This is a genomic window from Streptomyces sp. NPDC104106, assembly GCF_055584345.1.
In genome coordinates this window covers 1-57,671 of sequence record NZ_JBVJMF010000008.1, presented here as the reverse complement: position 1 = coordinate 57,671, position 57,671 = coordinate 1, and the positions used below count along the sequence as shown (strand labels likewise).

Sequence of the window (57,671 nt, the reverse complement as noted above, 5' to 3'; positions counted from 1 at the left end):
GTCCTCGGCCAGAACGGCAAGCCGGTCCGCGTCACCATGGGCTCCTACGGCATCGGCGTCTCGCGTGCCGTCGCCGCGCTCGCCGAGCAGAACGCCGACGACAAGGGCCTGGTGTGGGCCAAGGAGGTCGCCCCGGCCGACGTGCACGTCGTCGCCGCCGGCAAGGCCCTGCAGACCGAGCTGGCCCTCGACGTCGCCGAGAAGCTGGCCGCCGCCGGTGTCCGCGTCCTGGTGGACGACCGGGCCGGTGTCTCGCCGGGCGTGAAGTTCACCGACGCCGAGCTGATCGGCGTCCCGCAGATTTTGGTCGCGGGCCGCCGCTCGGGTGAGGGCGTCGTGGAGCTGAAGGACCGCAGGACCGGCGAGCGCGAGGAGCTGTCGGTGCAGGACGCCATCGCGCGCCTCACCGCCTGAGGTTCTCAAGGGGTCTTTCAGGGACTTCTGCGGGGGCGCACGGACGCCTCACGGACTTCTCCCAGGTCGTTCCCCGACCGTGGGACGTGACAGCACGTCACGGCTCTACGGGAGGGGAACGGCCATGAACACCGGGGAACGGGGTGCCGCGGCAGCGGTCCCCAGAGGTACCCGGCGCACCGCGGCCGTCGCGGCGGCGATCACGCTGTCGGCGGCGGCCGAAATGTTCGCGCTGATCGGCACGATGCACGCGAAGGCCGACACGGCGGTGAGCACCACCAGTTCCAGTACCACCAGTTCCGGCAGTACCACATCCAACTCCGGCTCCACCAGCACCTCCAGCTCCGGCTCGGACACCGGAGGGGGCACCCGCGAGCGCACGGGAGGCCGCACCCCCGCCGCCCCGCTCGGCACGGCCCACGGAGCCCGCCCATGACCGCCACCTTCCCCGACCTGCGCCTGTCCCCACGCCTGCTCACCCCGGGCGGCACCCCGGCGGACCTCACCACCCACCAGCAGCGCTACGGCCCCCTGCCCCGGGCGACCCCGGACGACCTGCTGCGCGCACTCGCCGCGTCGGGGCTCACCGGCCGCGGCGGAGCCGCCTTCCCGGCGTACCGGAAGTCCGTCGCCGTCGCCGACGCCGGCCGGCGCGCACGGCGGGCGCCGGTGGTCGTGGCGAACGGCGCGGAGAGCGAACCGGCCAGTCACAAGGACCGCACCCTGCGGTGCCTGTCGCCACACCTCGTGCTGGACGGCCTGCGGACGACCGCCGCGGCCGTCGGCGCGGGCGAGGCCTTCCTGGCGGTGGAGGGCGGCGCCGGCCGGCTCCAGGCCGCGCTCGCCGAACGGCACGACCCGCTGCCCGTCACGGTCGTCCGGCTGCCCCGGCTGCCCCGGCTGCCCCGGCTGCCCCGGCGGTTCCTGGCCGGGCAGGCCTCGGCCCTCGTCCGCTACGTCTGCGGCGGCCCCGCGCTGCCCGCACACCCCGAGCCGCCGGTCCGCGAGCGGGGGGCGCGCCGGGCGCCGACCCTGGTGCAGGACGTGGAGACCCTGGCCCACCTCGCCCTGATCGCCCGCTACGGCGCCGACTGGTTCCGCAGCGCCGGGACCCCGGCCGAGCCGGGCAGCGTGCTGTGCACCCTGCACGTGCCCGGACGCGAACCCCGGGTGGCGGAGGCCCCCCTGGGGCTGCCGGTCGGCCGCCTGCTGCCCCTGGCCGGCATGTCCGCCGTCCTGGTCGGCGGCTACCACGGCACCTGGCTCCCGGCCGCCGAGGCGAACCGGCACCCGCTCGGCACGCGCACCCTCGGCGCCGGGGTGCCGGCCGCGCTCCCCGCCACCCGCTGCGGCCTCACCGAGACCGCCCGCGTCCTGCGCTACCCGGCCCTGCAGTCGGCCGGCCAGTGCGGGCCCTGCCTGAACGGCCTGCCCCGGATCGCGGCCGCCTTCCAGACCCTGGCCACGCCGGTCCGCAGGGCACCGCCCGCGAGGACACCCTCCGCTGGTCCGGCCTGGCCGAGCGCCGGGGAGCCTGCCACCACCCCGACGGCTCGGTCCGCCTGGTGCGCAGCGCACTCACCGTCTTCGCCGCCGAACTGGACGCCCACGCAAGGGCGTTGTGCACCACGCCCGCCCCACGCCCCTGCTGCCCCTGCCGGCGAGGAGGCCTGAGCGATGGACCGGCACCTCACCGTCGACTGGACCTCCTGCCAAGGGCACGGCCTGTGCGCCGAGCTGCTCCCGGAGGTCGTCACCCCGGACGAGTGGGGCTACCCGCTCCTCGACGGCGCCCCGCTCCCGGCACACGTCGTGAAGCGGGCCAGGAGGGCGGCCGCGCACTGCCCGGCGCCGGCGCTCCGGCTGACCGGATGAGCGGATGAGTCGGTACCGCGACGGGGCGAACGTTGCCTGCCGGGGCGCTAGAGCCAGCCCGCGAACTCCAGCAGCAGTTCCCCGTCCTTCGGCCGGCCCACCCTGAGGGCCCGCACCCCCGACTCCACCGCCCGGAACAGGGTCCAGCCGCGCAGCCGCTCCTGGTCGACCTCCAGGGACTCGGCGAGCCGCTTGATCCGCCGCCGTACGGTCGCCGCGCCGGACGGCGACGCGATCAGGTCCTCGACCCGGTCCCGCACCAGCCGCGCCAGGTCGAAGGCGCACTCGCCGACCACCGGGTCCGGACCCACCGCGAGCCACGGCATCCGCTCCCCGGACAGCACCTTGCTCTGCCGGAACGTGCCGTGCAGCAACCGGTGTTCGAGCGGCGCGGCCAGCAGCTCCGCGCGCGCCGCGAGTGCCGCGTCGACCAGCGGCGCCACCTCCGGGTCGGCGCCCGCGCCCGCCCGCATCGCCGCCGCCTGCCGACCGGTGCGCTCGGCGACCGTCTCGAAGACATGGCCGGCCGGTGGCTCGACCCACAGCCGGCGCAGCGTCCCCGCCGCCTCCAGCAGCGCCTTCGCCTCCGGCAGCGAGCGCACCGACACATCCGGGTGCAGTCGCTCCAGCAGCAGCACCCCCTCCTCGCCGCCGGCTTCCAGCAGCTGTACGGCACCCAGGCCGCCCCAGTGCGCCAACGCCGCCCGCTCGCTCTCCGGGCGGGCCCGGGGCGGGGCCAGCTTCAGCACCGCCGGGGTGCCGTCCGCGCCCCGCACCAGGACCACCAGGCTGCTGCGCCCGCCCGGCACCTGCACCCGCTCCACGGTCAACTCCCGCGCGGCGAGAGCCCGTTCGGCGATCCGCGGCAGCTCCGCCAGCCAGCCGTCGCCGTCCGGGGCCGTTTCACCGAGCGCCCTCACCAGGCGCGGCGGCGGTTCGAGAACCATGCGCGAGCGTTTCCTTCCAGTCCGGGGTCAGCGGGTCACGGGGTCGAGTCGGAGGCCGGCGGCGTCGTGCCGGCCGTCGTACCGGCCGCGCCCGTCCCCTCGCCGGTCGTCCCCTCGGCGGCCCGCTCGGCGAGTCCAGGGAAGGCTACGCTCTGCCCGCTCCAGCGCACCGCGCGCACCGCGGCCTCCCGGAGCGCCCCGGCCGCCGCCCCGCGCCGCGCGCCCGTCGCCGCCCGCACCAGGTCCGCGTACACCCCGGCCAGCCGCTCCTCCAGCCGGGCGGCCAGCCGCAGCGCCGCCGCCGCGTCGGGCACCGGGAAGGGCAGCGCGTAGGCGGCGTCCGCGGCGACCGGCAGGCCGCCCAGATCGCGCACCTCGCGGGTCAGCGCGTCCCGGCGGGCCCGGTGCGCGTCCCACGCGGCGCGCGCCTCGCCCCGGCGCGCCTCGGCGATCCGGCCGCCGACGACGCCGTAGCCGTACACCGCCGCGTGCTCGGCCGCCAGCGCCGCCTGCAACGCGGTCAGTTCCGCCTTCTGCGCGGCCTTCGTCCCGTCGCCGCCGCTCACTTCGCCCCCTCGGTCAGCAGATACGCGTGCGCGGCCCCGGCCGCCGCCACCGACGCCAGCAGCCGCGCCAGCTCCCCCGGCACGTCCGGCAGAGCCGCGACGCGCCGGTCGGCGAGCGTGCGCTCGGCGCTCGCCAGGGCGGCGAGGGCGTCCTTCGCGGCGGCCGGGGCGGTCGGGGAAGGAGCGGGGGAGACCGAGGACTTCGCGGGTGCGGGCGTCGTGGCGTCCGTGAACGCCCGGGCGTGGGCGGCCACCTGGGCGCGCAGCGGGCGCAGCCGGTCGGCGAGGCCCGGGTGCGCGGCGAGGACGGCGTCGTAGCGGGCCAGCAGTGCCCGGCTGTCCGCGGCCGCACGCGCGCGTGCCCGTGCCGTCACCGAGGCGGCGGCGCCCTCACCGGAGTCCGTACCGGACGTGCAGCCGGCCAGCAGGGCGGCGCCAGCGGCCGAGGCGAGCAGGGCTCTTCTGCGCGGACCCGAGGGGATGCGCACGGGTGGGGGGTACGGCACGGCTGACGTCCTCGGGGGCTCGTACGAACACACGGGCGGGGGCGGCCCGCCGTGATCACGGTACCCGCGCGGTCCCCCGCTTCATGTCACCGGCTCAGCCGGCCCGGCCGCGGGGCGCGGGCGCCCGCATGGACCGGCCCGGCCCCGGAGGGGACGGCAACACCCCCTGCGACCGGATACCCTTTGACCAGACACGCGACCCATCCCACAACAGCACACGCGGCCGAGGAGTCACCCGGATGAGCACCACCCAGAGCGAGAGGCTGCGAGAGCTGCTGGAACCGCTCGTCACCTCCCAGGGGCTGGATCTCGAAGAGATCACCGTGGACTCCGTCGGACGCAAGCGGGTGCTGCGCGTGGTCGTCGACTCCGACGCCGGAGCCGATCTGGACGCCGTCGCCGATGTGAGCCGTGCGCTCTCGGCGAGGCTCGACGAGACCGACGCGATGGGCGACGCGGCGTACGACCTGGAGGTCGGCACCCCCGGCGCGGAGCGCCTCCTCACCGAGCACCGGCACTACGTGCGTGCCACCGACCGGCTCGTGAGGTTCACGCTGGCCGAGGGCGGCGAGCTGGTCGCCAGGATTCTGCAGGTCGACGAGGACGGTCTCGACGTCGAGGTCCCCGGGGTCAAGGGCCGCAAGGCCACCAGCCGCAGGCTCGGCTTCCCCCAGATCGCCAGGGCGCGCGTGCAGGTCGAGTTCAACCGCAAGGAAGACAAGGCCGACAAGGCCGAGAAGGACATGAAGGAAGAGGAGGAGGCGTAGCCGTGGACATCGACATGAGCGCCCTGCGGGGCTTGGTCAGGGAGAAGGAGATCTCCTTCGACCTGCTGGTCGAGGCGATCGAGTCGGCCCTCCTCATCGCCTACCACCGCACCGAGGGAAGCCGCCGACACGCGCGCGTGGAGCTCAACCGGGAGACCGGGCATGTGACCGTGTGGGCGAAGGAGGATCCCGAGGACCTGGAGGAGGGGCAGGAGCCGCGCGAGTTCGACGACACGCCGTCGGGCTTCGGCCGGATCGCCGCCACCACCGCCAAGCAGGTGATCCTGCAGCGGCTGCGCGACGCCGAGGACGACGCGACGCTCGGCGAGTACGCGGGCCGGGAGGGCGACATCGTCACCGGTGTGGTCCAGCAGGGCCGCGACCCCAAGAACGTGCTGGTCGACATCGGCAAGCTGGAGGCCATCCTGCCCGTGCAGGAGCAGGTCCCCGGCGAGACCTACCCGCACGGCATGCGCCTGCGCTCGTACGTCGTCCGGGTGGCGAAGGGCGTCCGCGGCCCCTCCGTGACCCTCTCCCGCACGCACCCCAACCTGGTGAAGAAGCTCTTCGCCCTGGAGGTGCCGGAGATCGCCGACGGCTCGGTCGAGATCGCGGCGATCGCCCGCGAGGCAGGCCACCGCACCAAGATCGCCGTACGGTCCACCCGTTCGGGCCTGAACGCCAAGGGTGCCTGCATCGGCCCGATGGGCGGCCGGGTGCGCAACGTGATGGGCGAGCTGAACGGCGAGAAGATCGACATCGTCGACTGGTCGGACGACCCGGCGGAGATGGTGGCGAACGCCCTGTCACCCGCTCGGGTGAGCAAGGTGGAGGTCGTCGACCTCGCCTCGCGCTCCGCCCGGGTGACCGTGCCGGACTACCAGCTGTCGCTGGCGATCGGCAAGGAGGGGCAGAACGCCCGTCTGGCCGCCCGGCTCACCGGCTGGCGCATCGACATCCGCCCGGACACCGAGCAGACCGGCGAGTAAGCCGGGCGATCGGGCCGGGAACCGGGAATAGATCCAAGCCGCAGGCCGCTTGGTTTACGACAACAACCGTTCGATCTTTGCCCCGAAGGGGTGAGGTCGGTGCGGGGAGGTAGACTTAACTGTGTCTGGCCGGACGCACACCCGAGCATGCCCTGAACGCACCTGTGTGGGGTGCCGGGAGCGGGCGGCCAAGAACGATCTCCTGCGGATCGTGAAGATCGAGGACGCGTGCGCCCCCGATCCTCGCGGTACGCTGCCCGGCCGGGGTGCCTATGTGCACCCCGCCCTGGTCTGTCTCGACCAGGCGGTACGCCGCCGGGCGTTCCCGCGGGCACTGCGCGTCCCGGGGCCGCTCGACACAAAGGCGTTGCGTCGATACGTCGAGCAGACAACAGTTGCCGAGCAGGCAACACCGTAAGACGCGTCGCACGGAACCCCGTGCGGCCTGGTACCTCGCGAGTCGAAAGCAGGTCGAGATTGCGATGAGCACTCGATGAGTACGCGATGAGTACGCCCATGAACTAGCGACGGTCCGGCTTCAACCCGGACCTCAAAGGAGCGAAGTGGCTAAGGTCCGGGTCTACGAACTCGCCAAGGAGTTCGGTGTCGAGAGCAAGGTCGTCATGGCCAAGCTCCAGGAACTCGGTGAATTCGTCCGTTCGGCGTCTTCGACCATCGAAGCGCCGGTTGTACGCAAGCTGACCGACGCCTTCCAGGGCGGTGGCACCGGCAAGTCCGCCGGCAAGCCCGCCCCGCGCAAGGCTTCCCCCAGGCCCGCCGCGCCCTCTCCGGCGCAGGCGGCCCGTCCGGCTGCCCCGGCCCCGCGGCCGGCAGCCCCCAAGCCTGCGACGGCGCCCGCTGCCCAGCAGCCGGCCGCCCCGTCGGCCCCCGCGGCACCCGCGCAGGCCCCCGGCCCGCGTCCGGTGCCGGGTCCGAAGCCCGCGCCGCGACCGGCCCCGGCCGCCCCGGAGTTCACCGCTCCGCCGGCTGCCCCGGCCGAGCGGACCCCGCAGGCTCCGGCCGCGCAGGGTCCGCGTCCCGGCGCCCGTCCGGGCGCCCCGAAGCCCGGCGGTGCCCGTCCGGGCGCCGGCGGTCAGGGCCAGGCCCGTCCGGGCCAGGGCGCCCCGCGTCCCGGCGGCCAGGCCCCGCGTCCGGGCGCCCGTCCGGCCGGTCCGCGTCCCGGCAACAACCCCTTCACCTCCGGTGGCTCCACCGGCATGGCCCGTCCGCAGGCCCCGCGCCCGCAGGGCGGCCCGCGTCCCGGCCCCGGCGGTCCCGGCGGCGCTCCCCGTCCGCAGGCGCCCGGCGCCCAGGGCGGCGGTCCGCGTCCGCAGGCTCCCGGCGGTCCGCGTCCGTCGCCGGCCGGCATGCCCCGCCCGCAGGGCGGCCCGCGTCCCGGCCCGGCCGGTCCGCGTCCGAACCCCGGCATGATGCCGCAGCGTCCCGCTGCCGGCCCGCGTCCCGGTGGCGGTGGCCCCGGTGGCCGTGGTCCCGGTGGCGGCGGCCGTCCCGGTGGCGGCGGCGGTCGTCCCGGCGGTGGCGGCGGCTTCGCCCGTCCCGGCGGCGGTGGCGGCGGTTTCGCCGGCCGTCCCGGTGGCGGCGGCGGTGGCGGCGGTTTCGCCGGCCGTCCCGGTGGTCCCGGTGCCGGCGGCGGTGGCCGTCCCGGCTTCGGCGGTCGTCCCGGCGGCCCCGGTGGCCGCGGTGGCACGCAGGGCGCCTTCGGCCGTCCCGGCGGTCCGGCGCGTCGTGGCCGCAAGTCGAAGCGGCAGCGTCGCCAGGAGTACGAGGCCATGCAGGCCCCGAGCGTCGGCGGCGTGATGCTGCCGCGCGGCAACGGCGAGACCATCCGTCTCTCCCGCGGCGCGTCGCTCACCGACTTCGCGGAGAAGATCAACGCCAACCCGGCGTCCCTCGTCGCGGTCATGATGAACCTCGGCGAGATGGTCACCGCGACGCAGTCCGTCTCCGACGAGACGCTGCAGCTCCTCGCCGACGAGATGAACTACACGGTTCAGATCGTCAGCCCGGAGGAGGAGGACCGCGAGCTGCTCGAGTCCTTCGACATCGAGTTCGGCGAGGACGAGGGCGACGAGGAGGACCTGGTGGTCCGCCCGCCGGTCGTCACCGTCATGGGCCACGTCGACCACGGTAAGACCCGACTGCTCGACGCGATCCGCAAGACGAACGTCATCGCGGGCGAGGCCGGCGGCATCACCCAGCACATCGGTGCCTACCAGGTCGCGACCGAGGTCAACGACGAAGAGCGCAAGATCACCTTCATCGACACCCCGGGTCACGAGGCGTTCACCGCCATGCGTGCCCGTGGTGCGAAGTCGACCGACATCGCGATCCTGGTCGTCGCGGCCAACGACGGCGTCATGCCGCAGACGGTCGAGGCGCTCAACCACGCCAAGGCGGCCGACGTCCCGATCGTCGTCGCGGTCAACAAGATCGACGTCGAGGGCGCCGACCCGACCAAGGTGCGCGGTCAGCTGACCGAGTACGGGCTGGTGGCCGAGGAGTACGGCGGCGACACGATGTTCGTCGACATCTCCGCCAAGCAGGGTCTGCACATCGACGACCTGCTCGAAGCGGTCGTCCTGACCGCCGACGCCTCGCTCGACCTGCGGGCCAACCCGAACCAGGACGCGCAGGGCATCTCGATCGAGTCCCGCCTCGACCGCGGCCGCGGTGCCGTGGCGACGGTCCTCGTCCAGCGAGGCACGCTGCGGGTCGGCGACACGATGGTGGTGGGCGACGCCTACGGCCGCGTCCGCGCCATGCTCGACGACAACGGCAACAACGTCGCCGAGGCCGGTCCCTCGACGCCGGTCCAGGTCCTCGGCCTGACCAACGTCCCGGGCGCCGGCGACAACTTCCTCGTGGTCGACGAGGACCGTACGGCCCGCCAGATCGCGGAGAAGCGCGCCGCCCGTGAGCGCAACGCCGCGTTCGCCAAGCGCACGCGCCGCGTGTCGCTGGAGGACCTGGACAAGGTGCTGAAGGCCGGCGAGGTCCAGCAGCTGAACCTGATCATCAAGGGCGACGCGTCCGGATCGGTCGAGGCGCTGGAATCCTCCCTGCTCCAGCTGGACGTCGGCGAAGAGGTCGACATCCGCGTCCTGCACCGCGGCGTCGGTGCGGTCACGGAGTCCGACATCGACCTGGCGATGGGCTCCGACGCCATCGTGATCGGCTTCAACGTCCGCGCGGCCGGCCGCGCGGCGCAGATGGCCGAGCGCGAGGGCGTGGACGTCCGGTACTACTCGGTCATCTACCAGGCGATCGAGGAGATCGAGGCGGCCCTGAAGGGCATGCTCAAGCCGGAGTACGAGGAGGTCGAGCTCGGCACGGCGGAGATCCGCGAGGTCTTCAAGTCGTCCAAGCTGGGCAACATCGCCGGTGTCCTCATCCGCTCGGGCGAGGTCCGCCGCAACACCAAGGCGCGCCTCATCCGCGACGGCAAGGTGGTCGCGGAGAACCTCAACATCGAGGGCCTGCGCCGCTTCAAGGACGACGTCACCGAGATCCGCGAAGGCTTCGAGGGCGGTATCAACCTCGGCAACTTCAACGACATCAAGGTCGACGACGTCATCGCGACGTACGAGATGCGCGAGAAGCCGCGGGCGTAACGGCCTACGGCGTGTGAAGCTGGCCGGCGGGATCTCGGTCCCGCCGGCCAGCTTGCCGTTCCCGGGGGCAGCGCGGCCCACGGCACCGAAACCCGGTCGAGCCGCCGGCAGGCAAGCGGTACCGTGGCCCGAGGGCAACCGATCCCGTACCGGCGGGTGAACCGGCTACACACATGTACGTGGGGACTCTGTCCTTCGACCTCCTCCTCGGCGACGTCCACTCGTTGAAGGAGAAACGCTCCGTCGTCCGCCCGATCGTCGCCGAGCTCCAGCGGAAGTACGCGGTGAGCGCGGCCGAGGTGGACCATATGAACCTCCATCGCAGGGCCGTCATCGGCCTGGCGATGGTCTCCGGCGACGCGGGGCATCTGCGCGACGTACTCGACCGCTGCGAGCGGCTGGTCGCCGGCCGCCCCGAGGTGGAGCTGCTGTCGGTCCGACGCCGATTCCACGGCGAAGACGACTGACGCGACCAGACCACAGCAACGCAACAGGAAAGAAAGAACGGGAGACGGACCAGTGGCCGACAACGCGCGGGCGAAAAGGCTGGCGGACCTCATCCGAGAGGTGGTGGCCCAGAAGCTGCAGCGCGGGATCAAGGACCCGCGGCTCGGCTCGCACGTCACCATCACGGACACCCGGGTCACGGGCGACCTGCGGGAGGCGACCGTCTTCTACACGGTCTACGGGGACGAGGAGGAGCGGAAGGCCGCGGCCGCCGGTCTGGAGAGCGCCAAGGGCATCCTCCGGTCGGAGGTCGGCAGGGCCGCCGGGGTGAAGTTCACGCCGACCCTGACCTTCGTCGCGGACGCCCTTCCGGACACCGCCCGGACCATCGAGGACCTCCTCGACCGCGCCCGGCAGTCCGACGCCGCGGTGCGCGAGGCGTCCGCGGGCGCCTCCTACGCCGGTGAGGCGGACCCGTACAGGAAGCCGGGTTCCGACGAGGAGACGGACGACAGCGCCGAATGACCAGCAAGCCCACCCCGCCCGACGGCCTCGTCATCGTCGACAAGCCGTCGGGCTTCACTTCGCACGACGTGGTCGCCAAGATGCGCGGGATCGCCCGGACCCGCCGCGTCGGCCACGCCGGCACCCTCGACCCGATGGCGACCGGCGTCCTGGTCCTCGGCATCGAGCGCGCCACCAAGCTCCTCGGCCACCTCGCGCTGACCGAGAAGGAGTACCTGGGCACGATCCGCCTGGGCCAGAACACGGTCACCGACGACGCCGAGGGCGAGATCACCTCGTCCGCCGACGCCGCCAAGGTGAGCCGGGACGCGATCGACGCCGGCATCGCCGAGCTGACCGGCGCCATCATGCAGGTGCCGTCCAAGGTCAGCGCCATCAAGATCGACGGCGTACGGTCGTACAAGCGGGCCCGCGAGGGTGAGGACTTCGAGATCCCGGCCCGCCCGGTGACCGTCTCGTCCTTCACGGTGTACGACGTCCGCGACGCGGTCGCCGAGGACGGCACCCCCGTGCTCGACCTGGTCGTGTCCGTCGTCTGCTCCTCCGGCACCTACATCCGCGCCCTCGCCCGGGACCTCGGCGCCGGGCTCGGCGTCGGCGGCCACCTCACGGCGCTGCGCCGCACGCGCGTCGGGCCGTACAGGCTCGACACGGCGAAGACGCTGGACCAGCTCCAGCAGGAACTCACCGTGATGCCCATGGCCGACGCCGCCGCGGCGGCGTTCCCGCGCTGGGAGGTGGACGCCAAGCGGTCCCGGCTGCTGCTCAACGGCGTACGGCTGGAGATGCCCGGCGAGTACGCGGGCGCCGGTCCCGTGGCCGTCTTCGACGGCGGCGGCCGTTTCCTCGCGCTGGTCGAGGAACAGCGGGGCAAGGCCAAGAGCCTGGCCGTCTTCGGCTGAGAGCCCGGCCCCTTCGGCCGAGGCGGCGGCCAGGGGCGTTCGCCCGTGGAGCGGCGGCCGGCCACGGGGTGGGCTCCTGCCGCCGCTCCACGGTCCCCCCTCGGTTCCCCCATCCCTAGGGTTATCCAGCGGCACCCGGCTATTCACCCGTCCGGGCAGGCGCTCGGAGTGAACCGGGGGAGTGGATGGGGGCGCGTTCGCCGTGCGCTCTGTCCCGCCGATCATCGCGCGCCTACCGTCGAGGTCAGGCAGGGGCACGGGCGGGGAGGTACGGCCATGGCGGGACGGGGCCCGCGCACCGAGAACGGTCGCCGGGAGCCGGAGCGGGACACCGGCCGCGCATCGACTCCACCACCGGGCCCGCCGTCGCCCGATCCGGCGTTCGCTCCGCCGTCCGGCCCGCGGGCGGGTTCGTGCTCCGGTGCAGGGGCCGGTTCGTGGTCCGGCGGGCCGTTCGGACCGGTGTCCGGTCCGGGGTTCGCCGCGGTGTCCGGTTCGGGGTTCGCCGCGGTGTCCGGTTCGGGGTCCGGTGCACCGTGCGGTTCGTGGGCCGTCGGGTCGCGCGGTTCGGCGTTCGCCGCGCCGTCCGACGGTGCCTCCGTCCCGCCGTCCACTGCGCCGCGTCCCCTCGCCCCCGCGCTGGTCCGGATCAGCGACCTGGCCGGCCGCCCGCGGGGCGTCGGTTTCGTCGCCGATCACGACGGCACCCTGCTCACCAGTCACGAGGCCGTGGACGGCCTGCCCCGGCTCGTCCTGCACGCCCTGCCGTCCGCCACGGACGACGGCGCGGGAGAGCGCGGGTGCGTGGTCGATGCCGCCGCCGTGATCCCGCTGCCCCACCGCGGCCTGGCCCTGGTGCGTACCGAGGGGCTGGACCTGGACCCGCTGCCGCTGACCGTGCGGGAGCGGATCGACGCCGGCACCTATGTGCGGATCCCGGCGGGCTGCTGGCGCGAGGCGCGGGTGCTGGCGGCCACCGAGGCCACCTACACCGCCACCGACCGCTCCCACGCCCTGAAGGACGCGCTGGAGCTGGCCGTCGGCACCGCAGGCCGGGACGCGCTGAGGCTCGGCGGCGGCGCGGCGGGCGGCCCGGTGCTGGACGCGCACACCGGCGCGGTCCTCGGCGTCCTCGGCTCCGCCCTGCGCTCCGGGCAGCGCGACGTGGGCTTCGCGGTCCCGCTGCGGCCCGCCGCCGACGGCCCCCTCGCCGAGCTGCTCGCCCGCAACGCCGCCACCGTGCCCGGGTACGGCGCCGATCTCAACCTGGCCGGCGTCCTGGAGCTGACCGCCACCTCGGTCGGCCAGGACGGCCCGCCCGACCGCGGCCCCGGCGGCCCCGCGCCGGTCGAACGCGCGCGTACCGCACGGGAGTTGGCGTCCTTCACGGACGGTGACCGGACCGTCCTGGCGCTGGTCGGCCCCCCGGGCAGCGGTCGTACGACGGAACTCGCGGCCCTCGCCGCGCGCCGGGCCGGTACCGAGCGGCCCGCGCCCACGCTGTGGCTGCGGGGCGCCGATCTCGCGGACGCCGACGGTTCAGTGGCCGACGCGGCCCGCCGCACCCTGGAGCGGGCCGCCCGGATCGTCGCCGCCGCCCGCGGCGCCGGCTGCGACGGCCTCGGTGACGTCACCCCCGAACGGCTCGCCCGCCTCGCCACCCGGACCGGCCGCCCGCTGCTGCTCCTCCTCGACGGCCCCGAGGAGATGCCGCCCGTCCTCGCCCACCGGCTGCCCGAGTGGATCCGCGGCACGGCCGACTGGCTGCGCGGGACCGGGGCGCGGCTGGTGGTGGCCTGTCGGGAGGAGTACTGGGAGCGGGCGGGGACGGAATTCCCGCCGGACCTGTTGTACGCGCCCGGGGACGCCCCGGCGGTGACTCCTCCGGGGGCTGCCGGCACTCCGGCCGTTGCAGTCGAAACCGTCGCGCCCGTCACGGCCACCGAGCCTGCCGTCCCGCCCTGCGTCCGGATCGCCGCGCTCACCGCCGACGAGGCCCGCCGCGCCCGGGCCCGGTACGGGATTCCCGACGGGGCCCTCGCCGACCGCGACGCCCGGCATCCGCTCACCCTCCGGTTGCTGTCCGAGATCCGTGCCGCCGCCCCCGACGCCCTGGCCGGGGCCGGGCCCGTCGACCGGCACGAGGTGTTCGCCGCCCATCTCGACCTCGCGTGCCTGCGCGTCGCGGTCCGCCTCGCCGTCGAGAACGGCGGCCCGCGCGGCAGCGCCGTACGCCGGCTCGCCGCGCGGGTCGCCGGGCAGGTGCACGAGGCCGCCCGGCGCAGTCTCGGGCCCGGCCAGGGTGAGCTGGACCGGGCGTCCTTCGAGGCGGTGTTCCCGTGGGGTCCCGCCCCGGCCGGGCTCGGCGGCGGCACCGGCTGGGCGTCCGCCGTGCTCGCCGAGGGCCTGCTCGTCCCGGCCGGCACCGGCTACCGCTTCGCCCACGAGGAACTGGCCGACTGGATCCAGGGCATCCACCTCGATCTGGACGAGGCCCTGCACGCCCTCGTCCACCGCCCCCCGGTCACCGGGCAGGCCGCACCCGTGCCCGTCCCGCACCACCGCGTCGGCCCCGTCGTCCAGGCCCTGCTGCTGCTCGCCCGGCAGCGCGGGGCCCGCCAACTCACGGTCCGGCTGCGGGACTTGACCGACGCTCTCGACCGGGACCCCGGTTCCTGGTGGGCCGCCCGGCTGCTCGCCCGTACCCTGCTCGAGGTGCCGGACGCGAGGCCGTACACCGAGGTGCTGCGGCGGCTCGCCGACCGGATCGTGGCCTGGCGCCGGGCAGGGCGGACCGTACCGGCCGAGTTCGGGCCCGCCTTCTGGACCGAGCTGCCCGCCCCGGAGGCCGACCGCCTCGATCTCCTGCGCCGCCTGATCCTGACCGACCAACCACCCCAGGGACCGGCCCGGCACGGCACCGGGCTGGAGCCTTCGGCGGGGGACGAGCGCGGCCGCGGGCCGTTGCTCCCGGGGCCCACCGGGTGCCGTACCGCCCAGGCACCTTCGAGTCCCGCGGGGGGTGGTGCCGGTCAGGTGTTCTTGGGTCCTGCCGGGGGTGGTGCCGGTCGGGCGTCCTCGGGGGCGGGCGGGGGCGGTGCAGGCGAGGCGCCCCCGAGTCCTGCCGGGGGCCGTGTTGGCCAGGCGCCGCCTTCGGGAGCCGTCGGGTGTGACGCCGGCCGGCTGTCTTTCGGGACGCCGTCCGGCGGGCGCTATCTCGATGCCGTCGCCCACTTGCTCGCCGCCGCCCCCGGAGCCGTACAGCCCGAGCTGACGCGCTGGTTCGACGATGAGCGGCCGCTGCCCGCGACCCCGCACGCCACGGTCGCGACCGCCGCGCAGGCGCTGCTGTACACGCACCGGCACCGCGCCCTGGACGACCTCACCGAGCTGCTGGTGGCGAGCGCCCACCGGCGGGCCGGCGAACTGCTCACGACGCTCGCCGAGGACGAGCCGGCGGCCCTGTGCCGGGCCGTCGACCGCTGGGCGCACGACGAGCGTCCCGTCCGCCGGGCGGCGGCGGTCGTGTTCGGGCTGCGCACAGCCCCGCACGCGCGCACGGAGACCGAACGCGCGCTGCTGCGGCTCGCCGCCCTCGCCGTCCTCACTCGCCCCGCCGACCGCTTCCTGCACGGCGGCGCGCTCGCCCTGCTGGTCCACGACCCGCACACCAGGGACCGGCACCTCGCCGCCGCCCTGCGGCACTTCGCCGACGGCGACCCGCATCTCCCGCCCAGCGCCCTGACCCCGGCCCTGACCACCCACCCCGAACCGGTCCTGGAAGCCTTCCGCACCCGGCTGCTCGCCCCCGAGCCGCGTGACGCCCCAGAGCCCTCGAACGCCCTTGCCCCAGCGGCCACGGCGAGCGCGGCGGAAGCCCTCCGTACGCTCTGCGAGGCAGCCACCCCGGCCCTGGCCCGCCCGGTCGCCGACGTCGCCCGGGACGTCGTGCGGCAGCGCCCGGAGACCGCCGGGTACCTGGCCGGCCGGCTCGCCGCCGACGTGGACCGGAGCCTGGAACGGGGGCCGACCGCCCGCCCCGTCCTGCTGCCCCTCGTCACCGGCCTGCTGGACGACGGTCCCGAACCGCTGCGCGCGGCCCTCGCCGCCGTCCTCGCCGCAGCGGGCACCCCGGCCTCCCGTCCGCTGCGCCGCGAACTGCTGGAGGTGCTGCTGGCCGCCGAACGGGAACCGTCCGTCCTCGCCGCCGTCCTGCACGCGGCGGCGGACCACGGCGACCGCCCCGAGGGCGAGGTGCGCGGGCTCGTCCACCGCACCGGCCTGCTCATGGTCCGCACGCCCGAGGGGGCCACCCGCTTCGACCGCGCTCTGGTGGACCTCGGCCGGCACGTGCCCGGTTTCGCCGCGCTGATGGCCCGCTGGCTCACCGGGGCCCCCGACGACTGGGCCGCCGTGGTGGGGCCCAGCACGCGCCGCACGCTGGAGGGGCTGGCGGGCGTGCGCGTACCGGCCTGAGCGGTACCGGAGGGTGGCGGTGAACGTGCGCCGGGTCACAGCACCGATACCGATGCGGGCCGGGGGCACCCGGCATGGCACCCTTAGACCTGCACAAGAGGTCAAGGTAGACACGGACACGGGTTCGAGGAGCGGTCACAGTGCAGCGCTGGCGTGGCTTGGAGGACATCCCCGAGGACTGGGGGCGCAGCGTCGTCACCATCGGTTCCTACGACGGCGTCCACCGCGGCCACCAGCTGATCATCAAGCATGCCGTGGACCGCGCGCGCGAGCTGGGCGTCCCGGCCGTCGTGGTCACCTTCGACCCGCACCCCAGCGAGGTCGTCCGGCCCGGCAGCCACCCGCCGCTGCTCGCCCCGCACCACCGCCGCGCCGAGCTGATGGCGGAGCTGGGCGTGGACGCGGTGCTGATCCTGCCCTTCACCACCGAGTTCTCGAAGCTCTCGCCCGCCGACTTCGTCGTGAAGGTCCTGGTGGACAAGCTGCACGCCAAGGCGGTCGTGGAGGGCCCGAACTTCCGCTTCGGCCACAAGGCGGCCGGAGACGTCGAGTTCCTCGCCGAGCAGGGCAAGACGTACGACTTCGAGGTCGAGGTCGTCGATCTGTACGTCACCGGTGAGGCGGGCGGCGGCAAGCCGTTCTCCTCCACGCTGACCCGGTCCCTGGTCGCCGAGGGCGACGTCGAGGGCGCCCGCGAGATCCTCGGCCGCCCGCACCGCGTCGAGGGCGTCGTCGTGCGCGGCGCCCAGCGCGGCCGCGAACTGGGTTTCCCGACGGCCAACGTCGAGACCCTCCCGCACACCGCGATCCCCGCGGACGGCGTGTACGCCGGGTATCTGCACGCGCAGGGCGAGATCATGCCGGCCGCGGTCTCGGTCGGGACCAACCCGCAGTTCGACGGCACCGAGCGCACGGTGGAGGCGTACGCCATCGACCGCGTCGGCCTCGACCTGTACGGCCTGCACGTGGCTGTCGACTTCCTCGCCTACGTGCGCGGCCAGGCGAAGTTCGACTCGCTGGAGGCCCTGCTGGAGCAGATGGCCGCGGACGTGAAGCGGTGCCGGGAGATCGTGGCGGCGCAGCGGTAGGTTCTCCCCGCGCTGTGAAAGGGCGGCCGGTGCGGTGAACGCACCGGCCGCCCTCACGCGTGCCCTGGCACCGCCGCGTCAGCGCGGTCTCACTGCTGGGGCGGCTGCTGCTCCTGCGGAGGCTGCGGCCGGTCCTGCTGCGGCGGGTACGGCTGCCCCGGCATCTGCGGGTACGGCTGCGGCTGCCCCGGCTGCGCGGGTGGCTGCGGCGGCGCGGGGTAGCCCCCCTGGCCGGGGATCTGCGGGTAGGGCTGTCCCGGCTGGCCGGGCTGCTGCGGGAACGGCTGGCCGTAGGCCGGCTGACCCGGCAACGGCTGACCGGGCATCGCCTGGCCCGGCATCGGCGGGGCGGCCACCGGCGGCGGGTTGCCGTCGCTGGTCCACAGGCCGTGCGACTGCTGGTGCCGTACGAAGTCCTCGGCGACCAGCGCGGCGAGGTTGAAGTACGCCTCGCGCGTCCGCGGCCGCATCATGTCGAGGTCGACCTCGGCGCCCGCGGCCAGGTGCTCGTCGAAGGGCACCACCACGACACCGCGGGTCCGCGTCTCGAAGTGCGTCACGATGTCCTCGACCTTGATCATCTTGCCGGTCTCGCGGACACCGGAGATCACGGTCAGCGACCGGGAGACCAGATCGGCGTACCCGTGCGCGGACAGCCAGTCCAGCGTCGTGCTGGCGCTGCTCGCGCCGTCCACCGACGGCGTGGAGATGATGATCAGCTGGTCGGCGAGGTCGAGCACCCCGCGCATGGCGCTGTAGAGCAGACCGGTGCCCGAGTCGGTCAGGATGACCGGGTACTGCCGGCCGAGCACGTCGATCGCGCGCCGGTAGTCCTCGTCGTTGAACGTGGTGGACACGGCCGGGTCGACGTCGTTGGCGATGATCTCCAGACCGGAGGGCGCCTGCGAGGTGAACCGCCGGATGTCCATGTAGGAGTTCAGGTACGGGATCGCCTGGACGAGGTCACGGATGGTGGCGCCGGTCTCCCGGCGCACGCGCCGCCCGAGCGTGCCGGCGTCCGGGTTCGCGTCGATGGCGAGGATCTTGTCCTGCCGTTCGGTGGCGAGCGTGGAGCCCAGCGCGGTGGTCGTGGTCGTCTTGCCGACGCCGCCCTTGAGGCTGATGACCGCGATCCGGTAGCAGGAGAGCACCGGCGTACGGATCAGCTCCAGCTTGCGCAGCCGCTCGGCCTCCTCCTTCTTGCCGCCGATCTTGAACCGGCCACCGCCCGCCGCGGGCCGCCCGCTCTTCGCCTTCTGCTTCTTGGTGTTGAGCAGCCGGTCCGAGGACAGCTCCACCGCGGCGGTGTAACCGAGCGGCGCGGCACCGGGGTTGGTCATCTGCCGCTGGTCGTGCTGGACCGGCTGCGGCCACGCGGCACCGGTGCGCGGGTCGACCGGCCCCTGCGGCTGCGGCGGCTGGTGCGGCTGCGGCGGCTGGGGGAAGCCGTAACCGCCCTGCTGGGCGGGCGCGTCGGAGGCGTCGGAGGGCGGGGCGCCCGTGGGGCTCTGCTGGGCATGCTGTGGCTGCTGCGGCTGAGGGAAGCCGTAACCACCGGGCTGGACCGGGGCGTTGACGCCCGGCTGCGGGAAGCCGTAACCGCCGGGACCGGCCGGCTGCGGCTGCGGACCCGGTCCTGCGGCCGGCACGCCGGGCTGGGCCGGCGGGGCGCCCTGGTTCCAGGCGGCGGGCGCGGGCTGCGGGGCCTGCGGCTGGAACGGCGGCTGCGGCTGCGGAGCGGGCATGGGACCGGGCTGCTGCGGCACGGGCTGACCGGGCTGAACGGGCTGCCCCGACCACTGGCCGCCCGTGGCGGGAGCGGCGGGCTGGTAGGAGGGCGGCAGCGGCGGCACCCCGCTCTGCGGCGCCGGTGGAGGCGTCCAGCCGGGCTGGGCGTCCTGCGGGGCCGGGGGAACGACGGGAGGTACGGCGTCCTGCGGGGCAGGGACGGCGGCCGGTACGGCATCCTGGGGTGCGCCGGTCTGCGGAGCCCCGGTCTGCGAGGCGGCCGTGTCCGGCTGCGGGGCGTCGGCGTGGGTGGCGGCCTCCGTGGTGTCCGCAGCCCCGGTGGTGCTCGTGGCCGCCGGGACGTCCGTGGCTCCCGTGGTCTCCGTAGTCTCCGCAGTCCGCGTGGTCTCGGGGGCCCGGGCGTTCGGGCCGTCGGCGGAACCGTCCGGCTGCGACGCGTCACCCGTGCCCTCGTCCCCGGCCCGGCCTTCGCCCGCACCGGCGTCCTCGGCGCCCTCTGCCTCCCCGGTGCGCACGGCGCTCCCGGTGGACTCCGTGGGCTCGGTGGCCTCGTCCTGAGAGCCGTCGCCACCCTCGCCCTCGCCCACTCCCTCGCCGGCATCGCCACCGGCCTCGGAGTCGTCCGAACCGGCGCCCGCCGTCACAGCGTGGTCCTGGGCGGCGACACCGTCCCCGGACTCGGCGGCCCCCGTGGACGGGGTGGACGGCGTGGGCTCCTCGGCCCCCTGGTCCTCGGCGGAGTCGTGCGTGGCCGCTCCCTCCGACACGCCGTCGGCACCCGCGCTCTCGGCGCCGGCCGAGCCGGTGGCCGCGGCCTCGGCGGAATCCCGGCCGACGGACTCGGCCTCCTTCTTGACGGCCGCCGCGCGCTCGGCGATCTCGGCCATCTCACGCTTCAGGGCCACGGCGGAGAACCGCATGGTGGCCCCGCTCTCCAGATCCCCGTTGCTCGTCTCCGGCACGACCGCGGCAGCGGAATCCGGCGCCGGGGCCCCGGCCCCGTCCTGCGGGGCGGACGGCTGCTGGACCCCGACACCCTGCGGGGTGGACTGCTGCGCCCACGGCTCCGGCGGGGCCGGCTGCTGCTGCGGCTCGAAACCCTGAGGCAACTGCGGCATCGGCACCGGAGCGCCGACGGGCGGCGCGGGCTGCACGGGCGGCGGGAAGCCGTAACCGCCCTGGGCGGGCTGCTGCGGGAACCCGTAACCGCCCTGCGCGGGCTGCTGCGGCGGCGCGTACGGGGCGCCCTGCTGGGGCACGTACGGCGTGCCCTGCGGCGGCGTGCCGGTGGGCGGGGCGGCGGGCGGCGGCGGAGTCGGCCCGGGAACCGGGGCGTTGGACGGGAACGGAGGAACCGCTGACGCGGCCGGAGCCCCCGCCTCGCCGGAGCCGGTCGTCCCGGCGAAGCCGCCCGCGCCCCCCGAACCGCCCGCCGTACCGGTGGAACCGGACGCGTTCTGCGTGTACCAGGCCGGGGGAGCGTAGTCGATGGTGAACTCGCCGGTGGTCTCGACGGCCTCCGCGTCGGGCTGGTCATCGCCGGGCGTGGCCCAGCCCCCGCGCATCCCGTCCCGATCGCTGCTCACAGTTCCTCCAGGTGTGGTCGAGCACCCTCATGCCGTGCCGGGGGCGACCATGTCGTGTCGTTCCGAGTCGTCCGTAGTCGTTTTCGGGGCAGTCCGATCCGCCGGTCCCCCCTGGACACCGACTGCCCGGTCCACGGGTCGGGTCATCGCGCCCGCTCCCAGCCTAATCACCACGAGGCACACCTCGGCAGGCCCGCCCGCCCCTGCGCACGCGCACACCGGGCCACGACGCGCCCCGACGTGCGCCTCGGGCCGGGCGACGTGCCGGGGGAAAAGGGAACAAAACAGCAGAGTCATGACGAACGGTGAACGCCAGCCCCGCGTACAAAAGGCGCACGCGGGGGCAGTTCAGTCCATCCGGCGCGGCGTGCCCAACAATCCGGTCTCGGCGTCGGTCGGTTGGGTCAGGACGTAACTCCGGTCGCGGTCGCTGCACCACAGGGTGACTCCGTCGGGCAGCGCCGGCAGAGACTCCACCTCGGTGCGCGTCAGGCCCATGGTGCGCCCCAGTTCGGCGGCCTCGTCCGGCGAGACGCGCTGGATGCCGGCGAGCCGCGCCTGCCGCAGCAGCCGGGGGGCGACCGGGCTGAGATACGGCAGCAGCGTCAGCACCGACTGCCAGGGCCCCGCCACCACACGTCCGCGCGGCGGCCGCATGCCGCAGTCCCGCACCACCAGGACGGGCGTGCCGGCCGAGGCACCCTGCGGGGGCACCCGTCCGACGTCGTACACGGACAGTCCGTTCTGCCCGCCGCCCATCGCGTGCACCATCTGCATCCAGGCCTGCGGGCGGCCCGTCTCCACCGCGACCCGGGCACCGGTGGCCGCCGAGCGCAGCGCCAGCACCTGCGCCGTCCACAGCCCGCCGATCAGCACGACGTCGTACGGCGTGGGCCGGTTGATGCCCAGGACGGCGGGCTGGCCCTCGGCGTCGACGCCGGCCACCACCCCGTCGTCCCCGATCGGCAGGGCCAGGGCGTCCAGTTGCTGCACCGGCAGGCCGTGGCGGCCGTGCCGGGGACCGATCAGGCCCAGCCCGTGCCGCAGCAGCTCGCCCATCCGGCGGGGACCGGACGGCTCGGGCGCCGGCGCGGGACCACCGGCGCCCGGTGCCGCGGCAGCCGCCGGAGCGGCAGTCGAGGGAAACGTCGTCACCGCGCACCTCCGAGGGGCAGCGTGGCCAGCATGCCGGGCAGTTGCTCGCGGTCCAGGCGGGCCAGCCCGGCCCCGCCCTGCCGGGCCGCGGCCTCCAGCGCGCGCCGCGCCGCCACGAGTTCTTCGTCACTGCGTCCGGTCACCCGCAGATGCCCGGACAGGGCCACCTCCTGCCGCTCCCCGCGCGTGAGAGTGAGGCTGAAGGTGGTCGCCAGGGCCGGTATCGCCGTGACCCGGGCCACGAAGTGCGGCAGCGACTCGCCGTCGGCGCCGCCCAGTTGGGGCCAGCGCCTGATCCAGTACGTGGTGTGCCGCCGGTTGTCGCACCGCCAGCTGCGCCCGGACTCCTCCGTGCGCCGCTCCCGGGTCTCGCTGCGCCCCGCCTCGGCGGTGACCAGCGGGTTGGCGCAGGCGGAGGTGGCGAGCGCGGCGACCAGTTCCTCCTCGTCGAGCACCCGTGCCCGGAACCCGGCGCCGGTCAGCCGGCTCGCCAGGTGGTCCGCGGTCCGTGCCACGCACTTCTGCGCGCCGAGCAGCCCGCCGCCGCGCGCGGCCACGGCCTGCGCGCACTGCTCCGGATCGAGCTTCAGCGCGATCCAGGTGATGCGGACGGCAGGAGCACCCGTGCGCTCCTGCAGCGGAAGGTAGTTGGACACGGCCACGGACTGCTGGGGCAGATGCAGCGCCGGGGCCGGCTGGGTGTGCAGCACGATCTGGGCCGACTCCAGCCGGATCCCGTCCACCTCCAGCGCGTCCCGCACCAGCGCGACAGGCAGCGGCTGCCGGCTCCGCTCGGCCCGCAGCGCGGTCGCGTCGGCCTCCACCTGGAGCACGGCCGTGACGAACGTCCCGTCCCCGACGATGCCGACCGGGCGCCGGTCGCGCGCGCCGTGCGAATACGTGCGCAGGGCCGGCTCGCACTCCACGGCGGGCACCAGCCCCGGCTCCGTGCCCGGCGGCACGGGCGTGCTCGCGGCCCGCTTCTGGCGCGCGCGCAGCTCCCGTGCCGTGCCGAGCCACTCGGGCAGGGAGCGGCCCCGGCGCCGTACGAAGGCCAGCAGGAGCAGCGCCACGGCCACGACCGCGGCCGGCACCAGGGCCATCATCCCGATGGCGAGGCCTACCACCAGGGCGGCGGCAGCCAGCTCCACCAGCACGAGCCGTTGCAGACGGAACGAACCGGCCTGGCCCTGCCGGACCCTGAGGCTGAGCGTGACCGCCTGCTGCCCGGCGCCGCGCCGCGCGGAGGCTCCGCGCGCCGGCGCCGCGGGCCCGGCCGCGCGACCTCGTGCCGCCGACCGGCCGCGCGCTCGCGTCCGCGTTCCGGAAGCCATCACTCCATCCCCCCGATTTGCTCACAACTCGCTGGAACCAGGCCGCTCAACAAGGGCCTTGAGGGCCCAGGTACCCTACCCGCTCCACCAGACTCGCTCCGTACCAGGCATAGTAGGGGCCGGGTCCGACAACGGAGGGCGGGGGAGCGTGGTCCCCGGGCGCGCTCCGCGTGAGACACGGGGAGAAACAAGCACAGATGGCATCTCGGCGGGACCAACTCAACGCCTACACCTTCGCGAAGCGCCGCATGCTCGCGTCGTTCGTGCAGTCGTCACCCGAGTCGTCCGACGAAGGGGCGCCGCGCCCGCTGCGCGCGATCCTGCCGGGCGGCATCGTGGGCGTCGTCGTCCTGGCGGCCTTCGGCGCCTGGGGCATGTTCAAGCCCACCGCACCCCAGGGCTGGGACACACCGGGGCAGAAGGTGATCATCGCCAGCAAGTCCACCACCCGGTACGTGGTGCTGAAGACCGACGGCAAGCCCCAGCTGCACCCCGTCCTCAACATGGCCTCCGCCAAGCTCGTCCTCGACACCCAGGACAACGTCGACGTCGTCACCGTCGACGAGACGATCCTCGACAACGGCAAGATCCCGCACGGCGTCACCATCGGCATCCCCTACGCCCCCGACCGGCTGCCCTCCGACAAGGAGGCCGGCGAGGCCAAGAAGTGGGCCGTGTGCGAACGCCCGAGCGGCAGCGGCACTTCCATCCAGAAGGCCGCCTTCGTGCTCGCCCAGCGCGACCAGGGGCTGACCGCGGGCTCGCAGAAGCTGGGCGACGGCGAACTCCTCTATGTCACCACCCCCTCGGACAAGAAGCAGTACGTGATCGACGCGCAGGGCACGGCGTACCCGGTGAACGCCTCCGACCAGCTTCTGCTGCAGACCCTCGTCGGCGCCGACCGCCAGCCGCAGGAGGTCTCGAAGGAGTGGATCGCGACCCTGCACCAGGGTGACGAGATCGACTTCCCGCCCCTCCCCGGCGTCCCCGGCGCCGCGGCGAACGCCCCCGGTCAGCTGGGCCAGGCCGACAAGGTCGGCATGGTCCTGCGGGCGCTTGTCAACCAGCGGGAGCAGTACTACGTGGTGCTGCCCGGCAAGGTCGCGCCCGTCTCCGACTTCGTCGCCCAGCTCCTGCTGGCCGACAAGGACCTCGTGAAGCTCGGCCAGGCCGGGCACGCCGAGGAGGTCAGCCCGGGCGCCATCACCCGCGACAAGCCGTTCGCCGCCGACCACAAGTGGCCGACCCAGAAGCCCACGGCGGTCAACGACGCCTCCACCGCCGCGGGCAGCCGCAACACGGTCTGCACGGTCCTGGACCACGTCGACCCCGACAACGGCACCACCACCCTGAGCACCTGGGCGGGCACGGACTTCCCCGCGCCCCTGCCCACCGGCTCCTCCAGCGCGTACGTCACCGCGGGCTCCGGCCAGCTCTACCGCCAGTTCCAGGGCAGCGAGACCAGCGTGGGATCGGTGTTCCTGGTCACCGACACCGGTCTGCGCTACGCCCTGCAGTCCAACGACGACAGCGCCACCGACGACAAGGGCATCGGCATCACCGACAAGCAGCGCAAGGAGCTCCAGCAGGAGGCCAAGCTGGCGCAGACCCGCCTCGGCTACGCCGGCGTGAACCCGGCACCCATCCCCGCGGCCTGGTCGGAGTTCCTGCCGACGGGCCCCCGGCTGTCGACGGCCGCGGCACGCCAGCCGCAGGGCTCGTGAGGGGCCGGCCGATGCGCTCGCCCCTGACCCCGAGCCTGACCACGACCGCGACCCTGGCCCTCACGGCCACCCTGCTGGCCGCCCCGGTCGCCGCGGCCGACGACTCGGGCTCCGGCTCCGACCAGTGCACCTTCTCCACGACGAACCACAAGTACGCCGGCACCCCCTGGTCCCTCCAGCGTGTCAACCTCGACGAGCTGTGGAGCCAGTCGAAGGGCAAGAACGTGAAGGTGGCCGTCATCGACACGGGCGTCGACACGAGCAACCCCCAGCTGACCGACGCGGTGGACGCCTCCCTGGGCGCCAACTACCTGCCCACGAAGGACGACAAGGGTCAGAAGATCGACGTCGGCAAGGCGGACGGCACGACCGACACGGTCGGCCACGGCACGCGCGTGGCCGGCATCATCGCGGCCCGCCCCATGAAGGGCACGGGCTTCGTGGGCCTCGCCCCCGAGGCCACCATCGTCCCGATCAAGCAGAACGACGCCGAGGGCCACGGCACGGCCGCCACCCTGGCCAAGGCGATCCGGCGCGCGATCCAGGTCCACGCCAACGTCATCAACATCTCGCAGGACACCACGAAGGCCATCCCGGAGGACGACGACCTGCACAAGGCCGTCGACGAAGCACTGAACGCGGGGATCGTCGTGGTCGCCTCGGCCGGCAACGACGGCCTGGGCGGCAACGTCAAACGCACCTACCCCGCCTCCTACGACGGCATACTCGCCGTCGCCGCGTCCGACCGCAACAACGAGCGTGCGGCCTTCTCCCAGTCGGGCGACTTCATCGGGGTCGCCGCGCCCGGTGTCGACATGATCTCGACCGTCCCCAAGGGCGGCCACTGCTCCGACAACGGCACCAGCTTCTCCGCGCCGTACGTGGCCGGCGTGGCCGCCCTGGTCAAGGCCAAGCACTGGAACTGGACGCCCGGCCAGATCGTGGCCCAGATCGAGCAGACGGCGGAACGCTCCATCGCCGGCCACGACCGCCTGGTCGGCTGGGGCGTGGTGGACCCGGTCCGCGCCCTCACCGAGGACGACCACCCGATCGACTCCCCCCACCCCGACTCCGGCCTCGCCCACGTCGAAGCCCCCACCCCCGCCGAACTCACCCTCGGCGAAACCCCCCAGCAACGCACCGCCCGCTACGCCACCTACGTGGCCATCGGCGCCGCGGTCCTCGCAGCAGGCCTCAGCGGCAGCGCCATAGCCCTCCGCGACGCGCGCCGGCGGCGTGGGGGGTTGGAGGGCCGGGCATGAGGTCGATGAGGGTTCTGCTCTTCACCGGTTCCGCCGTGCTGATCCTGATGGCCTGTGTGAGGTCGGACCGAGTCCGCTCCTGGCGCGAAGTACTCAACCCTCGGCCCCGCCCGTAGGGAGCGTCGACTTCGTCATCGCCCCAGTGGTGCTTCTCTGCATGGCTGCGGCAGGCATCTACTACGGGGCCCAGAGCCTGTCCATGACCGCTGACGTGCGCTGGAGCAACGACGAGCTGGCCCACGCGGTCCGGGCCGCCGCGGACGACCTGGACGGCGCCTCCACCTACAGCCCGTACGCGGACGATGCCCCGGACCTCGGCAACGGATACGCGCTGACCATCGAGGACGCCCTCGCCGAACACACGGGCAGCGACGCTCCCCGCTGTGGACGCTCGACGGGGGAGTGCTGAGCGCGCACTGGGAGCCCTCAGGTCCCTGGAGCCCTCAGTCTCCCTGCCGGCCGTCAGCTGACGGTAAGCCGTTCACAGTCACGAGACTTGGCCGCAGCAGTTGTGTATTCCTCGATGAAGTGGCGGATGTCCGTCGCCTTTGCCTCGCGCGTGACCCGCACGGTGGCCCACAGTGAGCTGTCGGTGGATCGGGAAGGGGGGCAGCTGACGAGTCCGACGGCTCCCGTCTTCGAATAGATGATCCGTCCGCCGTCCGCGTTGGTATCGGTCGGGTCGACCCCGATGGCGGACATCGCCATGTCCCGTGCGGAAGTACCTGGGCCACGCCTCTCCACACTGCTGGAGAAAGTGATTTTGTCGTCGACGAGAAGCCGACACCGCTTGATCCCCACGGCGGACGTCGAGCGGACGCTGACCTTCTTGCCTGCCGGCAGCAGCGGTTCCAGTGTGGAGCGGGAGACAGCGGTGCCGCACAGATCCGTCGGCACGACATACTCACGTGTAGGGGAGGGAGAAGAGCAGGAGGCGGTGAGGCAAGCCAGCAACGCCACATCGAGCAGGGTGATGGCGGACGAGGCACTGCCACGGGATGTGTGCTGCATGTCGCCTTCCAGCGTAGTGGTCGAGCGCACGTTCGGTATCTGCTCGATCCGGGATCTCGGTGTCCATGTCCTTGGCCATGGCGTGGATATCGGTGGTCGCGTCGTTGAACCCGCTGGCCGTGCCCTCGCTCACCCAGGTGTCGATCTGGTCGGTGTAGTTGGCGTGGTGGGCCTTGGCTGCCTCATATGCGGCGCTGTAATTGACGTTGTTGGTCGTGTCCTTGACGGTTTCCCAGCGAGTCGCGATGTCGTGTCCGGCTTCGGAGCGGTAGTCGCCCGACTCGTCCTTGAAGAATCTCTCGATGACCATGGATGCCACTGTGCCTCCCACGCCACCCGCGACTGCCCCCACCGGCGGACTTGCGATGAAGCTCGTGCCCACACCGATACCTGTGCCGACGATTCCTGAAACCAGGTTCTTCTTCTGATTCGTGGCGTAGTCGAAGTCGCTGTCTTTCTCGGCCGCTGGGCCGAGAACAGCCTCCTGTCGCCCCTGAGCGAGAAGGCCGCTGAATTCTCCGGACTTGAGGGAAATGCTGGTGATGGTGTCCTGAGCGTCATGGGGGTAACGCTGATCGGCAGGGAGATCAGGGTTCAGGTGGTAGTCCATCAGATTCGCGGTGTAAGCCTTTTCCCCGACGTTGAGCGCGGCGTAACCTGCCGGGTCCTGGCTCACGCTGACGAGGAACCGGGTAACGGCACTGTGGTCCAGTTTGGCGTCGGAGCCAGCCAGAGGGTAGAGGCGATCCCATCCGGACGTACCGTCTTTGACGGTCGGCCCATCGGCCATGGCCCGATGGATGTCGGGCGCCCGCAGGGTGCCCGGTGGTGGCAGCCTCAAGGGCCGACGCCAGGTTGTTGCGTCCGTCGTCGCTCTCCCCCTGGCTGAAGTCGCTGTTGCTCTCGTGCGGCCAGTGACGGTCCTCGAAGAGGTACTTGAAGTTGGAGACCGCCTGCTTGTGGTCTCCCTCCTTCGGGACGAAGTCCTCGTTGAAGAAGGCCGTTGCCGCGTCGGGGTTGTTGGACAGGCCCTTCAGGTAACCGGAGACCGGGTCGAAGCCCGAGTCCCCCGGCATGCGGTTGAGGTACGGACTGAAGCCCATCCGCTGCCAGGCCGTGTGCTGGCCGTCGTGCGTGAACTTCCGTTCGGTCTCCATGAGGCGCCTGCCGTACTGCTTCATGAAGTCGTCGTCGTAGTCACCGGCGCGCATCAGGTTGCTCATGACCTGGAAGCCGAGCACGCCGCCGCGCTTGCCGTGCACGGGTTGATCGCCGATGTCGAGCATGCGGCTCGTCCAGTCGGTCATGTCGGCGCTGTCGCTTTGCGTGGCGGTGGCGAGTGTGAGCCCGAGGTTGGTCTGCAAGTCGCCCAGCTGTTTGCACCGTTCCCTGACGATGTCGGGGCTGACGCCCGGGTCGCTTGTGAGGGTTCGAAGGGGGAGGGGCTGAGGGGCCGATCCAGGTGGCGGCGACTCGGCAGTGGCCGGGAGGGCCGCTGCTCCGGCACACCGGGCTGCGGGGCCCCCGCTCAGGTCCGGCCCTTGCCGCACTGGTTGAAGGTGAGGGGTCACTCAAGATCGAGTGATGGGTTCGCCAAAACAGGCGATCCTCGCCCCATGGGTTGCCCTCGGCGTCGCAAAGTTCACGCATCCCCGGCGTACGGACGTCGAGCCATCGGTCGGATGTGAAATTTCTGTACGAGTACCTGGGGGCTTCTGTCTCGATTGCCCCCTTCGCGCCTCCTGGGTTGCTCCTCGGCCGACCCCTTCGGTGCGCCATTGCAACTGAACCGTCGCAGAGTTCAGTTGGCCGTGATTTACACAGTGACTACAGTGGTCGGCGATGGATCCGGGGGTGCGGGCACGGCCCGGGCCGTCGGTTGCTGTACCAACGGGGAAACGGGGAAGGGGTCGCGGTGAGTGACGGTGGCGACTCGGATCTGAGGCGTGGTCTTGAGGCGCTGAAGATCTTCCAGAAGCACGTGAAGGATGCGTTGCAGACGTTTGAGACCTCACCGGCCTCTTCGTCCCACATCGCTCAGCACGCCATCGGTCGGGCGTCGTTCAGTGGCACGGCGACCCCGTTCAGCGAGGCGGCCGATCTGTACTCGCAATACACGCGCGTGCACGAGCGCCTCACCTCCCTGTCGAGGTCGCTGGGCCTGCACATAGACGCCCTGGGAATCGCCGTACAAGCGGCCGACGCCGGCTACGACAACGTCGAAGAAGAGGTGCGTCGGCGCTTCTGGGCTATTCAGACGCAACTCAGGCAGGAGCACCAGCAGGCGGTGGCGGGCAAGCAGGCTCAGCAGTCGGGTCCGGGGCAGAAGACGAACGAGTCCAACCAGGGCGGCGGATACTGATGAGCGACGACAAGTGGCAGCAGGATCCCGAGTACAAGCCGGGCGTGGATCAGGCGGACCAGCAGGTCGCTGTGGTCAACGTCGTGGAGTACATGCTCGGCGACTTCCCGCTCGGCCCCGGCAGGCATGTCAACGCCTTCGGCTCGACCGACTTCGAGCGCCACGACCTCAACGACATGATCGACCTCGTCGAGCAGGCTCGGCCCGAGCACTTGGAGCAGGCGAGCAAGGCGCTGTGGGACGCCCACAAGGCCATCTCGGATGCCGCCACGGAGCTGAGGGCTCGCATCAAAGCGGTTGACTGGAAGGGCGACGCTGCCACCGCCTTCCGCGACTGGGGCGTGGGTCTGGCCGACTGGAGTGACGAACTCGCGACGTTCGCCAACAAGACGGCCACGCAGATCTCCGCCGCGGGGATGGGCCTCGCCACCGTGAGCAAGTCGATGCCGCCCCGCGATCCCCGGCCCAGGGCCGACCGGAAGCTGCCCTCCGAGTTGCCCAAGGCCAAGCAGGTCGACAGCAATCCTGACTACGTGCTCGCCAAGAAGGCCGAGAAGGACCGGCAGGAGGCGATCAACCAGCTGAACAAGCTGGCCTCTTACTACGCGGTCTCGGCCGGCACCCTGAAGGGTGAGAGCGGGCCCGAGCCGTACAAGGTGATGCCCGCGGTGGGGGTGCCGAGACCGACGGTGACTGGTACGGACCTCAGAGGAGCTGATCCGCAGAAGTTCGGGACGCCACACCCGGCTTCCGTCGTTTCTGGCGCAGCAGGCCATCACGCGCCGGCGACGTCGCCTGATGTGAGCCCTTCAGGTCATAGCTCTCCTGTAAAGGAGGCACACCAGCCCATTGCCGATCCGGGCCACCAAGTCGGCACGGAGATCAACACTGTCGGTACTTTGCCTCCGCAGCACACCGCCAGCCCGCACGGAGGCCCCGGGCCCGCTCTTCCGACGACCGGTGGAGGAGGGCAACCGACATCTCCGACCACCACGGGGCCCGTTGCACCTCCGATCGCTCCCCCTTACGGACGATCCACCAGTTACGGCCGGACTGGTCGCCTCCCGATTTCGGCGCAGGAGCAGACGGGTCCTTCGGGTACCGCAGGTGGGCGAGTGCCGCAGGAACCCGAGGGCCAGGCGGGGCGAACCGCCAACACTGGCCGTATGTCGCAGGGGCCGACGAGACAGGCTGCTCGGGCCATGGGTCGCACGACGGCTCCGGCTGGCCAGTCGGCTGTGCGCGGGGCCGCTGAACAGGCAGGACGCTCCCCTCTGGGGCGCGGCGTCACTGGTGGAACGCCGAGACCGGCCAATACGTCTGGTGGGCGTGCCGGAGTCACTGGCCCCACCAGCGCGGTACGCAACGGTGTCGTTGGTGGCAAGCCTGTAGCGGGCCGCACGTCAGGTTCGACCTCAAGTCCTCGCGTCCCGCGCGGTATGGTCGTCGGCGCCGAGGAGCCGGTTGCTCCGGCGCAGCCGAAGGGCGCCTTGGGGCGGCGAGGAGTCGTCGGCGCGCCTGCGTCGAAGATGGATCCGGGCATGAGCCAGTCGGTCCTGCGGTCGGCGAGCAACCCCGAGGGTGTGATTGGCGCACCTCGGAACAACGGCGGCTCGGCACTGAAGGATTCCGAGGGTGCTGCCGGCAGGGCGGGACTCGGTCGGGGCGCAGTAGGTGATCGACAGGCTTCGGGCGGCGGCACGGCGCGCGCCGGAAGGCCGTCCGAAAGGGAACAGCACCGGGGTTCGCAGAAGCAGCGGCGTGACGTGCCGCAGAAGCGCGACCGAACGAGCGAGGACGTACGTGGGCATGAAGCCGGGGACTAGCCGACGCGGCGCAGAAGCAATGCGCCTGATGAGGTGTGGCGGAATGCGCCTGTCCGTCGTCTGTTCCGCACTGGGTGCGTTGACCATCGTGGGCACGTCCCTGGCTCCTGGTGCAGCAGCCGTCGATGTTCGGTCGAAGCAGTGGTATCTGGGCGCGATGCAGGCCGAAGACATGTGGAAGACGAGCACCGGCAAGGGGGTGAAGGTTGCCGTTATCGACACAGGGGTCAATCCGGACACGCCCTCACTGAAGGGGCAGGTGCTCGTCGGAGAGGTTGCGAAGTCTGTGTCCTACCACGTCACTGAGGACTTCAATGGCCATGGGACGACCATGGCCGAGTTGATTGCCGGAACAGGTGCCGGTGGTGGCATAAAGGGACTTGCGCCGGACGCAAAGATCATCCCGTATCGTGTACAACTTGATTCTCTGAAGGACCAAGCCGAAAAGGCTAAGACGGCCACCCTTGCTGCGGACATCAGGGCTGCTGCAAATAGTGATGCGAAAATCATCAATATGTCTATCGGTGGCCCTCTGTACGACCCGGAGGAAGAGCAGGCTGTCAAGTATGCGGCCTCGAAGGGGAAATTGCTCTTCGCTGCAGTGGGTAATGAAGCGCAGACGAAGAATAACCAAGTTGAATATCCAGCCTTCTACCCCTACGTCAATGGCGTTTCCGCGGCTGACCAGAGTGGCACCGTAGCAAAATTCTCGGAGCACGGCAGCTACGTTGACTTCGCGGCCCCGGGCATAGACGTCCCGGCTTGGTGCGACAACACCTTTACCGATTACTGCAGCGGCAAGGGAACCAGCCCGGCTACTGCCATCGCCTCCGCTTCCGCTGCTCTCATCTGGTCCGCGCATCCCAACTGGACCGCCAACCAGGTGCTCCGAGTCATGATCGACACTGCCAGCCGCAAGTGGCCGAAGAGCGAGCGGAGTGCGTATCTCGGCTTTGGTCTCTTGCGTCCGCGTATGGTCCTCGAGAATCCGAACATCAACCCCGGCCCAGCCAATGTCGACCCCCTCGCTGCCGAGAATTCCGCAGGCGACGACGGTACATCGGCTACCCCCGCCGCTTCTCCCTCGTCCACCCACCCCTCCAAAGACCCCGCTTCCACCGCCGCTCGCACCTCCGCCGCCGCGAAGGACTCGACCTCCGGCGGTGGCACGACCACCTGGGTGATCGTCGGCGCGGTGGCAGCCGTGCTCGTCATCGGAGGCGCTGGTTTCGCCGTGCTGCGGGCGCGGCGGAACGCCTGAGTGGTCTCCCGTAAAGCCGTCCGTTCGCCGAATGGGCAGAGGTCCGCCCGCCGGGAACGGCAGCGACAGACGTCGCGTCCCGGCAAGGCCAGTTCACAAAGAAAGGCACCGAAATGGCGACAGGCACCCAGAAAATCACCAAGGAAAGTGTTGTCAGTCTCGAAAACGAGCTGCTGCAGCGCTTCGACGACATCAAGGGGCAGCTCAAGCACCTCCAGCACATGATCGACACGCTTGAGGGCCACTGGAAGGGCATCGGCGCCGGCGCGTTCAACGCCAAGCAGACCGAGATCAACGAGCGCATGGTGCGCATGGGCAACATCCTCGTGAAGTTCATCGAGGCCATGAACACCACCATGAAGATCAACGACAGCACCGAGGACCAGGTCCGCGCCAGCGTCCAGGGCATCGACGTGAACTACGGCGGGTCGCACTCGGCGCTGTCCGGCTACTGATCCGGCCATCCCACCACTTCTCAGCAACGGAGGAATCATGAGCGCCCAGAACAACGGTGTGACGGAAGTCCATTACGGCCGCCTCGACGACATGGCGACTCAGATCGGTCAGCAGGCCAAGCAGCTTGAGGCCGGCCTTGAGGCCATCAAGCACAAGGTCGAGCACGTCGCCAGCATGTGGGAGGGCGAGGCCCACCAGACGTACGTCCAGCAGCAGGCCGCGTGGGACCGCGAGGCCCGCGGCATCCACGAGGCCCTCGTCGCCATCGGCCGCGCGGTGCACGCCGCCGGCGGTGACTACATGGGCGGCGACAAGAAGGCCGCCAGCTACTTCATGTAAGCGGCCGGGACGGTCGTACATCGCGGCAGCGGGGTGGGCGCGCACGGAGGGTGCCCACCCCCTGTCGTGCCCGGGAACGCGCCGGCAGAACCGAAGAAACAGGGCAGGGAATGCACGCCACAGGGGGCGCGAGGGACGTTGCTGCCGGGGAGGGCACGGGCGGAGCCGCGAGGGCGCGGCGGGAGGCCGGTCCCTATCGCCTGATCACCGCGCTGGACGATCCCCATACCAAGGTGCCCGTCCCCGAACGGCGGTACGTCGCCCGCAGTAGCGACGGACAGCACACGGTCCTCCTCTCCCTTCCGCGGCCCGGCCGCGCCCCCCAGCGCTTCCTCGCGGAGGCCGAGGCGTCTCGGCGTCTCCTCGGTTCCTGCGTCCTGCCCGTCACCGCCGTCGCCGGTCCGGGCGAGCCGGCGTGGTACGCCACGCCGTACCTCCCGCTCCTGCCCCTGCCCACCGCCCTCGCCGTACACGGTGGCCCGCTGCCCGAGCGGACCGTGCGCGCGCTGGGCGCGGCCGTCGCCGAGACGCTGGCCGTTCTTCACGGTCAGGGCCTGGCCTTCGCCGGTGTGTCACCGGCGGCCGTACTCCTCGCCGCCGACGGGCCCCGGCTCTCCTGTTACGGCGCGGTGCGCGCGGCCGCCCCGGACGGTACGGCGCGGTCCGGGCTGCCGGGGCTGGAGGCGGGGAGTCTGCCTCCGGAGCAGGCGTCGGGCGGACGCCCGCGGCCCCTGGGCGATGTGTACGCCCTCGGAGCGGTGCTCGCCTATGCCGCCACCGGTCACACGGCACCGGAGCGGGAGGAGATCCCGGCCGCCCTGCGCGAGATCACCACCCGCTGCCTCGCGCGCGATCCCGGTGCCCGGCCTCAACCGGCCGAAGTGAGCGGCTCGTTGGGCGGTGTCACGGCTGCCCGGGGCGGCGGTGCGCTGCTCGGCCCCGGCTGGCTCCCCGGACGGGTGATCGCCGCCCTCGCCCATCAGTCCGCCGCGGTCCTCACCGCGGACATCACCGCGGGGGAGCCGCCCGTGGCACCCCGGGCCCCATCCCTCACGCCTCGCCCGCACTCCGACCCGAACTGACGACGGCCATGTTCTCCCCTCTCACCCACGACGACCCGCAAGCCCTCGGCCCGTACCGCCCGCTCGCCCGCCTCGGCAGCGGAGGCATGGGCACCGTCTACCTCGCCCGCACCACGGGCGGTCGTACCGTGGCGCTGAAGACGATGCACGCCCGCATCGCCTCCGACCCGGCCTTCCGCACCCGTTTCCGGCTGGAGGCCGACGCGGCACGGGTCGTGGGGGAGCGCTTCGGGGCCGGGGTGGTGGACGCGGATCCGCGGGCCCGGACGCCCTGGCTGGCCACCGAGTACGTGCTCGGCCCTCCCCTCGACGAGGCCGTGGAGCTGTGCGGTCCGCTGCCCGAGGTGTCGGTACGGGCGCTGGGGGCGGCCTTGTGCGGGGCGCTGGGGCAGCTGCACGCGTCCGATGTCGTGCATCGCGATCTCAAGCCGTCCAACATCCTCGTCACGGCTTACGGGCCCAAGGTCATCGACTTCGGCATCGCCCGGGCGGCCGGGGACGACCGGCTCACGCGGGTCGGGGCCGCCGTCGGTACGCCCGCGTTCATGTCGCCGGAGCAGGCGAGCGGGCAGGAGCACACGGCCGCGGGTGACGTCTTCGCGCTGGCCGGGGTACTCGTCTTCGCCGCCACCGGGCGCCCGCCCTTCGGCCACGGGCGGACGGCGGATCTGCTGTACCGGGTGCAGTACGCCCAGCCGGACCTGGGCGGTGTGCCGGACGGCCTGGTGCCGGTGCTCGCGCGGTGTCTGGACAAGAACCCGTTCCGGCGGCCGACGACCGCATGGCTGGCCGCCCGACTGCACGACGGAACAGGCGAGTTCGCCGACCACCTGCCGGACGCGCTCCTGGCCGACATCGCACGGCGGGCCACCGAGGTGTGGCAGGTCACGCCGCAGCGGCTGCCGGCCCCGGCCGGGCAACCGGGCCCGGCGGCGACGGCCGTCCCCGCGCGATGGTCGCGGCGCCGTCTGCTGCTCACCGGGGGCGGCGCCGCGCTGGGCGTCGCGGCCGCCGGGACGGCCGGGGCGTGGGCCTGGGACGAGTGGGCCGGTGGCCCGAGGACACAGCCCGCGCCCGGGCCCGGCAACAGCGTGCTTCCCGAGAAGGAACGGGACTCCACCTGGCAGATCCAGGTCATCGACCCGTACAACGCGGGTTTCCCCGACGAGCCGTTGGCCTCCTTTCCCACGCCGTTGAGCGCCGTCGCCGACCGGGTCGTGCTCATGGAGGGCAACAACCTCAGCGGTGTCCTCGCGCAGAGCGGGAAGGGCCGCTGGAAGTCGGACGACGCGAACATGCCCTGGCAGGTGGCCGCCGACGCCGACCGCATCATCATGGTGACGACCGTGGACGACCACTACACCGGAACCGACGCGTCCCATGCGAGGCCGCTGGCCCTGACCACGGTCGACGTCCACACCGGCACGGTGCAGAAACCTTTCGCACAGTTCGCCGACCTCAACGGCCTCCCGCTGAACCAGGCACTGTGCACCGCCGACGGGGTTGCGTACGCGGTCGTCGGGCGCGGCCCGTTCTCCTTCGGCTTCCTCGCCTCGCAGTCCTGGTACGTGCTCGCCGTCGACATCGCCACCGGCAAGCGGCTGTGGACGGCACCGCTGGCCGGCCGACGCCAGAAGGTCCCGCACCTGCACATCGTCGCCGCCTCGGTCGTGGGGAGCCTGCTGGTGACCCTCCAGGAAGCGAACGACGGCAGTGTGCACGCCGTCGTACGCGACACCCGTACGGGTACCGTCCGCTGGGACCGCGCGCTGGACGGCGTCGCTCCCGGCCGCGTACGGCAGCAGCCCCTCGTCACCGACGCGCACCACCTGTACGTGGGGGCCGGGCGGCTCACGGCGCTGCGGCTTCGCGACGGCGGTGTGGCCTGGGACTCCGCGTCCGAACGGCCGGGGCGCGTCCATGGGCTTCCGGCGCTGCGGGACGGCACCGTGTACGCCGTCGAGAAGGGGTCCGGGCTCGTCGCCTTCGACTCCGCGAGCGGGCGCGTCATGTGGCGGGAAAAGGGCGGGCAGGGGGCCGGCGCGGATCTCGGGGCCGCGCCGGTGATCGGCCGCGACTACGCGTACAGCAAACGCGGTTCACGGCTGTGGGCGATCGATCTGTCGTCCCGTGCCCCGGCCCGTTCGTACCGGACCAGCGCGGACCGCTTCATGATGCACGAGAAGGCGGGGGAGATCATCGCGCTGGGCGGCCATTTCCTCGCGGCCTTCCCGCTGCGGTGAGCCGCCCGCCGCGGGAAGGCGCAAGAGGAGGAAGTGACAAGCGATGAGACCGCTGGGGACCGGTGATCCGATCCGGCTGGGCCCGTACCGACTGCTCGGGGTGCTGGGCGAGGGCGGCATGGGCAAGGTGTACGTCGGCCAGGACCACGCCGGCACCGTCGCCGCCGTGAAGGTGCTGCGGCCCGAACTCGCCCACGACACGGGCCTGGCCCAGCGGTTCGTGCGTGAGGCGCTGGCGGCCGCGGCCGTGCGGAGCCCGGGCGTGGCGGCGGTGCTGGGCGCGCAGACCGAGGGCGGACGGCCGTGGATCGCCACGCAGTTCCTGGCCGGGCCGACCCTGGAGCAGATCGTGGACCGGCTCGGCCCGCTGGACGGTGTGCAACTGCGCGCCCTGGCCGCCTCCGTCGCCCTCACCCTGCGCGACATCCACGCCGCCGGATTCGTCCATCGCGACCTCAAACCGCCCAACATCGTGCTCACATCGAACGGCCCGCGGGTCATCGACTTCGGCATCGCACGTCCCGAGCACGGCCTGACACTCACCACCACCGGGCAGATACCCGTCACCCCCGGCTACGGCGCCCCCGAGCAAGTGCTCGGCCGTCGGGTCACCGCTGCCGCCGACGTCTTCTCCCTCGGTGCCGTCCTGGTGTACGCGGCCACCGGGCACCGGGCGTTCGACGGCACCCATGTCGCCACGGTCCAGTACCAGGTCGTCCACGGTGAACCGCGATTGCACGGTCTCCCGCCCGAGCAGCATGCCCTGATCGCCCCGTGCCTCGCGAAGGGGGCGGCGGGCAGGCCCGCCCCCGAGCAGATCGCCGGCGCCTTCGCCCGGTCCGGGAAGTCCGGCGGGGCGTGGAAGCGCGGGCCCGTGGCCGATGCGATCAGGGAGCGAGAGCGGGAGATACGGGACCTGACCGCACCGCTGTCGACGACGCACGCCGTGGCGGGGCCGAGCCGCAGAAGCCTGCTCACCGGGTTCGCGGCCGGCGGCGCCCTGCTCGCGGCGACCGGCGGCACGGGCTGGTGGCTGCTGCGTGGCGGCGGATCGAGCCGGAAGGACCTGTTCACCATTCCGCCCGCGGTGCCGACACCGGCGGCGCGCCTTCTGTCGGCCGACGACGGCGACTTCATCGTCGGTGAGCCCGTGAAGCCGCTCTGGACACACGACGCGGCGGTGGCCGCCCGTGCGCCGGCGCCGCTGCCGATCCGGGACGTCGTCATCACCGCTGCCAAGTCGGGCGGCATCGCGGCGTACAACGTCGTCGACGGCAGACGCCGCTGGCAGACCACCGACGCGGAGCTGTCCGGCGGCTGTCTCTCACTCTCCGACCGGCTGCTCGTGGCCGTCGGCGAACAAGGCACGCTGCACACCTTCGTCCCGTCCACGGGCGAGCCCAAGTGGACGGCGAAGGCCGATGCCGCGGCACTGCTGGCCGCGGACGAGGAGGCGGTGTACGTCCTGACGAAGGACCACCGGCTGCGCTCGGTGCGCCGGTCCGACGCGGGGGTGCGCTGGACGGTGTCGTTGCCGGAGCGGTTCCGGACCGGCGTGTACCCGCACGGCGCGGCCGACAGCGGGGTACTGGTCGTCACGACGACGAGCGGACACGCGCTCGCGGTGGGCACCGGGGCCGGCCGCACGCTGTGGACGCTGTACGACCAGGCGAAGCAGGAGCAGCTCGTGCCGGTGACCCGCAGCGGTGTGGTCTACCTCAACGGCAGGACGCTGACCGCCCGGAGAATGTCGGACGGCAAGGAGGTCTGGACGGGTACGGACCCCATGGAGGCCGGATCGGAATGGGGGCCGCCCGGCGTCTCCGCCGATTCCGTGTACGCCACCATCAAGGGCTGGACCGAACGGCTCGCCCTGCGCAAGGGGCAAAAGGGCTGGCTCTCGGCCGCCGGAAACGCACAGGGGCAGGTCCTGCTGCAGGGCACCGGGGTCTGGGCGGTCGACGAGGAGTACGACGGCTCCACGGTGCGCGCCGTGAGAGCCGAGGACGGCGCCGACATGTGGTCCTACAATCCCCGCTGGAGCTTCGACGTCAAGCTCGCGGTCGGCGGCAACCGAGCCTTCGCCACGGCCGACAACGCTCTGGTCGCACTGCCCGTCTTCTGACCGTCCTCGCCGAACACGCCGGGTGCGGCGGTCGAACCGACCGCCGCACCCGGCGTGTTCACAGCCCCGGGCGGGACACCTCAGTACTCCACATCCACCAACCCCGTCTGCACCAACGGCTTCCCCCTCTTGCGTGACACGAAGACACCGCGGCCCGCCGGCATCGGGCGCGGACGGACGCCGCCCAGGATGTCGCCCTCTCCGGGGTCGCCGGCGAGGACGATGCCCTGGGCGCCGAGTTCCCGCATGCGCTGCATGAAGGGCTCGTAGGCGGCGCGGCCGGCGCCGGCGGAGGAGCGGGCGATGACGAAGCGGACGCCGACGTCGCGGGCGAAGGGGAGCATTTCCGTCAGGCCGGCGAGCGGGTTGCCGCTGGAGGTGGAGACGAGGTCGTAGTCGTCGATGACGACGAAGACCTGCGGGCCGCGCCACCAGCTGCGCTCCCGCAGCTGCTGCGGGGTGACGTCGGCGGTCGGGGTACGGCGTTGCATGAGGTCGGCCAGGGCCGCCATGTGGTGGTCCATCTGGCTGGACATCGGGATGTACTCGGCGAGGTGCGAGGCCGGGGTGACGTCCAGCAGGGAGCGGCGGTTGTCGACGACGAAGAACTTCGCCTCGTCGCCGCCGTACCGCAGGGACAGCTGCTTGATCAGCAGGCGCAGCAGGTTGGACTTGCCGGACTCGCTCTCGCCGAAGACGAGGAAGAACGGGTCCTGCTCGAAGTCCAGGAACACCGGCTCCAGGTTCTCCTCGTCCAGCGCGAAGGCGATCCCGCGCTGCGGGAGGCGGTCGCCCGGCGGGAGTTCGACGGCCTCCAGCTGGCGCGGCAGCAGCCGTACCTTCGGTGCGCCCGGCGCCTGCCAGTGGCGGCTGACCTCGGTGGTCAGCGCGGCCGTGGCCTCGGCGAGGTCGGTGTCGGAGGTCAGGCCGTCGATGCGCGGCACCGCCGCCATGAAGTGCAGCTTCTGCGGGGACAGACCGCGGCCGGGGACGCCCGCGGGGACGTTGGCGGCCACCTTGCGGTCGATCTCCGAGTCCATGACGTCACCCAGGCGCAGCTCCAGGCGGTTCATGAGGTGGTCCTTGAGGTTGGCCCGGACCTCCATCGAGCGCGACGCCGTGATGACCACGTGGATGCCGTAGCCCAGGCCGCGGGCGGCGAGGTCCAGCACCACCGGTTCCAGGCCCTCGTAGTCGGTGCGGAAGTTGCCCCAGCCGTCGATGACCAGGAAGACGTCGCCCCAGGGCTGGTCCGTCACCGAGATCTCGCCGCGGGCGCGGCGGGTGCGGTAGTCGGCGATCGAGGCGATGCCGGCCGAGCGGAAGTACTCCTCGCGGCGGGTCAGGACGCCGTAGACCTCCGAGACCGTGCGGCGGACGCGTTCGGGGTCGAGGCGGGAGGCGATGCCGCCCACGTGCGGCAGGCCGTCCAGCGCGGCCATGCCGCCGCCACCGAAGTCCAGGCCGTAGAACTGCACCTCGTGCGGGGTGTGGGTGAGCGCGAAGGAGCAGATCAGGGTACGCAGCAGGGTCGACTTGCCGGACTGCGGGCCGCCGATGACCTGCATGTGGCCGGCCGCGCCCGAGAAGTCGAGCATCAGGCGGTCGCGGCGCTGCTCGTACGGCTTGTCCACGAGGCCGGCCGGGACGACGAGGCGGCCGGCGCCCTCGTAGTTCGGCTGGGTCAGGCCGCGGCCCTGGACCGCGGCGAGGCCGGGCAGCAGGGCGTCCAGCGACGGCGGGCTCTCCAGCGGCGGCAGCCACACCTGGTGGGCCGCCGGGCCCTGGGCCTCCAGCCGGCGCACGATGACGTCGAGGACCGTGTCGGCCAGAGCCTCGTCCACCGCGGGTGCCTGCTCGGTGCGCTGCCGGGGGACGGCCGTGTACTGCACCGGCACCTCGGTGGCCGTGAACAGCACCGGGCGCCGGTCCACCGGCAGCCGGCCGCCCGCCAGGGGCGCGCGCTGCCCGCCGGAGCGGTAGACGCCGGAGACGTACGCCGCCTTGAAGCGGACCATCTCGTCCGTGCCGTACTTCAGGAAGCCGGACCCGGGGACGTTCGGCAGTTCGTAGGCGTCGGGGACGCCGAGTGCCGCCCGGGACTCGGCCGCCGAGAAGGTCCGAAGGCCGATGCGGTACGACAGGTACGTCTCCAGGCCGCGCAGCCGGCCCTCCTCCAGCCGCTGCGAGGCGAGCAGCAGGTGCACGCCCAGCGAACGGCCGATCCGGCCGATCTGCACGAACATCTCGATGAAGTCCGGCTTGGCGGTCAGCAGTTCGCTGAACTCGTCGATCACCAGGACGAGGGAGGGGATCGGCTGCAGCGGCGCACCGGCCGCGCGTGCCTTCTCGTAGTCGTGGATGTTGGCGTAGTTGCCCGCGTCGCGCAGCATCTCCTGGCGGCGGTTCAGCTCGCCGCGGATCGAGTCGCCCATGCGGTCGACCAGGGTGAGGTCGTCGGCCAGGTTGGTGATGACGGCCGCGACGTGCGGCATCTGCGCCATGCCGGCGAAGGTCGCACCGCCCTTGAAGTCCGCGAGGACGAAGTTCAGGGTCTCGGAGGAGTGGGTGACCGCGAGGCCCAGCACCAGGGTGCGCAGCAGCTCCGACTTGCCGGAACCGGTCGCGCCGACGCACAGGCCGTGCGGGCCCATGCCCTCCTGGGCGGCCTCCTTGAGGTCCAGCATGACGGGGCGGCCGTCCTCGCCGAGGCCGATCGGCACGCGCAGGCGTTCCGCCAGGGCACGCGGCCGCCAGGTCCGCTTGGTGTCGACGGAGGCCGCGTCACCGAGGCCGAGGAGGTCGGTGAACTCCAGGTTGGCGAGCAGCGGTTCGCCGTCGTCGCCGCCCGTGCCCACGCGCAGCGGCGCGAGTTGGCGGGCCAGTGCCTCGGCGGACTCGTGGGAGAGCCCGTCCGGGGTGCCCTCGTAGATCTCGCCGTGCCCGGACTCCAGGCGCAGCAGGCCCGGTTGGACGACGACGGACAGCTCGCCGCCCGCGGCGTTGAGTTCGCCGGCCACGACCTCGACGATCGTGACGCCCTGCAGGCCCTCGGGGTTGGCGAGCACCGAGTCCGGCAGCAGGGAGATGTCGTCCAGGACGAGGACGATGTGCGGCTCGTCCAGCAGGGGGGCCGCGGTGGGGTGGAAGCGGGGGCGGCCGGTGAGCCGGGTGGACAGCAGGTCCTCCAGCTCGCGCGGGTCGCCGCTGATCAGCCGTCGGCTGCCCGCGCCGTCCACCGCGCCGGGCGCCTGCACGTGCGGCAGCCACTTCGCCCAGTCCCAGTGCGGCAGCGCCTCGCGCCCGGCGGCCACCGCGACGACCAGGTCCTCGGGGGAGTGCAGCGAGGCGAGCGAGCCGACCAGCGCGCGGGCGGAGGCACGTACGGACTGCGGCTCACCGCTGAGCGTGACGTGGTAGAAGGCGCGCAGGGACACCGCCATCGGCAGATCGCCGACGCTGCCGTGCGTGGCGAGGAAGCGCTGCATGGCGCCCGCGGTGAGCGGCTCCAGCTGCTCGACCGGTCCCGTCTCCGGCGCGATGAGCGGGGTGGCGAGCGGCTGCGGGCCGAGGCCCACGCGTACGTGCGCGAAGTCCTCGTCGCCCGGCCGCCGTTCCCACACCCGGCTGCCCTCGGCGACCAGTGCCCACAGCTGCTCCGGTGAGGGGTGCAGGTAGTACTGCGCGTCCCGCTGCCTCTTCGCCGTCGCCACGGCGGACTTGCGCGTCTGCGACAGGTAGCCGAGGTAGTCGCGGCGCATGTCGGCCAGCTGGCCCTGGGAGCCCCGGCGGAACCGGACCACCATCGCGATGGACATCGCCACCGTCGAGGCGATCATGATCATGCCCATGATCTTCATGAACGGCTGACCGTTCGTGAAGAAGAACACCACCGAGCCGCCCATGCCCAGCGTGGGCAGCAGCTGCATCAGCACGCTCTCCTGATGCCCCCGCGGCAGTTCGGGCGGTGGCTGGACAACGACCTCTTCCGTGGGCACTTCGGACGGAAGCGCCCTAGCTGGGCGCTTGACGACAATCTGGCTCACTGCTCACCAATTCCCTTGCCCGACCCAGGCTTTCCGCCCGCCGCCCCGTGTCCGGCGAGCGCAGGCCGCCGCGTGATCCTACTGAGTTCACGGCGGACGGGTGAGCGGTAGGGTGCCGGGTGTTCGCGTGAGCACACGCCGAACGAGCCGGACAAGCCGGGGCAAACCCCTTGATGTCGAGGTAGACGTCACGGTGAGGTTGCGCCGGAATCCGGCCGCAGGGCGCCCGTGCCGCCGCCCTCGGGGCTGACCGGCACGAGACCTTCACGAAGTAGACGCACCACCACCACTGAGGGGGAGCAGCAGGTGAGCATGACGGCCGCCGCCACCGGCGGACCCGGGACGGGAGCGCCTTCCGGGTCCGGCACCGGACTCGGCTTCTGCCGGGTCACCATCGTCGCGCCGGACAGCCGTATCGACGTGGCACTGCCCGACGACGTCCCGGTCGCCGACCTCTATCCGGAGATCCTCCGGCTGTCCCGGCAGAGCCCCGAGGCGGGCGCACCGGTCGGCTACCACCTGGTCCGCACCGACGGCACCGTGCTGGACAGCGCCCGCTCCTTCGCCGCCCAGCGCATTCTCGACGGCGAACTGCTCACCCTGCGCCCGTTCGCGGAGTCCCTGCCGCCGGCCGTCTTCGACGACGTCTCCGAGGCCGTCGCCGCCGCCGTCACCAGGCAGCACAAGCTGTGGAGCGGCGACCTCACCCGGGCCGCGGGCCTCGTCGGCGGCGGCGTACTGCCGGCGCTGCTCGCGTTCGTCGCCTGGACCGCCGACCCGCGCCACGACATGCACGGCCTCGCCGGCATCCTCGCCGCCGTCACCGGCATCCTCCTGGTCGTCCTCTCCGCCGTGCGCGCCCGCGTCTACGACGACCGCGGCTCGGCCATCGCCCTCGGGCTCGGCGCGCTGCCCAACATCGGCGTCGCCGGCAGCGGTCTGCTGCCGCTGAGCGGCGGGGAGGGCATCGGCAGACTGCAGTTCCTGCTGGCGTGCGCGGCCGTCCTCGTCGCCGCCCTGTTCCTCGCCCTCAGCTCCCCGCACGGCGACGGCCCGTTCGTCGCGTTCGTGTTCGCCTCGGCCGTCACCCTGGTCGTCGTCTTCGTCGCGACCCTCACCCACTGGTCCGCGACCGAGATGGCCGGCGTGTGCGCCCCGGTCGCCGTCGGCGCCCTCGCGTTCCTGCCCGGCATGTCGATGCGCTTCGCCCGGCTGCCGATCGGCTTCGAGAACCCCAGCAGCAACACCCCGCGCTCCGCCTACGGCACCGAGACGGCGGCGCCGGAGCCCGTGGACACCGAGCGGATCGAGGCGCAGGCCCGGCGCGGCCACGAACTCCTCGTCGGCCTGGTCGGCGGCTGCGCGCTGCTGGCCGTCGGCGCCTCGGCGGTGCTGGGCTTCTCCGACGGTATCTGGGCCCAGTTGCTCGCGCTGGCCACCGCCGTGGCGATGCTGATGCGCGCCGGGCTCTTCCGGTACACCGCCCAGGTCGCCCCCGTGCTCGCCGCCGGCCTGTCCTGCCTGGTCCTGCTCGGGCTGGGCCTCGCCCTCAACCCACCGCAGAAGGCGGTGCGCGAGGCCCTGACCGGCAACCGCACCGACCTCGACGTCCGCACCATCTGGCTGATCGCCGTCATCGCCGCGGCCACCGCCGTCGTCACCGCGCTGGGCCTGATCCTCTCCCGCGGCGGCCTTACCCCCTTCTGGGGCCGCTTCCTGGAGATCTGCGAGGGCTTCGTCCTGCTGACGCTCATCCCGCTCGCCCTGGCGGTCTTCGACGTGTACGCGACCGCGCGCGCGATGACGAGCAAGTGAGCGGTTCCGGCGCCTGAGCGGTCCACGGCGTTCACCGCGGTGCGCGGGGGCGGTCGGTACCCGGCGACCGGGGGGTGCCGCGCCCGGCGTCGCACCGGGCTCCCCCTCGCTCCGGCGCACCGCCGAGGGCCGCTTCGGCCGACCCGCGCCGTCGGGGAGGCGGCGCGGGGAAGCGCGGGCGGGTGCCGCCGGAGCGTCGCAGGTGCGCCGAGGCGGCCGCGTCCCTGACCCGCCCCGGGTCCCCGCCCGGTTCCCCGACCCGCGGTCCACTCAGGTCCGCGCCGCCTGCGCACCGTCGTCGCCGCCGCTTCCGGGCCGCCGGGAGCGCGGCCGCGGTACGCGTCCCCACCGGACGGAACGCCAGGCCACCGGTCGGCGCACCGCCCTCACCCGCGCACCCGCGCAGCCGCTCACTCCGCCCCGCACCTCACTCCCACCCGCGAAAGGACCCCTCAGCGTGAGCTTCGGCCCGCCTCCGTCGATATACACCCACTCCGCGCTGGCGGCGGAGCGGCTGCGGGCCAGGCGTCGCCGACGCGTCCTCGGCGCGGTCACCGTCCTGGTGGTCGCCGTACTGGGCCTCGGCGGGGGCCTGTTCTGGTACCACTCGGCCGGCCACCCGAAGGGACGGACCGACGCCAAGGCGGCCGGGCAGGCCCCCGACGCCGTACGCGAGACGCCGGAGAAGCCCCCCGGCTCACCGGAGGGCCAGGTCGTCGTCCAGCACAACGAGGGCCACCTCACCGGCAAGCAGCAGCGGTACGCGCCCGGCACCTGGGCCACCGGCAAGATCCTCGCGCGGGCCGTCGCCAACCGCATCGAGGGCTACAGGATCTCCCCCGACGTCGACTACGACGCGACCGCGTGGACCCTCGAACTCGACGGCCATGTCTGCGCCGTCAGTCACGACGTCACCGCCGACGGCCGGACCGCGGTCGTCGTCCAGCCGGCGCGCGCCAAGTCCTCCGGCAAGAACGGCGTCTGCGACGAGGTCCTCATGGTCGACCTCGGCACGGGCAAGAAGCTCTGGCAGCGCACGATGCCCGCGGCGGACTTCGCCTACGTCACCAACACCGACATCGCCCTGACCCGCGGTGTGGTGGCCGTCGCCTGGGACTCGGGCTCGGTGGCGTACGACATGGCCGGCGGCAAGCAGCTGTGGAACACCACCCTCGCCACCTCCCAGTGCCATGACACGGGCTTCGCCGGCGGCCGCGCCATGCTGGTCCTCGTCAGGTGCGGCGACTCCGGCAGCGCCACCTACCGGGTGGAGAAGCTCGACCCCCGCACCGGCAAGGTGCTGTGGCGGTACTCGGTCAGCAACGGCATCCAGGGCGTCTACCTGCCCTCCGCCGACCCGCCCGTACTCGCCGTCGAGGCGGGGGACACCGTGGTCACGGACCTGCTGACCCTGGACCCGCGAAGCGGCCGCCGGCTGGCCACCATCTCGATGCGGGGCTACAAGTCCGGCTGCGACGACACCATGTACCCCGGCCCCTTCTTCGGCGTCGTCGACAAGTGCTACGGCATCGTGGCCGGCCGGGACCGCGTCTTCGTCATGAGCGACGACGGCGAACAGGACATCGGCAAGCCTGCCAACCACATCACGGCCTTCGACACGAAGAAGGGCACGCCCGCCGCCACGTTCGAGGGCCGCCCCTTCCAGCCGGTCCTCCCCGTCCGCGCGAACGGCGACGGCCTGATCGTCTACCGCCGCAGCGACGACGACGTGCAACCCGCGGCGATGGCCGACTGGAACCCCCGGACCGGCAAGGAGACCCCGTACCTCCTGTTCCACCTCCCCGACGAGAACGGGGAACTCAGCGCCCCGGACCAGTCCGACATCCTCTACGAACAGGGCCACGCCTTCTTCGCCCGCCGCATCCTCGAACGCGCCGACGTCCATCCGAAGGACCCGGTGCTGTCCGTGATCGGAGTGGGCAGTGCGGGCCTGAAGCACTGACGACCAGCATGCGAAAAGGGGGCGGCACGCGCGCGTGCCGCCCCCTTTTCGCGTCTCCCGCGGGTCACCCACCGCTCACTGCGCGGCGAGCCCCCCGTTGCGCTCCGTGGGCTCCAGATCGAACTCGCCGTCCCGCGCCCCCAGCACGAACGCGCGCCACTCCGCCTCGGTGTAGCGCAGCACCGTGTCGGGGTCGAGGGAGGAGCGCATCGCCACCGCCCCCTCGGGCAGGTACGCGATCTCGACCCGCTCCTCGTGCTCCTCGGTGCCCGGGGCGCAGTGCCACTCGACGCCCGAGATGTCGAGCGCGTACAGCTCGTCCCGCTCCCGCTCCTTGCGCGCCTTGATCTCCGCTTCCGTCTCCGCCATCGTGCAGCGACCCCTTCCCGGCGTACGTTTGTCTCGCGGCGCTCACCCTAGTGGCCCCCGGGGTCCCGGCCGGGCGGTTCGCCGGCCCTGTGCGGACCGTGGGAACGGCGCCCGTCACCTCCTGGTACCCTGGCTGACGGCCGTTTGTGTACGCGCCCCCGGATCGCCGCAGATAGCACTGCGGTTCTGGTGGCCGCGCCCAGCGGATCCCCGCCTCCCGAGTAACGGAAGCTCCCCCGAGACGTAGACCGGGGGCACTCGATGGCACTCAACAGACTATTGAGGAGTACGCGTGTCGCTCGACGCCGCTACGAAGAAGCAGATCATCGCCGAGTTCGGTACCAAGGAGGGTGACACCGGCTCCCCCGAGGTCCAGGTCGCTCTGCTGTCCCGTCGGATCTCCGACCTGACCGAGCACCTCAAGACCCACAAGCACGACCACCACTCCCGTCGTGGCCTGCTGATCCTCGTCGGTCAGCGCCGCCGCCTTCTCCAGTACCTGGCGAAGAAGGACATCCAGCGCTTCCGTGCGCTGGTCGACCGCCTCGGCATCCGCCGCGGTGCGGCGGGCGCCAAGTAAGACGCCGTGAAGGGAGCGGTTCCCGAAGGACTCGGGGACCGCTCCCTTTGCCGTATACGGAGATCACTTTGCCGTATGCAGAGAAACGTGCGGAGTGTCACACACGCTTTGTAGTGTGGTAGCACAACGCATCAAGCACGACACGAAACGCACGACAAAGAACGAGGAGAAGCGCACCTCGCCGCCGCCGGTCCTCGGTAGTGGCCCCCGGGGGGAAGCGAGCCCCGGGTGCTTCGATCGAAGACCGGCCCGCACCAGACGGCGCGCTTCTCCGCCACAGTCCCCCTGCCACACGGGCAGCCAAGGGACGAAAGACGATACGTAACGGAGAAAACGCTAGTGGAGAACGAGACCCACTACGCCGAGGCCGTCATCGACAACGGCTCCTTCGGCACCCGCACCATCCGCTTCGAGACGGGCCGCCTGGCCAAGCAGGCCGCCGGCTCCGCCGTGGCCTACCTGGACGACGACACCATGGTGCTGTCGGCCACCACCGCCTCCAAGAACCCCAAGGACCAGCTCGACTTCTTCCCGCTGACGGTGGACGTCGAGGAGCGGATGTACGCCGCCGGCAAGATCCCCGGCAGCTTCTTCCGCCGTGAGGGCCGCCCCTCCGAGGACGCCATCCTCACCTGCCGCCTGATCGACCGCCCGCTGCGCCCGTCCTTCAGGAAGGGCCTGCGCAACGAGATCCAGGTCGTCTGCACGGTCATGGCGCTCAACCCCGACCACCTGTACGACGTCGTGGCGATCAACGCCGCGTCCGCGTCCACGCAGCTGGCCGGCCTGCCGTTCTCCGGCCCGATCGGCGGCGTCCGCGTCGCGCTGATCCGCGGTCAGTGGGTCGCCTTCCCGACCCACACCGAGCTGGAGGACGCCGTCTTCGACATGGTCGTCGCGGGCCGCGTCCTGGAGGACGGCGACGTCGCGATCATGATGGTCGAGGCCGAGGCCACCGAGAAGACCATCAAGCTGGTCGACGGCGGCTCCGAGGCGCCGACCGAGGAGGTCGTCGCCGCCGGTCTGGAGGCCGCGAAGCCCTTCATCAAGGTGCTCTGCCGCGCCCAGTCGGACCTCGCCGCCAAGGCCGCCAAGCCGACCGGCGAGTTCCCGATCTTCCTCGACTACCAGGACGACGTCCTGGAGGCGCTGACCGCCGCGGTCAAGCCCGAGCTGGCCCAGGCGCTCACCATCGCCGGCAAGCAGGAGCGCGAGGCCGAGCTGGACCGCGTCAAGGCGCTCGCCGCCGAGAAGCTCCTGCCGGAGTTCGAGGGCCGCGAGAAGGAGATCTCCGCCGCGTACCGCTCCCTGACCAAGACCCTGGTCCGCGAGCGCGTCATCAAGGAGAAGAAGCGCATCGACGGCCGCGGTGTCACCGACATCCGCACGCTGGCCGCCGAGGTCGAGGCCATCCCGCGGGTGCACGGCTCCGCGCTGTTCGAGCGTGGCGAGACCCAGATCCTGGGCGTCACCACCCTCAACATGCTCCGCATGGAGCAGCAGCTGGACACCCTCTCCCCGGTGACCCGCAAGCGCTACATGCACAACTACAACTTCCCGCCGTACTCCACCGGTGAGACCGGCCGCGTCGGCTCCCCGAAGCGCCGCGAGATCGGCCACGGCGCCCTCGCCGAGCGCGCGCTCGTGCCGGTGCTGCCGACGCGCGAGGAGTTCCCCTACGCGATCCGCCAGGTGTCCGAGGCCCTCGGCTCCAACGGCTCGACGTCCATGGGCTCGGTGTGCGCCTCCACCATGTCGCTGCTGAACGCCGGTGTGCCGCTGAAGGCCCCGGTCGCCGGTATCGCCATGGGCCTGATCTCCCAGGAGATCGAGGGCGAGACGCACTACGTCACCCTCACCGACATCCTCGGTGCCGAGGACGCCTTCGGCGACATGGACTTCAAGGTCGCCGGCACGAAGGACTTCGTGACCGCCCTCCAGCTCGACACCAAGCTGGACGGCATCCCGGCCTCCGTCCTGGCCGCGGCCCTCAAGCAGGCCCGCGACGCCCGCCTGCACATCCTCGACGTGATGATGGAGGCCATCGACCGGCCCGACGAGATGAGCCCGCACGCCCCGCGGATCATCACCGTCAAGATCCCGGTCGACAAGATCGGTGAGGTCATCGGCCCCAAGGGCAAGATGATCAACCAGATCCAGGAGGACACGGGCGCCGAGATCACCATCGAGGACGACGGCACGATCTACATCGGCGCCGCCGACGGCCCCTCGGCGGAGGCCGCCCGCGCCACGATCAACGGCATCGCCAACCCGACGATGCCCGAGGTCGGCGAGCGCTACCTGGGCACTGTCGTCAAGACGACCACCTTCGGTGCGTTCGTCTCCCTGCTGCCCGGCAAGGACGGTCTGCTGCACATCTCGCAGATCCGCAAGCTCGCCGGCGGCAAGCGCGTGGAGAACGTCGAGGACGTCCTCGGTGTGGGCCAGAAGGTCCAGGTCGAGATCGCCGAGATCGACTCCCGCGGCAAGCTCTCCCTGGTCCCCGTGATCGAGGGCGAGGAAGGCTCTGACGACACTCAGAAGGACGACGCCGAGCAGTGACGTCCCGTAGCTCCAAGGTGACGGCCCGCCCCTCTTCGGAGGCGCGGGCCGTCGCCCGTACCCAAACCCTGATCAAGGGCACCCATGGCATCGGCACGGTCCGCAAGACCACCCTTCCGGGCGGCCTGCGCATCGTCACCGAGACCCTGCCCTCGGTCCGCTCCGCGACCTTCGGCATCTGGGCGCACGTCGGCTCCCGCGACGAGACCCCGGCCCTGAACGGCGCCACGCACTACCTGGAGCACCTGCTCTTCAAGGGCACGGCCAGGCGCAGCGCGCTGGACATCTCCGCCGCCCTCGACGCCGTCGGCGGCGAGATGAACGCGTTCACGGCGAAGGAGTACACGTGCTACTACGCGCGCGTGCTCGACACCGACCTGCCGCTCGCCATCGACGTCGTCTGCGACATGCTGACCGGCTCGCTGATCCTGGCGGACGACGTCGACGTCGAGCGCGGCGCGATCCTCGAAGAGATCGCCATGACCGAGGACGACCCCGGCGACTGTGTGCACGACCTGTTCGCGCACACCATGTTCGGCGACAACGCCCTCGGCCGCCCGGTCCTCGGCACCGTCGACACGGTCAACGCCCTCACCGCCGACCGCATCCGCCGCTTCTACAAGAAGCACTACGACCCGACCCACCTCGTGGTCGCCTGCGCCGGCAACATCGACCACAACAAGGTCGTACGCCAGGTCCGCGCGGCCTTCGAGAAGGCGGGCGCCCTCAAGAACCCCGACGCGCAGCCGGTCTCCCCCCGCCACGGGCGCCGTACGATCCGCACCTCCGGCAAGGTCGAACTGCTCGGCCGCAAGACCGAGCAGGCGCACGTCGTGCTCGGCATGCCCGGCCTCGCCCGCACCGACGACCGCCGCTGGGCCATGGGCGTGCTCAACACCGCCCTCGGCGGCGGCATGTCCTCCCGCCTCTTCCAGGAGGTCCGGGAGAAGCGCGGCCTGGCCTACAGCGTGTACTCGTACACCTCGGGCTTCGCCGACTGCGGCCTGTTCGGCGTGTACGCCGGCTGCCGGCCCAGCCAGGTGCACGACGTGCTGAGGATCTGCCGCGACGAACTCGACCACGTCGCAGCCAACGGCCTCACGGACGACGAGATCGCCCGCGCCGTCGGCCAGCTCCGCGGTTCCACCGTCCTCGGCCTGGAGGACACCGGCGCGTTGATGAACCGCATCGGCAAGAGCGAGCTGTGCTGGGGCGAGCAGATGTCCGTCGACGACATGCTGGACCGGATAGCCGCGGTCACCCCGGACGAGGTCCGCGCGGTCGCCCGGGACATCCTGGGACAGCGCCCGTCGCTGTCGGTCATCGGCCCGCTGAAGGACAAGCAGGCCGCACGGCTGCACGACGCCGTCGCCTGAACACTCCCGGTCACTCCGACAAGGAAGCAAGAGATGAGCAAGCTGCGCGTGGCGGTCCTCGGTGCCAAGGGCCGGATCGGTTCCGAGGCCGTCAAGGCGGTCGAGGCCGCCGAGGACATGGAGCTGGTCGCCGCCCTCGGCCGCGGGGACCAGCTGGAGACCCTGGCGGAGACCGGCGCCCAGGTCGCCGTCGAGCTGACGACCCCCGACTCGGTCATGGGCAACCTCGACTACTGCGTGCGCCACGGCATCCACGCCGTCGTCGGCACGACGGGCTGGACCGAGGAGCGCCTCGCGCGGCTGCGGGAGTGGCTCGCCGCCTCCCCGGAGACCGGCGTGCTCATCGCGCCGAACTTCTCCATCGGCGCCGTCCTCACCATGAAGTTCGCGCAGATCGCCGCGCCGTACTTCGAGTCCGTCGAGGTCGTCGAGCTGCACCACCCGAAGAAGGTGGACGCCCCGAGCGGTACGGCCACCCGCACCGCCCAGCTGATCGCCGAGGCCCGCCGCGCCGCCGGTACGGCCCCGGCGCCGGACGCCACGGAGACGGCACTGGAGGGCGCGAGGGGTGCCAGCGTCGACGGCATTCCGGTGCACGCCGTCCGCCTGCGCGGCCTGCTGGCCCACCAGGAGGTGCTGCTGGGCGGCGAGGGCGAGACCCTCACCATCCGCCACGACTCCCTGCACCACAGCAGCTTCATGCCGGGCATCCTGCTCGGCGCCCGCCGAGTCGTCACCACCCCGGGCCTGACCTTCGGCCTGGAACACTTCCTGGACCTGAGCTGAGACAGCCCCTGCGATGCGCGCGAAGATCACCTACCTCGTCACGGCCGCCGTCCTGGTCTTCTATTTCGTCCTGGTCGGCAGCCGTGGCGTGATGCTCATCCAGTCCGGCACGGTCCTCACCGTCACCTTCGGCGTGGCGGTGCTGATCCTGCCGGTCATCGGCCTGTGGTTCCTGTGGAAGAACACCCAGTTCGTCCGCAAGGCCAACGCCCTCGCCGCCGAACTGGACGCCGAGGGCGGCCTGCCCGTCGACGAACTGCGGCGCCTTCCCTCCGGCCGGATCGACCGCGACTCCGCCGACGAGGTGTTCGCCAAGCGCAAGGCCGAGACGGAGGCCACCCCGGACGACTGGCGCTGCTGGTTCCGCCTCGCCATCGCCTACCACGACGCCCGGGACACCCCCCGCGCCCGCAAGGCCATGCAACGCGCCATCGCCCTGCACGAGGGCAGGTCCGCCGAGGTGTGAAAGCGGCCGGCCGTACGCCCTGCGCTGCTGCGGGCGGTCGTGCCGCTCGGGCGGCACGGGCGGGCGCGGCGGCACCCCGCGGGGGCGGTGCCTCGCGGCGCTCAGCCGCGCCCGTACTCCGCCGCCCACGCCTCCACCGCGTCCGCGGCCCGGTCGAACGCGGCCGGGCGGTTCAGGAAGTCCAGCGTGTGCGTGGTGAGCAGCGGCGCCGTGTCCTCGGTCGGCCGGTCCTCGCGTACGAGCGTCAGCGCCTGCCCCTGCACCGTCCGGGGAAGCCCCAGCCAGCGCACCGGCCGCTGCGCCGTCCGCACGGACAGCACCCGCGCCCACGGCACCGTACGCGTCACCAGGAAGCCGACGCGGCGCAGCCCGCGCCCGCTCACCCACACGCCCATGCGCAGCATCCGCAGCGCGCCGGCGATCACCACCAGCCCGGTGACGAGGACCGCAACGGCGGAGGACGGCGAACCGGCCAGCGCGGTGACGATCGCGGCGAACAGCACGAACGAGGCGAGCAGCAGCACCAGCGCCGCCACACCCACCCGCCAGGGACCGGGACGGTAGGGCCGCCGCCAGCGCTCCCGGTCGTCGTAGGGCAGCGCGCTCTCGGAACCGGCCTCGAAGGTGCGGTCGGCCGTCAGGAAGGGCAGGGGCACGGCTGGTCCTCACTCGTTCCTTGCTGGGCTGTGCCCGGTGAGGCTATCCGGACGTGTTCCCGCCCACCACCCTTGGACGGCCGTAAGGGGGTCAGTGCCCCTGAGAGGCCTGCGAATGCTGCACGGGCGTACCGGACGGAGTGGACAGCGCCGGCATGCCGAGGATGAGCGAGCCTATGAGCCCGGCGACGACGGTGAGGCCCAGCAGCCAGCGCCCGGCCATCTGCCCGGCCGACGCCCGCTGGCGCGGCGGGGGAGCGACATTGCTGCGGAACCGCTCCGCCTCGGCCAGGAAGGCGAACGGCACGGGCTCACGCCGACGGAACATGGCAGGCACCTCTCCTCTCGGGTCGTCTCGTCGCATTCGGGTCGAACGAGCAGGTCTCACCGGTACAGACGATCGAGTGAGGGAAAAGGTGCCCATGTCCGAAAAAATCACGGGCGGGATCGCGGAACGTCGCGGCACGGTCACGGGGCGGGACTGTCAGAGGCGCACCGTACAGTGGGCGCGAACCTGAAGAAGTGAGGGAAGGACCCCTGTGACCACCCCCGAGTCGCTCACCCTGCGCAGTGACGTCACCGTCGAGCTCGTGAAGTCCAGCGCGTCGGATGCCGACGTCCTCTTCGCCGCCCGCGTCTCCACGCTCGGCGAGCAGTCCCTGGACGAGCTGAAGAAGGACCCCGAGCGCTCCAAGGGCCTGATCAACTACCTGATGCGCGACCGGCACGGCAGCCCGTTCGAGCACAACTCGATGACCTTCTTCATCAGCGCCCCGATCTTCGTCTTCCGCGAGTTCATGCGGCACCGCGTCGGCTGGTCGTACAACGAGGAGTCGGGGCGCTACCGCGAGCTGCAGCCCGTCTTCTACGTCCCCGGCGCCGACCGCAAGCTGGTCCAGGAGGGCCGTCCCGGCAAGTACGTCTTCGTCGAGGGCACCCCGGCCCAGCACGAGACGGTGAGCAGCACCCTGGCCGAGTCCTACGAGCAGGCGTACGCGGCCTACCAGAAGCTCCTCGCCGAGGGCGTCGCCCGCGAGGTCGCCCGCGCGGTGCTCCCCGTCGGCCTGTACTCCTCGATGTACGCCACCTGCAACGCCCGCTCCCTGATGCACTTCCTCGGCCTGCGCACCCAGCACGAGCTGGCCAGGGTGCCGTCCTTCCCGCAGCGTGAGATCGAGATGGTCGGCGAGAAGATGGAGGCGGAGTGGGCCGGCCTCATGCCGCTGACGTACGCCGCCTTCAACGCGAACGGCCGGGTCGCCCCGTAGCCCAGGGCCGTCGACGACCTGCGATGCCCTGGTCCGCCTCCCGGAACGGATGTACGGATCAGCCGGGCGAAGTGTCCGTATTGCGGCATTTAGAGAAGTTCATCTAGCCTGATCAAACGGACCCGGCACTGCTTGAACCCCCGAGCAGGCAGTGCCGGGCTCCATATTTGTCCTGACTTTCCCGGCCCCCCGAGGGCAGACCCCGCATGGAGCACCGAGTAGCGTGTTACCCATGGCTCCGACCTCGACTCCGCAGACCCCCTTCGGGCGGGTCCTCACCGCCATGGTCACGCCCTTCACGGCGGACGGCGCACTCGACCTCGACGGCGCGCAGCGGCTCGCCGCCCATCTGGTGGACGCAGGCAACGACGGCCTGATCATCAACGGCACCACCGGCGAGTCCCCCACCACCACCGACGCGGAGAAAGCGGACCTGGTACGAGCCGTACTGGAGGCGGTCGGCGACCGTGCCCACGTGGTCGCGGGTGTCGGCACCAACGACACGCACCACAGCATCGAGCTGGCCCGCGAGGCGGAGCGCGTCGGTGCCCACGGCCTCCTGGTCGTCACGCCGTACTACAACAAGCCCCCGCAGGAGGGCCTGTACCGCCACTTCACGGCCGTCGCCGACGCCACCGGTCTGCCGGTCATGCTCTACGACATTCCCGGCCGCAGCGGCGTCCCGATCAACACCGAGACACTCGTCCGGCTCGCCGAGCACCCGCGGATCGTCGCCAACAAGGACGCCAAGGGCGACCTCGGCCGCGCCAGCTGGGCCATCGCCCGGTCGGGCCTCGCCTGGTACTCCGGCGACGACATGCTGAACCTCCCGCTGCTCTCCGTGGGCGCGGTCGGCTTCGTCTCGGTCGTCGGCCACCTCGTCACCCCCGACCTGCGCGCCCTCGTCGACGCGTACGTCTCCGGCGACGTCGTCAAGGCCACCGAGATCCACCAGAAGCTGCTCCCGGTCTACACGGGCATGTTCCGCACCCAGGGCGTCATGACCACCAAGGCCGCCCTCGCCCTCCAGGGCCTGCCCGCCGGGCCGCTGCGCTCGCCCATGGTCGAGTGCTCGCCCGAGGAGATCGCCCAACTCAAGATCGATCTTGCCGCCGGCGGGGTACAGCTCTGACAACAGACTTGGCACCACACGGGCTTCACAACTGAAGAACAACAGAAGACGCGGGCCACCGGTGCCTGCACCCCACAACGACAACTGCTTCTGCACGAACGTCATGCGCGCCACGTGCCCGACCGGTACGTGGCGCGCATGGTTGAGGAGAGTCTTTTGAGTCATCCGCATCCCGAACTCGGCTCGCCCCCGCCGCTCCCCACCGGCGGCCTGCGGGTCACCCCGCTCGGCGGTCTCGGCGAGATCGGCCGAAACATGACGGTCTTCGAGTACGGCGGCCGCCTGCTGATCGTCGACTGCGGAGTGCTCTTCCCCGAGGAGGAGCAGCCCGGAATCGACCTGATCCTGCCGGACTTCTCGTCCATCCGGGACCGCCTCGACGACGTCGAGGGCATCGTCCTCACGCACGGCCACGAGGACCACATCGGCGGTGTCCCGTTCCTGCTCCGCGAGAAGCCGGACATCCCGCTGATCGGCTCGAAGCTGACCCTCGCGCTGATCGAGGCCAAGCTTCAGGAGCACCGGATCCGGCCGTACACCCTGGAGGTGGCCGAGGGGAACCGCGAGCGCATCGGCCCCTTCGACTGCGAGTTCGTCGCCGTCAACCACTCCATCCCGGACGCCCTGGCCGTCGCGATCCGCACCCCCGCCGGCATGGTCGTGCACACCGGCGACTTCAAGATGGACCAGCTCCCGCTGGACAACCGACTCACCGACCTGCACGCGTTCGCACGGCTCAGCGAGGAGGGCATCGACCTCCTCCTCACCGACTCCACGAACGCCGAGGTCCCGGGCTTCACACCGCACGAGCGGGACATCTCCAACGTCCTGCGCCAGGTGTTCGCGAGCGCCCGCAAGCGGATCATCGTGGCGAGCTTCGCCAGCCATGTCCACCGCATCCAGCAGATTCTCGACGCCGCCCACGAGTACGGCCGCCGGGTCGCCTTCGTCGGCCGCTCCATGGTCCGCAACATGGGCATCGCCCGCGACCTCGGTTATCTGAAGGTGCCGCCGGGCCTGGTGGTCGACGTCAGGACACTGGACGACCTCCCCGACCACGAGGTGGTCCTGGTCTGCACGGGCTCCCAGGGCGAACCGATGGCGGCCCTGTCGCGGATGGCCAACCGCGACCACCAGATCCGCATCATCGAGGGCGACACGGTGATCCTGGCGTCCTCCCTCATCCCGGGCAACGAGAACGCGGTCTACCGCGTGATCAACGGCCTGACCCGATGGGGCGCCAACGTCGTGCACAAGGGCAACGCCAAGGTGCACGTATCCGGCCACGCCTCGGCGGGCGAACTGCTGTACTTCTACAACATCTGCCGCCCGAAGAACCTGATGCCGGTGCACGGCGAATGGCGCCATCTGCGCGCCAACGCCGAGCTGGGAGCGCTCACGGGCGTCCCGCACGACCGGATCGTCATCGCCGAGGACGGCGTGGTGGTCGACCTGGTCGAGGGCAAGGCCAAGATCTCCGGCAAGGTCCAGGCAGGTTACGTGTACGTCGACGGCCTCTCCGTCGGCGACGTCGGCGAGCCGGCCCTCAAGGACCGCAAGATCCTCGGCGACGAGGGCATCATCTCGGTCTTCGTGGTCGTGGACGCCTCCACCGGCAAGATCACGGGCGGCCCGCACGTCCAGGCCCGCGGCTCCGGCATCGAGGACTCGGCCTTCGCCGATGTCCTGCCGAAGATCGCGGAGGTGCTGGAGAAGTCCGCCCAGGACGGCGTCGTGGAGCCGCACCAGCTCCAGCAGCTCGTCCGGCGCACCCTCGGCAAGTGGGTCTCGGACACCTATCGCCGCAGGCCGATGATCCTCCCGGTGGTCGTGGAGGTCTGACGCCTCGTCGGAGCCTGACCTGAGCGGGGGGGGGGGGGGGGGGGGGGGGGGGGCCCCCCCCCCCCCCCCGGGGCGGCGCCCCCCCCCCCCCCCCCCCCCCGCCCGGGGGGCGGGCCCCCCCCCCCCGGGGGGCGCCCCCCCCCCCCCCCAACACCCACAAA

Annotated in this window: 47 protein-coding genes (1 of these 47 running past the window's edge); 33 read left to right on the top strand and 14 right to left on the bottom strand. The window is 72.3% G+C overall.

Annotation, left to right across the window (positions count from 1 at the left end):
- On the top strand, positions 1-414 hold the 3' portion of the coding sequence (locus tag ACZ60X_RS20280) for a proline--tRNA ligase (RefSeq protein ID WP_469600166.1). It extends 1,290 nt beyond the left edge of the window; 414 of the gene's 1,704 nt are visible here — the last part of the coding sequence; its start codon lies off the left edge, out of view; it ends in the stop codon at positions 412-414.
- 105 nt (positions 415-519) lie between these two features.
- On the opposite strand, the gene ACZ60X_RS20275 is transcribed toward ACZ60X_RS20280, so the two are convergent.
- Positions 520-771: a hypothetical protein gene (locus ACZ60X_RS20275; RefSeq protein ID WP_469600164.1), complete on the bottom strand. Its 252-nt coding sequence runs from the start codon at positions 769-771 to the stop codon at positions 520-522.
- A gap of 75 nt (positions 772-846) precedes the next feature.
- Between ACZ60X_RS20275 and ACZ60X_RS20270 the strand changes: the two genes are divergently transcribed.
- Together ACZ60X_RS20270 and ACZ60X_RS20265 are read left to right on the top strand one after the other, a co-directional pair.
- Positions 847-2,088 carry an NADH-ubiquinone oxidoreductase-F iron-sulfur binding region domain-containing protein gene (locus ACZ60X_RS20270; protein ID WP_469600162.1) on the top strand — a complete coding sequence of 414 codons (1,242 nt, stop codon included), beginning with the start codon at positions 847-849 and terminating at the stop codon, positions 2,086-2,088.
- Positions 2,089-2,091: 3 nt separating this feature from the next.
- Positions 2,092-2,289 (top strand): ferredoxin, encoded by a 198-nt coding sequence (locus ACZ60X_RS20265; RefSeq protein ID WP_469600160.1) that lies wholly within the window; start codon positions 2,092-2,094, stop codon positions 2,287-2,289.
- Between the two features lie 47 nt (positions 2,290-2,336).
- Here the strand turns inward: ACZ60X_RS20265 and ACZ60X_RS20260 are convergent, their stop codons facing one another.
- Genes ACZ60X_RS20260 through ACZ60X_RS20250 form a run of 3 tightly spaced genes read right to left on the bottom strand, consistent with a single transcriptional unit; the run spans position 2,337 to position 4,308 of the window.
- The gene (locus ACZ60X_RS20260) at positions 2,337-3,236 is read right to left on the bottom strand and encodes an aminoglycoside phosphotransferase family protein (protein ID WP_469600158.1); all 900 of its coding nucleotides are present in this window, start codon (positions 3,234-3,236) and stop codon (positions 2,337-2,339) included.
- Between the two features lie 35 nt (positions 3,237-3,271).
- Positions 3,272-3,802: a ferritin-like domain-containing protein gene (locus ACZ60X_RS20255; protein ID WP_469600156.1), complete on the bottom strand. Its 531-nt coding sequence runs from the start codon at positions 3,800-3,802 to the stop codon at positions 3,272-3,274.
- A complete protein-coding gene (locus tag ACZ60X_RS20250) occupies positions 3,799-4,308 on the bottom strand; it encodes a hypothetical protein (RefSeq protein WP_469600154.1) in 510 nt (169 codons plus the stop codon). The genes ACZ60X_RS20255 and ACZ60X_RS20250 overlap by 4 nt, the downstream gene beginning before the upstream one ends.
- Positions 4,309-4,547: 239 nt before the next feature.
- Between ACZ60X_RS20250 and rimP the strand changes: the two genes are divergently transcribed.
- The 9 genes from rimP (at position 4,548) to ACZ60X_RS20205 (ending at position 17,134) form a co-directional block, all read left to right on the top strand.
- The gene (gene rimP, locus ACZ60X_RS20245) at positions 4,548-5,075 is read left to right on the top strand and encodes a ribosome maturation factor RimP (RefSeq protein ID WP_469600152.1); all 528 of its coding nucleotides are present in this window, start codon (positions 4,548-4,550) and stop codon (positions 5,073-5,075) included.
- 2 nt (positions 5,076-5,077) lie between these two features.
- Positions 5,078-6,064 carry a transcription termination factor NusA gene (gene nusA / locus ACZ60X_RS20240; protein WP_469600149.1) on the top strand — a complete coding sequence of 329 codons (987 nt, stop codon included), beginning with the start codon at positions 5,078-5,080 and terminating at the stop codon, positions 6,062-6,064.
- A 121-nt stretch (positions 6,065-6,185) separates the two neighbouring features.
- Positions 6,186-6,482 (top strand): YlxR family protein, encoded by a 297-nt coding sequence (locus ACZ60X_RS20235; protein ID WP_469600147.1) that lies wholly within the window; start codon positions 6,186-6,188, stop codon positions 6,480-6,482.
- 145 nt (positions 6,483-6,627) lie between these two features.
- Positions 6,628-9,696, top strand: coding sequence for a translation initiation factor IF-2 (gene infB / locus ACZ60X_RS20230; protein ID WP_469600145.1), 3,069 nt, complete (start codon positions 6,628-6,630; stop codon positions 9,694-9,696).
- Between the two features lie 173 nt (positions 9,697-9,869).
- Positions 9,870-10,163 carry a DUF503 domain-containing protein gene (locus tag ACZ60X_RS20225; RefSeq protein ID WP_469600143.1) on the top strand — a complete coding sequence of 98 codons (294 nt, stop codon included), beginning with the start codon at positions 9,870-9,872 and terminating at the stop codon, positions 10,161-10,163.
- A 52-nt stretch (positions 10,164-10,215) separates the two neighbouring features.
- A complete protein-coding gene (rbfA, locus tag ACZ60X_RS20220) occupies positions 10,216-10,668 on the top strand; it encodes a 30S ribosome-binding factor RbfA (protein ID WP_469600140.1) in 453 nt (150 codons plus the stop codon).
- Entirely contained in the window at positions 10,665-11,570 is a 906-nt protein-coding gene (gene truB / locus ACZ60X_RS20215) for a tRNA pseudouridine(55) synthase TruB (protein ID WP_469600138.1), read from the top strand. The genes rbfA and truB overlap by 4 nt, the downstream gene beginning before the upstream one ends.
- A 510-nt stretch (positions 11,571-12,080) precedes the next feature.
- Positions 12,081-16,046 (top strand): trypsin-like peptidase domain-containing protein, encoded by a 3,966-nt coding sequence (locus ACZ60X_RS20210; protein WP_469600735.1) that lies wholly within the window; start codon positions 12,081-12,083, stop codon positions 16,044-16,046.
- 140 nt (positions 16,047-16,186) lie between these two features.
- Positions 16,187-17,134, top strand: a complete 948-nt coding sequence (locus ACZ60X_RS20205; RefSeq protein WP_469600136.1) for a bifunctional riboflavin kinase/FAD synthetase — start codon at positions 16,187-16,189, stop codon at positions 17,132-17,134.
- Between the two features lie 89 nt (positions 17,135-17,223).
- Here ACZ60X_RS20205 and ACZ60X_RS20200 read toward each other — a convergent pair whose 3' ends face one another.
- From ACZ60X_RS20200 to eccE, 3 genes are all read right to left on the bottom strand, one after another.
- Entirely contained in the window at positions 17,224-20,469 is a 3,246-nt protein-coding gene (locus tag ACZ60X_RS20200; RefSeq protein WP_469600134.1) for an SCO5717 family growth-regulating ATPase, read from the bottom strand.
- 348 nt (positions 20,470-20,817) lie between these two features.
- Positions 20,818-21,624 (bottom strand): hypothetical protein, encoded by an 807-nt coding sequence (locus ACZ60X_RS20195; protein WP_469600132.1) that lies wholly within the window; start codon positions 21,622-21,624, stop codon positions 20,818-20,820.
- The gene (gene eccE, locus ACZ60X_RS20190; RefSeq protein ID WP_469600130.1) at positions 21,621-22,958 is read right to left on the bottom strand and encodes a type VII secretion protein EccE; all 1,338 of its coding nucleotides are present in this window, start codon (positions 22,956-22,958) and stop codon (positions 21,621-21,623) included. The genes ACZ60X_RS20195 and eccE overlap by 4 nt, the downstream gene beginning before the upstream one ends.
- Before the next feature lie 197 nt (positions 22,959-23,155).
- Here eccE and eccB point away from each other — a divergent pair, with 197 nt between their 5' ends.
- The 3 genes from eccB to ACZ60X_RS20175 all read left to right on the top strand — a co-directional run bounded on the left by eccB (position 23,156) and on the right by ACZ60X_RS20175 (position 26,353).
- A complete protein-coding gene (gene eccB / locus ACZ60X_RS20185) occupies positions 23,156-24,682 on the top strand; it encodes a type VII secretion protein EccB (RefSeq protein ID WP_469600128.1) in 1,527 nt (508 codons plus the stop codon).
- An 11-nt stretch (positions 24,683-24,693) separates the two neighbouring features.
- Positions 24,694-25,944, top strand: coding sequence for a type VII secretion-associated serine protease mycosin (mycP, locus tag ACZ60X_RS20180; RefSeq protein WP_469600126.1), 1,251 nt, complete (start codon positions 24,694-24,696; stop codon positions 25,942-25,944).
- A 157-nt stretch (positions 25,945-26,101) separates the two neighbouring features.
- Positions 26,102-26,353 carry a hypothetical protein gene (locus ACZ60X_RS20175; protein WP_469600124.1) on the top strand — a complete coding sequence of 84 codons (252 nt, stop codon included), beginning with the start codon at positions 26,102-26,104 and terminating at the stop codon, positions 26,351-26,353.
- Positions 26,354-26,406: 53 nt separating this feature from the next.
- Here the strand turns inward: ACZ60X_RS20175 and ACZ60X_RS20170 are convergent, their stop codons facing one another.
- Genes ACZ60X_RS20170 through ACZ60X_RS20160 form a run of 3 tightly spaced genes read right to left on the bottom strand, consistent with a single transcriptional unit; the run spans position 26,407 to position 28,319 of the window.
- Entirely contained in the window at positions 26,407-26,841 is a 435-nt protein-coding gene (locus tag ACZ60X_RS20170; RefSeq protein ID WP_469600122.1) for a hypothetical protein, read from the bottom strand.
- A 7-nt stretch (positions 26,842-26,848) separates the two neighbouring features.
- Positions 26,849-27,631: a hypothetical protein gene (locus ACZ60X_RS20165; protein ID WP_469600120.1), complete on the bottom strand. Its 783-nt coding sequence runs from the start codon at positions 27,629-27,631 to the stop codon at positions 26,849-26,851.
- Positions 27,543-28,319 carry a hypothetical protein gene (locus ACZ60X_RS20160; protein WP_469600118.1) on the bottom strand — a complete coding sequence of 259 codons (777 nt, stop codon included), beginning with the start codon at positions 28,317-28,319 and terminating at the stop codon, positions 27,543-27,545. Before ACZ60X_RS20160 ends, ACZ60X_RS20165 begins: the two co-directional genes overlap by 89 nt.
- 551 nt (positions 28,320-28,870) lie before the next feature.
- Here ACZ60X_RS20160 and ACZ60X_RS20155 point away from each other — a divergent pair.
- From ACZ60X_RS20155 to ACZ60X_RS20120, 8 genes are all read left to right on the top strand, one after another.
- Positions 28,871-29,317, top strand: coding sequence for a hypothetical protein (locus ACZ60X_RS20155; protein WP_469600116.1), 447 nt, complete (start codon positions 28,871-28,873; stop codon positions 29,315-29,317).
- Entirely contained in the window at positions 29,317-31,143 is a 1,827-nt protein-coding gene (locus tag ACZ60X_RS20150) for a WXG100 family type VII secretion target (RefSeq protein ID WP_469600114.1), read from the top strand. Before ACZ60X_RS20155 ends, ACZ60X_RS20150 begins: the two co-directional genes overlap by 1 nt.
- A 28-nt stretch (positions 31,144-31,171) precedes the next feature.
- Positions 31,172-32,404, top strand: a complete 1,233-nt coding sequence (locus ACZ60X_RS20145) for a S8 family serine peptidase (RefSeq protein WP_469600733.1) — start codon at positions 31,172-31,174, stop codon at positions 32,402-32,404.
- 113 nt (positions 32,405-32,517) lie between these two features.
- Complete coding sequence (locus ACZ60X_RS20140; protein WP_469600112.1) at positions 32,518-32,859, top strand: WXG100 family type VII secretion target; 342 nt, start codon at positions 32,518-32,520, stop codon at positions 32,857-32,859.
- A gap of 37 nt (positions 32,860-32,896) precedes the next feature.
- A complete protein-coding gene (locus tag ACZ60X_RS20135) occupies positions 32,897-33,199 on the top strand; it encodes a WXG100 family type VII secretion target (protein ID WP_469600111.1) in 303 nt (100 codons plus the stop codon).
- A gap of 110 nt (positions 33,200-33,309) precedes the next feature.
- Positions 33,310-34,281, top strand: a complete 972-nt coding sequence (locus ACZ60X_RS20130) for a protein kinase family protein (RefSeq protein WP_469600110.1) — start codon at positions 33,310-33,312, stop codon at positions 34,279-34,281.
- 8 nt (positions 34,282-34,289) lie between these two features.
- Positions 34,290-36,524, top strand: coding sequence for a protein kinase domain-containing protein (locus tag ACZ60X_RS20125; protein WP_469600108.1), 2,235 nt, complete (start codon positions 34,290-34,292; stop codon positions 36,522-36,524).
- Between the two features lie 43 nt (positions 36,525-36,567).
- Positions 36,568-38,649: a protein kinase domain-containing protein gene (locus ACZ60X_RS20120; protein ID WP_469600106.1), complete on the top strand. Its 2,082-nt coding sequence runs from the start codon at positions 36,568-36,570 to the stop codon at positions 38,647-38,649.
- Positions 38,650-38,729: 80 nt separating this feature from the next.
- Here ACZ60X_RS20120 and eccCa read toward each other — a convergent pair whose 3' ends face one another.
- Entirely contained in the window at positions 38,730-42,695 is a 3,966-nt protein-coding gene (gene eccCa / locus ACZ60X_RS20115) for a type VII secretion protein EccCa (protein WP_469600103.1), read from the bottom strand.
- Positions 42,696-43,007: 312 nt separating this feature from the next.
- Here eccCa and eccD point away from each other — a divergent pair, with 312 nt between their 5' ends.
- Entirely contained in the window at positions 43,008-44,510 is a 1,503-nt protein-coding gene (eccD, locus tag ACZ60X_RS20110) for a type VII secretion integral membrane protein EccD (protein WP_469600731.1), read from the top strand.
- A gap of 457 nt (positions 44,511-44,967) precedes the next feature.
- A complete protein-coding gene (locus tag ACZ60X_RS20105) occupies positions 44,968-46,473 on the top strand; it encodes an outer membrane protein assembly factor BamB family protein (protein ID WP_469600101.1) in 1,506 nt (501 codons plus the stop codon).
- Between the two features lie 75 nt (positions 46,474-46,548).
- Here ACZ60X_RS20105 and ACZ60X_RS20100 read toward each other — a convergent pair whose 3' ends face one another.
- A complete protein-coding gene (locus ACZ60X_RS20100; RefSeq protein WP_469600099.1) occupies positions 46,549-46,842 on the bottom strand; it encodes a DUF397 domain-containing protein in 294 nt (97 codons plus the stop codon).
- 292 nt (positions 46,843-47,134) lie between these two features.
- Between ACZ60X_RS20100 and rpsO the strand changes: the two genes are divergently transcribed.
- The 5 genes from rpsO to ACZ60X_RS20075 all read left to right on the top strand — a co-directional run bounded on the left by rpsO (position 47,135) and on the right by ACZ60X_RS20075 (position 52,612).
- Entirely contained in the window at positions 47,135-47,422 is a 288-nt protein-coding gene (rpsO, locus tag ACZ60X_RS20095; protein ID WP_003997419.1) for a 30S ribosomal protein S15, read from the top strand.
- A gap of 339 nt (positions 47,423-47,761) precedes the next feature.
- Positions 47,762-49,984, top strand: coding sequence for a polyribonucleotide nucleotidyltransferase (locus ACZ60X_RS20090; RefSeq protein ID WP_469600096.1), 2,223 nt, complete (start codon positions 47,762-47,764; stop codon positions 49,982-49,984).
- Entirely contained in the window at positions 49,981-51,360 is a 1,380-nt protein-coding gene (locus ACZ60X_RS20085; protein WP_469600094.1) for a M16 family metallopeptidase, read from the top strand. The genes ACZ60X_RS20090 and ACZ60X_RS20085 overlap by 4 nt, the downstream gene beginning before the upstream one ends.
- Positions 51,361-51,393: 33 nt before the next feature.
- Entirely contained in the window at positions 51,394-52,146 is a 753-nt protein-coding gene (dapB, locus tag ACZ60X_RS20080; RefSeq protein ID WP_469600092.1) for a 4-hydroxy-tetrahydrodipicolinate reductase, read from the top strand.
- A 13-nt stretch (positions 52,147-52,159) separates the two neighbouring features.
- Positions 52,160-52,612 carry a hypothetical protein gene (locus ACZ60X_RS20075; protein ID WP_469600090.1) on the top strand — a complete coding sequence of 151 codons (453 nt, stop codon included), beginning with the start codon at positions 52,160-52,162 and terminating at the stop codon, positions 52,610-52,612.
- Between the two features lie 101 nt (positions 52,613-52,713).
- Here the strand turns inward: ACZ60X_RS20075 and ACZ60X_RS20070 are convergent, their stop codons facing one another.
- Both ACZ60X_RS20070 and ACZ60X_RS20065 read right to left on the bottom strand, forming a co-directional pair.
- A complete protein-coding gene (locus tag ACZ60X_RS20070; protein ID WP_469600088.1) occupies positions 52,714-53,268 on the bottom strand; it encodes a hypothetical protein in 555 nt (184 codons plus the stop codon).
- Between the two features lie 91 nt (positions 53,269-53,359).
- Entirely contained in the window at positions 53,360-53,596 is a 237-nt protein-coding gene (locus tag ACZ60X_RS20065; RefSeq protein ID WP_469600085.1) for a hypothetical protein, read from the bottom strand.
- Positions 53,597-53,807: 211 nt separating this feature from the next.
- Here ACZ60X_RS20065 and thyX point away from each other — a divergent pair, with 211 nt between their 5' ends.
- The 3 genes from thyX to ACZ60X_RS20050 all read left to right on the top strand — a co-directional run bounded on the left by thyX (position 53,808) and on the right by ACZ60X_RS20050 (position 57,510).
- Positions 53,808-54,536: an FAD-dependent thymidylate synthase gene (gene thyX / locus ACZ60X_RS20060; RefSeq protein ID WP_469600083.1), complete on the top strand. Its 729-nt coding sequence runs from the start codon at positions 53,808-53,810 to the stop codon at positions 54,534-54,536.
- Positions 54,537-54,768: 232 nt separating this feature from the next.
- On the top strand, positions 54,769-55,668 hold the full coding sequence (gene dapA / locus ACZ60X_RS20055; RefSeq protein ID WP_469600081.1) for a 4-hydroxy-tetrahydrodipicolinate synthase: 900 nt from the start codon (positions 54,769-54,771) through the stop codon (positions 55,666-55,668).
- Positions 55,669-55,824: 156 nt separating this feature from the next.
- Positions 55,825-57,510 (top strand): ribonuclease J, encoded by a 1,686-nt coding sequence (locus tag ACZ60X_RS20050; RefSeq protein ID WP_469600079.1) that lies wholly within the window; start codon positions 55,825-55,827, stop codon positions 57,508-57,510.
- The last annotated feature ends 161 nt before the right edge of the window (positions 57,511-57,671 follow it).

Bases quoted from the DNA above. Each gene is read 5' to 3' on its own strand.
- ACZ60X_RS20100 (WP_469600099.1), bottom strand. From the start codon at position 46,842: ATGGCGGAGACGGAAGCGGAGATCAAGGCGCGCAAGGAGCGGGAGCGG.
- ACZ60X_RS20150 (WP_469600114.1), top strand. From the start codon at position 29,317: ATGAGCGACGACAAGTGGCAGCAGGATCCCGAGTACAAGCCGGGCGTG.
- truB (WP_469600138.1), top strand. From the start codon at position 10,665: ATGACCAGCAAGCCCACCCCGCCCGACGGCCTCGTCATCGTCGACAAG.
- eccD (WP_469600731.1), top strand. From the start codon at position 43,008: ATGACGGCCGCCGCCACCGGCGGACCCGGGACGGGAGCGCCTTCCGGG.
- ACZ60X_RS20175 (WP_469600124.1), top strand. From the start codon at position 26,102: ATGGCTGCGGCAGGCATCTACTACGGGGCCCAGAGCCTGTCCATGACC.
- ACZ60X_RS20270 (WP_469600162.1), top strand. From the start codon at position 847: ATGACCGCCACCTTCCCCGACCTGCGCCTGTCCCCACGCCTGCTCACC.
- ACZ60X_RS20140 (WP_469600112.1), top strand. From the start codon at position 32,518: ATGGCGACAGGCACCCAGAAAATCACCAAGGAAAGTGTTGTCAGTCTC.
- eccE (WP_469600130.1), bottom strand. From the start codon at position 22,958: ATGGCTTCCGGAACGCGGACGCGAGCGCGCGGCCGGTCGGCGGCACGA.
- mycP (WP_469600126.1), top strand. From the start codon at position 24,694: ATGCGCTCGCCCCTGACCCCGAGCCTGACCACGACCGCGACCCTGGCC.
- dapA (WP_469600081.1), top strand. From the start codon at position 54,769: ATGGCTCCGACCTCGACTCCGCAGACCCCCTTCGGGCGGGTCCTCACC.
- ACZ60X_RS20265 (WP_469600160.1), top strand. From the start codon at position 2,092: ATGGACCGGCACCTCACCGTCGACTGGACCTCCTGCCAAGGGCACGGC.
- dapB (WP_469600092.1), top strand. From the start codon at position 51,394: ATGAGCAAGCTGCGCGTGGCGGTCCTCGGTGCCAAGGGCCGGATCGGT.
- ACZ60X_RS20125 (WP_469600108.1), top strand. From the start codon at position 34,290: ATGTTCTCCCCTCTCACCCACGACGACCCGCAAGCCCTCGGCCCGTAC.
- ACZ60X_RS20260 (WP_469600158.1), bottom strand. From the start codon at position 3,236: ATGGTTCTCGAACCGCCGCCGCGCCTGGTGAGGGCGCTCGGTGAAACG.
- ACZ60X_RS20225 (WP_469600143.1), top strand. From the start codon at position 9,870: ATGTACGTGGGGACTCTGTCCTTCGACCTCCTCCTCGGCGACGTCCAC.
- ACZ60X_RS20135 (WP_469600111.1), top strand. From the start codon at position 32,897: ATGAGCGCCCAGAACAACGGTGTGACGGAAGTCCATTACGGCCGCCTC.
- ACZ60X_RS20130 (WP_469600110.1), top strand. From the start codon at position 33,310: ATGCACGCCACAGGGGGCGCGAGGGACGTTGCTGCCGGGGAGGGCACG.
- ACZ60X_RS20120 (WP_469600106.1), top strand. From the start codon at position 36,568: ATGAGACCGCTGGGGACCGGTGATCCGATCCGGCTGGGCCCGTACCGA.
- eccB (WP_469600128.1), top strand. From the start codon at position 23,156: ATGGCATCTCGGCGGGACCAACTCAACGCCTACACCTTCGCGAAGCGC.
- ACZ60X_RS20065 (WP_469600085.1), bottom strand. From the start codon at position 53,596: ATGTTCCGTCGGCGTGAGCCCGTGCCGTTCGCCTTCCTGGCCGAGGCG.
- ACZ60X_RS20075 (WP_469600090.1), top strand. From the start codon at position 52,160: ATGCGCGCGAAGATCACCTACCTCGTCACGGCCGCCGTCCTGGTCTTC.
- ACZ60X_RS20145 (WP_469600733.1), top strand. From the start codon at position 31,172: ATGAGGTGTGGCGGAATGCGCCTGTCCGTCGTCTGTTCCGCACTGGGT.
- rimP (WP_469600152.1), top strand. From the start codon at position 4,548: ATGAGCACCACCCAGAGCGAGAGGCTGCGAGAGCTGCTGGAACCGCTC.